Below are 57671 nucleotides of genomic sequence, written 5' to 3' on the forward strand. Positions count from 1 at the left end.
AGCACCGCCTGCACGGCGGCGTCGATCGCGCCGGTGTCGGTGACCTGCCGCAGGCCCCGGCGCTCGACCACGGCGGCCGCCGATTCGCCGCTCTCCAGCATGTCCTCGAACACCTCCTTGGCGATCTTGCCGTTGATCGTCCCGTCGGTAATCAGGTCCAGCATGCCGCCCAGCCCCTCGGCGGTGATGGGGCTGTCCTGGATGGTCCGGCCGGTGCGGTTCAGGGCGGCAAAGAAATCGCCGATCACCCAATTGGCCGCCAGGCGCGGGTCGCGGCCCCGGGCCACCGTCTCGTAGAAATCGGCCGTCGCCTGTTCGGCCACCAGCACGCCGGCGTCGTAGCGCGGAATGCCATATTCGTCCTGGAACCTCTGGCGCTTGGCGTCGGGCAGTTCCGGCAGGGCGGCATCCAGCGATTCGACCCAGGCTTCCTCGACCACCAGCGGCAACAGGTCCGGATCGGGGAAATAGCGATAGTCGTGCGCGTCTTCCTTGCTGCGTAGCGACCGCGTCTCGCCGCGCGCCGGATCGAACAGGCGGGTTTCCTGATCGACCGATCCGCCGCTCTCCCAGATCTCCACCTGGCGGGCGGCCTCGATTTCGATCGCCTGCATCACGTAGCGAATCGAGTTCACGTTCTTGATCTCGCAGCGGGTACGGAACGGCTCGCCGGCCTTGCGGACGGACACGTTCACGTCGGCGCGCATGGAGCCTTCCTCCATATTGCCGTCGCACGTGCCCAGATAACGCAGGATCATACGCAGCTTGCGTAGATAGGCCCCGGCTTCCTCGGGCATGCGGATATCGGGTTCACTGACGATTTCCATCAGCGCGACGCCCGCGCGATTCAGGTCGATGAAGGAGCGCGTGGGGTCCTGGTCATGCATCGACTTGCCGGCATCCTGCTCCAGATGCAGGCGGGTGATGCCGATGGTCCGGATCGACCCGTCGGCCAGTTCGATCTCCACCGCGCCCTCGCCGACGATCGGATGGGTGAACTGGCTGATCTGGTAGCCCGTCGGCAGATCGGCGTAGAAATAGTTCTTGCGGTCGAATCGGCTCTCGAGGTTGATGCGCGCCTTCAGCCCCAGCCCGGTGCGGACCGCCTGCGCCACGCATTCGCGGTTGATGACCGGCAGCATGCCGGGAAAACCCGCGTCCACCAGGCTGACATGCGTGTTCGGCTCGCCGCCATAGGAGGCCGAGGCACCGGAAAACAGCTTGGACTGGCTGATGACCTGGGCATGGACTTCCAGCCCGACGACCAGTTCCCAGGGGCCGGTCCGCCCTTCGATCACATAGCTCATCACACCACCTCCGCACGGACCGCCGGACGGTGCGTGAAGGACGCCGCCCGTTCGATGGCGCTGGCGGCCGCCAGGACCGATTCCTCGTCGAACGACCGGCCGATGATCTGCAGGCCCAGCGGCAGCCCGCTGGCGCTCAGCCCCGCCGGGACCGACATCGCGGGCACGCCGGCCATGCTGGCCGGGACGGTGAATACGTCGTTCAGATACATCTGCACCGGATCGTCCATCTTTTCCCCCTGCGCGAAGGCCGGGGACGGCGCCGTCGGCGTCAGCAGCACGTCGACCTGCTGGAACGCACGCTCGAAATCCCGCCGGATCAGGTTCCGCACCTTCTGCGCCCGCAGGTAATACGCATCGTAATATCCGGCCGACAGGACGTAGGTTCCCATCATGATCCGCCGGCGGACCTCCGCCCCGAATCCGGCGCGCCGGGTCGCCTCGTACTGCTCGTCCAGCGACGGGGCCGGCACCCGGCGTCCGAAGCGCACGCCGTCATAGCGCGCCAGGTTCGACGAACATTCGGCCGGCGCCACGATATAATAGGTCGCCAGGCCGTACTTGGTGTAGGGCAGCGACACCTCGACGATCTCGCATCCCGCGTCGCGCAGCCAGGCGATGCCCTTGTCCCACGCGGCCTCGATTTCCGCCGGCATGCCCGCCACGCGGTATTCGGCGGGAATGCCCACCTTCATGCCCTTCAGGTCGCGGCCGCAGGCGGCGCGGTAATCGGGCACCGGGCAATCGACGCTGGTGCTGTCGCGGGGGTCGAACCCCGCCATCGACTGCAGCAGGATGGCGCAATCCTCGACCGTGCGGGCCATCGGCCCCGCCTGGTCCAGGGAACTGGCGAAGGCGATGGTGCCCCAGCGGCTGCACCGCCCATAGGTCGGCTTGATGCCCGCGATTCCGCAATAGGACGCCGGCTGGCGGATCGAACCGCCGGTGTCGGTGCCCGTGGCCCCCATCACCAGGCTGGCCGCTACCGCCGCCGCCGACCCGCCGGACGAACCGCCGGGAACCAGGACGGTGTCCGCGTCGCCCGCGCGCTTCCACGGATTTTCCACCGCGCCGAAAGCCGAATTGATGTTGGCCGAACCCATCGCGAATTCGTCCAGGTTGGTCTTGCCCGCGAACACCGCGCCGTCGCGCAGCAGGTTCGCCGTCACCGTGCTTTCATACGGCGGCACGAAATTTTCCAGCATCCGGCTGGCGGCCGTCGTCCGCACCCCGTCGGTGCAGAACAGGTCCTTGATGCCCAGCGGAATGCCCGTCAGCGGCGCGGCCTCGCCCTTGGCCAGCACGGCGTCCGCGCGACGCGCGGCGTCCATCGCCTGGTCCGCCGTCACGGTAATGAAGGCGTTCAGCCGCCCGTTCAGCCGTTCGATGGCGGCAACATGCGCGCCGACCAGTTCGACCGCCGAGAAATCGCGCCGTTTCAACCCGGCCTGGGCCGCGGCGATCGTCAGTTCGGTCAGCATCATTCCACCACCTTCGGCACGGTATAAAACGGCCCCGCCGCATCCGGCGCGTTGGACAGGACGGCGTCGCGCGCGTCCCCGTCCGTCACCACGTCGTCGCGCATGCGTAACGCCGCATGCCCGGTGCCCACCATCGGTTCCACACCGTCGATGTCGACCTCGTTCAACTGCTCGATCCAGCCGAGAATTCCGTTGAGTTCGCCCTGAAGGGCATGCAGGTCGGATTCGTCGATTCCTATCCGTGCCAGTCTGGCGATACGACGGACGGTCGCGGGATCAAGCGACATGAAGCATAACTTTCCATCATGACTTGGGGGGAATAACCTGCCGGGCAGGACAACGCGCGGACCATAGACCCAGACATGCCCCTGTTCAACATGCACCAGATCCGCGCCCAACTGGGCCGCGACCAGCGCCTGCTGGGCCTCGACCCCGGCCAGAAGACGATCGGCCTGGCCCTGTCGGACGTCTCGCTGATACTGGCATCGCCTTATGGCACGCTGCGGCGCGGCAAGCTGTCCGCCATGGCGGTGGAAATCCGCCGCATCGCCGCGCGCGAGGATGTGGGCGCCCTGGTGTCGGGCCTGCCGCTGTCCCTGGACGGCAGCTTCGGGCCGGCGGCCCAGGCGGCGCGCGACTGGATGATATCCCTGTCCGAGCAGACCGGCCTGCCCGCCGCGATGTGGGACGAACGCCTGTCGTCCAGCGCCGTCAACCGGATGCTGGTGCAGGATGCCGACGTCAGCCGCCGGCGCCGCGCCGAACTGGTGGACAAGCTGGCGGCGTCCTACATGCTGCAGGGCGCGCTGGACGCGACCGCATCCTGACGCCGCCGCACGCGCCGGCGCGGCAGGGTGACATGGATCTGTTTTTCAGGAAGAAGGCCGAAGGATGGTGGGCGCAACAGGGATTGAACCTGTGACCCCTACCATGTCAAGGTAGTGCTCTACCGCTGAGCTATGCGCCCATCCGTTCGGTGAACAGGCTTCTAGCCGGGCTGGCGGCGTTGTGCAACCCGTCCGTGCGGAAAAAATGAAATCATCCCTCCGTTTTGACGAAGCGCCTGATAACATGGGATAACTTCCCGAAATGGTTGCCAGTTCTGCCCTGGATGACGCCCACCCCGCGCCATTTGTGGTGACGCCGCCGCGCGCGGCGGCGCTGCCCCTGGTGGTCGCCTCGCCGCATTCCGGACGCGCCTATCCGGACGCCTTCCTTGCGATGTCGCGCCTGGACCGCGCCATTCTGCGCCGCAGCGAAGATTTCCATGTCGACGAGTTGCTGGACCGGGCGCCGGACCTGGGGGCCAGCCTGATCTGCGCGATCTTTCCGCGCATCTATTGCGATCCCAACCGCGAGGCATGGGAACTGGACCCCACGATGTTCAGCGACCCCTTGCCCGACGGGTGCAACAGCACGACCCCCCGGGTCCGCGCGGGGCTGGGGACCATCCCGCGCCTGTCGGCCACCGGCGCGCCGGTCTATCGCGGGCGCCTCCCGTTCGCCGAGGCACGCGAACGGATCCGCACATGCTGGGCGCCCTACCACGCCGCCCTGTCGGCGCTGATCGACGCGGCAGTCGCCGCCCAGGGCGTCTGCCTGCTGGTCGATTGCCATTCCATGCCCGGCCCGGCGGGTCGCAACGCGCCGGATTTCATCCTGGGCGACGCCTGGGGCACGTCATGCGCGCCGGCTATCACCGCCGCCGCCGAAACCGCCCTGCGCGCACGGGGGTTTGGCGCCTGCCGCAACACCCCCTACGCCGGGGGCTACGTCACACGCCATTACGGCCGCCCCCGCGAAGGGGTACACGCCTTGCAGGTCGAGATCAGCCGCGCGCTGTACATGGACGAGGCGCGGCTGGAAAAGGGCGACGGATTCGCCGTGATCCGGGCCGTGCTGACCGGCCTGCTGCGCGACCTGGCGGCGGCAACGGAACAGCTGGTCCGCGACAGGGCCCCCACCCTGTCGTCCTGAGAAGCTCCGACGTGGCGGTCAGCCCGCCTTCGGCGGCTCGCCCGACGGGGTCTGCCGATCCACGGCGGCGGGCAGGAACTGCGCCAGCGCCGGCAGGATGGTCGATGCCGGCAACCCGGTCCGGTCCGCCAGCGCCTGCACCTGCTGGCTGGACAGGATCGAGCGCAATTCGTCGGCCGAAATCGGCAAATTCTGGCCGCTCCCGATCCACGACCTGACCTTGTCCCCCAGACCGGCCTGTTCGGCCTGGGCCATCAGGCTGGAAATCCCCTGCGCCGACGTCAGTTCGGCCAGGTGCTGATGCAGCTTGTCCGTCAGTCCGGTGCTGTCGGCCAGTTCCGTTACCTTGTTGAGCAGTCCGTCGAATATTCCGGGCATTGTTCACCTGGCCTTTCCTGGTCGCATTCCCTGTGACAGGGCCATTATGGAGCAGCCCGCCGGGAATCAGGACAAAAAAAAAGCGGTGCCGAGGCACCGCCAAGTTTAGGGAGGAAACGTCCAAGAAGCAGCTGCACATCGCAACACTGCAACTCCCCGATAGGAGCCTCAATCACATTTAAGTGTCAAGAAAATAGTACCCCGTCCCGTCATCACCGCCATAGGCGCCGACTGGCGAACGACGCGACGCGCAGGAAATTCGTAATGGTCAGTGGGGAGGATCTGAGGGGATGGGAGGCAGGAAAATCCCCCTGCTCTCAGCGGGCGGCACGATCAGCCGCCCGACGATCCGGATGGTGGGTGCGACAGGGATTGAACCTGTGACCCCCGCCGTGTGAAGGCGATGCTCTACCGCTGAGCTACGCACCCATCCGATGTCGTTGCGGCCCTCTTAATGGATCTCCCCCCCCTTCGCAAGGGGCCTCATGATCCATTCTTCGCCCTCAGAAGCCGAACATGTGATCGAGGGAAAACCCCCCGTCGTCGCGCATGACGCCATGATAGCCGAACAGGCGGCACGTCGTGTCCCGGATCATGACATAGCCCCCCACACCGGCCTGCTCGACCGCCGTCGCCCCGAACAGCAGATGCGGCCACACCATCGCGGATCCCGAACAGGCGATCTCCAGCCGCGATTCGGCAATGGCCCGGCCCGTCTGGTCGTGCAGGGTCAGGACGGTGCGCGACTGCGGCCGCCATGCGGCGGACGCCGGATAGATCAGGCAGCAGAAGGCGTGCCCCAATCCGTTCCCGCCCTTGAGGAACAGGCGCGTGGTCAGGCCCGGCGGCGGCCCGGAATAGGATTGCGGCTCGCCCCGATAGGTCATGACGGTGTTGAAGATGTGCGCGCCGAAACTGGTCTCCGCCGCATGGCCGCCGTCGCGAGCCTGGAATCGCACCAGCGCGTGCAGCCACCCGTCAGCCTCGCCGCCGTCGCGGAAATCATAGACCAGTTCGGCATGTCCCTCGGGCACGCCCAATTGCGCCAGGTCCAAGGCCAGACCGTGGTCGCGCGGCAGGCAACCCAGGAATTTCCGCCCCGTGAGGTTCCCTGCCCTGTCGAAACAATCGAGGCGCAGCGGCAGGGTCGCCTGCGATTCGGCCATCGGCACCGGCTGCACGATCGTGTGGAACCGCGCGGGGTTCAGGATCGGGAACGGCAGCAGAAAGCCGCGCCCCAGCGACTCGGGCAGGTTCGCAATTCCGGGGTCGGGGCGCAGGTCGGCGCGTTCGACATTCAAATGGGCGATACGGGTCCGGCCCGCCGACATCACTTCGTAACGGGGACGGACGACATGACGGCCGGAGCGGAGTTCGATCTGCGCCGGCCAGGCCAGGTCCGGCAGGCAGTCGGCAACCCGGATCGCCGCCGTCTGGTACGGCCCGACTTCGCGCATGATCGGGACAGGGCGATCGTCGCCCATGCGATTCAGGCTCATCGCGCCAGACGGGATGGGCACCGCGTGGCTGTTCTGCACCCACAGGACGACATCCTCCCCCGCGTCGGGGGCCGGCAGGTTGGCATAGCGGTCGGACGGCCAGGCATTGGCGTCGTGCGTGACCGACAGGCTCTGGTTGCCGTCCGTGCCGTAGGTGTCCAGCGCATATTTCACCACGTCATGCCCCGCAACGCCGATGGCGTGCACGAACAATTGCCCGGTGAAGGCCGGCAGGCCGAATCGTGCCCGCACCGCCTGGCTGTCGATGACGATGCTGCCGTCGTCGGCCACGTCCTGTTCCCACGTCGCCAGCACCTGCCCGTCCGCGTCGAACAGCCGCAGCCACAGCCGCACCGCCCGCGCGCCATAGCGCGACCAGTAATTCGCGCTGACCAGCCGGGTGGACAGCCCGTCCTGGTCGCGGAAGAACGCATGGTTGGTGGCGAAATTCAGCCGGTCCAGATACCGGCCGCCCACCGTCAGCATCCGGTCGGGCAGGCGCAGCGAGGCCAGCGACAGGAACCGCGCGCCGGGCGGCAGCAGATGGGCGATACGGTCATGAATCCGCCCGCCGTCGAAGGTGGCAGCCAGCACGACGGCGACCGGCGCGCGCGCAAGGTCGATCAGCGCCCGCGCCGCGCCGAACGGGGTCGGCTGCCCCACCAGGGCGACATCATGGACATACAGCCCCTCGACCGGGCCAAGATCGGGGCCGAGCGCCCGCACCATGGCGAACATCCCCTCCGGATCGTAGACCGCGACTGGCCCCAGAGCGCGCGCCTCCGCCGCCAGCGACGACAGGGCCTCGGCCGCCAGCGGATGCGCCAGCGCCTTGTAGAGAACATTGCCGCCCGCCTGGGCGTCGTAGGTACGGATGTCCAGCATGGGCCATTCATACCGCAGAATGCCGCAACCAGAAATCGTGCCGGTCGGGCGACGCCCGAATCAGGCCCCGGCACGCCCCGATGCCGCGCCCAGGCCCAGACGGCGGCACATTTCCTCGGCCACCCCCCCGGTATCGTCCAGCGGGTGGACCGGCCAGATGTCCATCCGCCCCGCGAACGGCCGGATGCGGCCCGCGTCGGCCAGGTCGCGCAGGAACAGGCCGATCCGCCGCGACCGTCCCGGCAGCTCCGCGATCATGACCGGGGCGTCGCTCGCCACGGCTTCCGACACCATGGAGACGGAATCCTTCGTGACCACGATGGCGTCCGCGCAGGCCAGCAGGCCCAGATAGGGGTTGTCCCCTTGCATGTCCCACACCCAGCCCCCCAGCGGCGACAGGCCCGCGCGCACGACGGCGCACACATCGCCCCCGGTCCGCCGCGACGGGGTCACCGCGACGCCGCCCCCGTCACGGCGCATCATGTCGGCCAGTTGCCCGGTCAGGGCCGCCGCCCCCGCCACATCCAGGCGGAATCGGCCATTGGAACCACCCAGCAGCACCGCGACCAGCGGACGCGGCAGATGGGCCAGGCGCGGCCGCCATTCGGCCCGCGCCGCCGCCAGCCGCGTGGGCGACACGCCATGCAGCGCGGTGCGCGACAGCAGGACGTTCGGCCCCGCGATCTCGTCATGCCGGTTGGCGATCACCAGGTCGAATCGGTCCAGGCGCATGCGGGGATTCTGGATCTGCACGACGCGCCGGTCCGCCCGGCGCAGCGCCGCCCCGACCGCCCCGCCGGTGCCCCCGACGCTGAAGACCAGCCCGGCCGTCCGGGGATCGACCGGCGGGTCGATCGCACGCAGCGGGGCCGGCCACCATGCGGCGGGCAGGCGCCCCCACAGGCCACGCGCCCGGACCGGGCAGAAAAACGGCGACAATCCGGCCCGCGCCGCCAGGCCGAACGCCTGCGAACGCATGCCCGCCAGATCTTCCGCCACGACGGCCACCGAACCGTCCCCGGGTGGGAAAAGAGGGCGGGAAAGCTGGTCCGAAGCGCGAGTCATGCCGCCATCTGCCGGCACGCAGGTCATGGCGTCAATCTGGCCGGAGCTGCGCGGGACGGGCGCCTGGACGGAATCGCTTCGTCATCGCCGCCGGGCACGGTATCTCGGGACACGATGAATGACGCCCCTTCCCTCCGCTTCGACGATCTGAACCTCGATCCCCGTATTCTCGCGGCGCTGGGACCGGCAGGCTATGTCGTGCCCTCGCCCATCCAGGCGCTCGCCATTCCCCCGATTCTCGACGGCCGGGATGTCGAGGCGCTGGCCCGGACCGGAACGGGCAAGACGGCGGCCTTCGTGCTGCCGGTCATGCACCGCCTGCTGTCCCAGGCCCCCGGCCCGGACGCGCGGCCGGGCAGGGTCCGCGCCCTGATCCTGTCGCCGACCCGCGAACTGGCCAACCAGACCGCCGGCACCGCGCGCACCTGCGTCCGCCATTGCGGCCTGACGGTCACGGTCGCCATCGGCGGCGTGCCCAAGGACCGGCAGGCCCGCGCCCTTGCGACCGGCACCGATATCCTGGTCGCGACGCCGGGACGCCTGCTGGACCATCTGACGGACGGCACGCTGAACTTGGACGAGACCACCTGCCTGGTGCTGGACGAAGCCGACCAGATGCTCGACCTGGGATTCGTCGAGGACGTGCGCGCCATCGCCGCCCGACTGCCGGTGCGCCACCAGACGCTGATGTTCTCGGCAACCATGTCGCCCGCCATTTCGGCCCTGGCCCGACAGTTGCTGCACAAGCCGGTGCGGATCGCCCCGCCCGACGCCCCCGCGACCCTGCCGCGCATCCGCCAGCAGGTGATCTTCGTGCCCACTGCGCGCAAGGCCGCCACCCTGGTCGCCCTGCTGCGCCGCGCGCCGGACGACCGGACGATCATCTTCACCCGCACCAGGCAGGGCGCGGACACGCTGGCGCGCGCGCTGGGCAAGGCGGGCGTCACCGCCACCGCGCTGCACGGCGACCATGGCCAGGCCAGGCGCGAACAGACGCTGGGCGCGTTTCGCCGGGGCACGCTGCGCGCCCTGGTCGCGACCGACGTCATGGCGCGCGGCATCGATGTCGACGACGTCGCGCTGGTCGTCAATTTCGACATCCCCGAGCAACCCGAAACCTATGTCCACCGGATCGGCCGCACCGCGCGCGCCGGGCGGCGCGGCACGGCGCTGTCGCTGTGCGACCCGTCCGAGCGGCTGCTGCTGCGCGACATCGAAAAGCAGACGCGCGCGCGCATCGCGGTGATCGAATCGCCATGACCGAACTGCGCTGACGTGCGGGCGGGCGTGCGTCCATGGCATTGCGGCATCGCCGCGACTCTATAAACTCCTGTTCATGGACTGCCCGATCCACCCCGTCGCGCACCATTGCATCGGAAAAGACGCCCGCCTGCCGGGTCGGCTTTCCGGCCGGCAGGACACGCCATGATGAGCTGCGGATCAGGCGCGCGACCCGGTCCGTCGCCGCGCATGCGGGGGCGGCCCACCTTCCAGGACGTCCTGCCCGCCCCGACCCAGCCCCTGCCCCGCTTCTCGGTCGAAATCCCGCCCCCCGACCTGTCGCGCTGGCGGGGCGGGAATTGCGGCATTCCCGGCGTCATCCATCTGGAAGCCACACGCCCCGGCCCGCATGTCGTGCTGACCGCGCTGATCCACGGCAATGAATATGCCGGCGCGACCGTGCTCGACACGCTGTTGCGCGACGATCTGCGCCCCACCCATGGGCGGCTGTCGCTGATCTTCGCCAATCTGGACGCCTTCGCGCGGTTCGACGCAGCCAATCCCGTGGCCTCGCGCTTCATCGACGAGGACATGAACCGCCTGTGGTGCCGGCGGACGCTGAACGGCCCGCGCCAGTCGGCCGAGCTGGACCGCGCCCGCGTGCTGCTGCCGGTGATCGAAAGCGCCGACATCCTGATGGACCTGCATTCGATGCTGTGGCCCGGCGCGCCGCTGATCCTGGCCGGCGGGGCGGAATCCGGGCGCAGGCTGTCGGCGATGGTCGGCGACCCACCGCTGATCGTGTCCGATCACGGTCATCGGGCCGGCCCGCGCCTGATTGATTTCGAGCGGTTTTCAGCCCCCGGCGGACAGGCGGCCGCCTGCCTGCTGGAGGCCGGGTCCCATTGGGACAGCGGCACCGTCACGGCGACCCAACAGGCCGTCCACGCCCTGCTGCGCCACAGCGGCCTGCGGCCACCGGACCGTTCGCCGCCGGCGGCGGCGCCGCGCCACATGATGGTGACCGACATTGTAACGGCGCATACGCCGCGTTTCCGTTTCGTCAAGCCGTTCCGGGGCGGTCAGGTCGTCCCACGCCGGGGCACCCTGCTGGCGCAGGACGGCCCCGACGAGATCCGCACGCCCTATGACGACTGCATGCTGGTGATGCCCAACCTGCGCCCCGGACGGGGCCAGACCGCCGTCCGGCTGGCCACCTCCGCCCCGGACCCTGCGATCCGGAACGGGGCATAGTCTACCTCAGCGGTAGATGGGGAAGCGGGCGCACAGGGCCTTGACCTTGTGGTGGACGGCCGCCTCGACTTCGGCGCAGCCGTCCTCGCCGCGTTCGGCCAGGGCGGTCAGCACCTCGTCGATCATCAGCCCGGTCTCGCGGAATTCGGCGGGGCCGAAGCCGCGCGCGGTGGCCGCCGGGCTGCCCAGGCGGATGCCCGAGGTGATCGCCGGCTTTTCCGGGTCGAAGGGCACCGCGTTCTTGTTCGCGGTGATGCCCGCACGCTCCAGGCTGCGCTCCGCCGCCCGGCCGGTCACCTTCTTGGGGCGCAGATCGACCAGCAGCAGGTGGCTGTCGGTGCCGCCGGTCACGATGTCGAAGCCCCGCGACACCAGCGTTTCCGCCAGGGTGCGGGCATTCGCCGCCACCGCTTCCTGATAGGCGCGGAATTCCGGCTGCAGGGCCTCGCCGAACGCCACCGCCTTGGCCGCAATCACATGCATCAGCGGCCCGCCCTGCAGGCCGGGGAACACCGCCGAATTGATCTTCTTCGCCAGGTCGGCGTCATTGGTCAGGATCAGCCCGCCGCGCGGCCCGCGCAGCGTCTTGTGCGTGGTGCTGGTCACGATGTCGGCGTAGGGCAGCGGCGACGGATACAGCCCCGCCGCCACCAGTCCGGCGAAATGGGCCATGTCCACCATCAGATACGCCCCGACCTCGTCGGCGATGGCGCGGAAGCGCGCGAAGTCGATGACGCGCGGATAGGCCGAGCCCCCCGCCACGATCAGCTTCGGCTTCTCGGCCCGCGCCAGGCGTTCCATTTCCTCGTAATCCAGCAGCCCGTCCTCGCGCCGCACCCCGTACTGCACCGCGCGGAACCATTTGCCCGAATAGTTCGGCGCCGCCCCGTGCGTCAGGTGCCCGCCCGCCGCCAGGCTCATGCCCAGGATGGTGTCGCCGGGGCTGACCAGCGCCATGAAGGCTTCCTGGTTGGCGTTCGCCCCCGAATGCGGCTGCACGTTCGCAAACCCCGCGCCGAACAGCGCCTTGGCCCGCTCGATCGCAAGGGTCTCCACCTTGTCCACCTCGGCGCAGCCGCCGTAATAGCGGCGCCCCGGATAGCCCTCGGCATATTTGTTGGTCAGCACGCTGCCCTGCGCCTCGAGCACCGCCTGCGACACCATGTTCTCGCTGGCGATCAGCTCGATCCCGTCGCGCTGACGTTCAAGCTCGCCGCCGATCATCGCCGCAACATCGGGGTCGCGCTCGGCAAGCGTCGATCGGAAAAAGGCGTGCAACCCGCTCTGGCTCATCTGGTCCGGCATCGTTATATTCTCCAGTTCGTCCAACGCCGCATCCAGATCACCGGAAGATTTCCAATGGCCCTTGCACATGCGTCATTGTGATTTCGCGCATTCTAGCGTCTCCGGGTCGGCGAGACCACACAGCGATGCCTGGCCCCCCGCCCGGTTCACGAAAATTGCCCTTTCAGGAGACGCTATGCATGGCGCAGCAGCCGATGACCACGCCCACCCCCTCCCTGCTTCGCCGTAAACGAATCGAAACCTCGACCGACTCGCACGGGCTGCGGCGCGTCCTCGGCCCGGGCAGCCTCATCGCCCTGGGAATCGGCGCCACGATCGGGGCCGGCCTGTTCTCGCTGACCGGCATCGCCGCGTCCGAGAACGCCGGCCCCGCCGTCGTCCTGTCCTATGTCGTGGCGGTCATCGCCTGCGGCTTCGCCGGGCTGTGCTACAGCGAACTGGCCAGCATGATCCCGGTCGCCGGCAGCGCCTATACCTACGCCTATATCGCGCTGGGCGAGATCGTGGCCTGGACCATCGGCTGGGACCTGGTCCTGGAATACGCGGTGGGCGCCGCGGCGGTATCGGTCAGTTGGTCGCGCTACGTCACCTCGCTGCTGGCCGGATGGGGCATTTCCCTGCCCCCCCGGCTTCTCGCCTCACCGTTCGAGACGGTGACGCTGCCCGACGGCAGCCACGTCGCGGGCATCATGAACCTGCCGGCGGCCTTCATCATCTGCGCGGTGTCCATCCTGCTGATCCGCGGCATTTCGGAATCGGCGAAGGTCAACAGCGTCATCGTCATGGTCAAGCTGGCGATCATCGTCACCGTGATCGCGTTCGGCATCCCCTATATCAAGACGGCGAACTACGTTCCCTTCATCCCGCCCAATACCGGTGAATTCGGCCATTTCGGCCTGTCGGGCATCATGCGGGCGGCGGGCACCATCTTCTTCGCCTATGTCGGCTTCGACGCCGTCTCGACCGCGGCGCAGGAAGCGCGCAACCCGTCCCGCGACATGCCCATCGGCATCCTGGGCAGCCTGCTGATCTGCACGCTGGCCTATGTCTCGTTCTCGTTCGTGCTGACGGGGCTGGTGAACTACAAGGACATGCTGGGCGACGCCGCCCCCGTCGCCACCGCCATCGACCAGACGCCGTTCGGCTGGCTGAAGCTGGCAGTGAAGATCGGCATCATCTGCGGCTTCACCTCGGTCCTGCTGGTGCTGCTGATGGGGCAGAGCCGCGTGTTCTACGCCATGTCGCGCGACGGGCTGCTGCCGCGTATGTTCTCGCAGGTGCACCCCACCTGGCGGACGCCGTGGTATTCCAACCTGCTGTTCATGGTCGTCACCGGGTCGCTTTCCGCCTTCCTGCCAATCGACCAGCTGGCGCACATGACCTCGATCGGAACATTGCTGGCCTTCGTCATCGTCTGCGCCGGCGTGATGTTCCTGCGCCGCAGCGCCCCGGACACGGAACGCCGCTTCCGCGTGCCCGGCGGCGCGGTGATCCCCGTGCTGGGAATCCTGTCCTGCCTGACGGTCATGGGGTCGCTGGACCGGCTGACCTGGGTGCGGCTGGTGGTCTGGCTGATCGTCGGCATGGCGATCTATTTCGGATACAGCAAGCGCAACAGCCTCCTGGCCCGGGACGCGTAGGCGCTCCCCCCTTCACGATCTGGCGGGACCGGCGAAGGGGGTCCATACTGCCGGGCGTCATTTCCGGAGTTCGCTTTCATGACGCTCGGCCGCTTTCCCGCCACCCGCCTGCGCCGCAACCGCCAGGACCATTTCACCCGCCGCCTGGTCGCGGAAACGACACTGGGCGTCGACAATCTGATCTGGCCGATCTTCGTCATGGAAGGCGCCGATGCCATGACCGAGGTCGCGTCGATGCCCGGCGTGCGCCGGGTGACGCTGGACCGCCTCGCCGCCCATGTCGAACCCGCGGCCGCGCTGGGCATCCCCGCCCTTGCGCTGTTTCCGATCACCCCGACCGAACTGCGCGACGCGGCGGGCACCGAGGCGATGAACCCCGACAACCTCATGTGCCGCGCCGCGCGCCTGCTGAAGCGCGAATTTCCCGACATGGGCCTGGTCGGGGACGTGGCGCTGGACCCCTATACCGACCATGGCCATGACGGGCTGATCCGCGACGGCTATGTGGTCAATGACGAATCGGTCGCGGTCCTGTCCCGCCAGGCGGTCAACCAGGCGGCCGCCGGCATCGACATCATCGCCCCGTCCGACATGATGGACGGCCGGATCGGCGCCATCCGCCACGACCTGGACGAACAGGGCCTGACCGGCACGCGGATCATGTCCTATGCCGCGAAATACGCCAGCGCATTCTATGGCCCCTTCCGCGACGCCCTGGGCTCCGGCGGGCTGCTGAAGGGCGACAAGAAGACCTACCAGATGGACCCGGCCAACAGCGACGAAGCCCTGCGCGAGGTCGCGCAGGATCTGGCCGAAGGGGCGGACATGGTCATGGTCAAGCCCGGCATGCCCTATCTGGACATCATCCGCCGCGTCCACGAACGCTTCGCCGTCCCCACCTTCGCGTACCAGGTCTCGGGCGAATACGCGATGCTGGCGGCGGCGATGCAGAATGGCTGGCTGGACCGCGACCGCGCGATTATGGAAAGCCTGCTGGCCTTCCGCCGCGCCGGGGCCAGCGGCGTGCTGACCTATTTCGCCGTCGAGGCCGCCCGCCTGCTGCGCGACGGCTGACGGCCTCACGCGGACGTCACAAATCCTCGCCTGGCCGGCGGATTGTAATGCAAACTTTCCGAGGTACCGTTACCATTGATGGCAGAGGGGCCGGCGCAACCGGCCCGCATCGCCATCGGCCCCAGGGGCGCTGAATCCCGTCGAGGAGGCGTATGACCTATACATCGCCGCGTCGTCCGCAGCTTTTCTACACGACTGCCCCGATGCCGTGTCCCTATGTCGTGGGCCGGATGGAGCGCAAGGTCGTCACCGACATCGGCGGGCCGGACGCCGAACGGCTGCATAACCGCCTGTCGCGGGCGGGTTTCCGCCGCAGCCACACCATCGCCTATGCCCCGGTCTGCCCGTCCTGCAGCGCCTGCGTTCCCATCCGCGTGCCGGCGACGCGCTTCGCGCCCGACCGGACGCAGCGTCGCACCCTGCGCCGCAACATGATGATCGAGGGGTTCGAGGTCCCGGCCCACGCCACGACCGAGCAATTCACCCTGTTCCAGCGCTACCAGTTCGCCCGCCACGCGGAAGGCGACATGGCGGCGATGAATTTCTACGATTATCGCGCGATGATCGAGGATACCCCCATCGACACGCTGATGATCGAATTCCGCACGCCCGAGGACCAACTGGTCTGCGTCAGCCTGATCGACCGGCTGGATGACGGGCTGTCGGCGGTCTACAGCTTCTTCGATCCGGCCCTCGACGCCCGTTCGCTGGGCTCCTACGCGATCATGTACCTGATCGAGCATACACGCCGCATGGGCCTGCCGTACCTGTATCTGGGCTACTGGATCCGGGACAGCGCCAAGATGGCCTACAAGGCGCGGTTCCGCCCGGCGGAGATCCTGTTTCGCGGCGCCTGGGTGCCGCTGGACGGACATGAGGCGCCGCAGGACGGAAGCGGGATGACCCGCTTTCCGATCTCCTTCCCCGAATAGCCGCCCCGAAGAACGGTTCGGCCTATCCTTTGGGCCGAACCTTCCGGGTCGCCCAGGCGGGCGCGGGCCGGCCGGCATCCGCGCGCTTGCCCAGATAATCCCGGAAATCGGCAAACGGCCGCACCCGCGCCGGATCGGGCCAGGCGACACCGCCTTCCGACGACAGGACACAGGCGTCCTGCAGGCTGCCTTCCTTGTATTTCTGCAGGGCCACACCCAGGCCGCGCGCCATTTCCGGCAACTGGTCGATGGGGAAGACCAGCATCCGCCGGTTCTGCCCGATGACCACGACATGGTCCCCTTCGGCCGGCAGGCACATCCGCGCGCTCTCGGCCTCCTTGAGGTTGAGGACCTGCTTGCCCGTCCGCTTTTCGGCCACCATGTCCTCATCCCGGACCAGCAGGCCGCGTCCGGCGCTGGACACCAGCAGATGGCGCGCGCCCTCCTGCACCGGAAAGACCGCCACGATGTCCTCGTCATTGGACAATTCGACCAGCAGGCGGATCGGCTGCCCATCGCCGCGCCCGCGCGGCAGGTCGGCGGCGCGCAAGGTGAACGCCCGGCCGTCGGTCGCGAAGAAGCACAGCCGGTCGGTGGACTGGCATTCCACCGCCAGGCGGAACCCGTCGCCTTCCTTGAATTTCTGCGCCGCCGGGTCGATGCCATGCCCGCGCACGGTCTTGACCCAGCCCCGCGCCGACAGGATCAGGGTCAGGGGCTCGCGGTCCACGGCTTCGACAACCGACACGTCGACCGCGCGCGGCGGTTCGGCCAGTTCGCTGCGCCGCCTGCCCAGCGGGCCGGCGCCGAACGCCTTGCGGATGGCCTTGATCTCGTCGGAAATCCGGCTCCAGCGCAACGCGTCGCTGTCCAGCAAGGCCGTCAGGTCCGCGCGCTCGGCCGTCAGTTCGGCGTGCTCCTTGCGGATCTCCAGCTCCTCCAGCCGGCGAAGGCTACGCAGGCGCATGTTCAGGATCGAATCGGCCTGCAATTCGGTCAGGGAAAACGTGGCCATCAGGCTGGCCTTCGCATCGTCCTCCTCACGGACGATGCGGATGACCTCGTCCAGATTCAGATAGACCGCCAGGAACCCGTCCAGGATCTCCAGCCGGCGATCGACCGAGTGCAGGCGATGGCGGCTGCGCCGTTGCAGGACCTCGTGCCGGTGATCCAGCCACGCCTGCAGCACCTCGCGCAGGCTCCGCACGCCGGGCACCCGGTCCGCGCCCAGCACGTTCATGTTCAGGCCGAACCGGCTTTCCAGCGCGGTGGCGCGGAACAGCGTCTCCATCAGCACTTCGGGTTCCACCCCGCGCGATTTCGGTTCCAGCACCAGGCGGATATCGATGGTGCTCTCATCGCGGATATCGCCCAGAAGCGGCAGCTTCTTCTGTTCCATCAGATCGGCGATCTGTTCGATCAGGCGCGATTTCTGGACCTGATACGGGATTTCCGTAATCACGATCTGCCAGGTGCCGAAACGCCCCGGCTCGACCGCCCACCGGGCACGGATCCGCAGGCTGCCGCGCCCGGTCTCATATGCCTGCAACAGGGTCGCGCGGTCCTCGACGATCAGCCCCCCGGTCGGAAAATCGGGGCCGGGCATCAGCTCCATCAACTCGGCCACCGACGCCTGCGGCTTGCGGATCAGCAGCATCGCGGCCGAACAGATCTCACCGACATTGTGGGGCGGGATGCTGGTCGCCATGCCGACGGCGATCCCTGCCGCCCCGTTCGCCAGCAGGTTCGGAAAGGCCGACGGCAGGACGACCGGCTCCTGCTCCTCGCCATCGTAGGTGGGGCGGAAATCGACCGAGTCGTCGTCGATTCCCTCCAGCAGGGCCTGGGCGACCGCGGTCATCCTGGCCTCGGTGTAGCGCATCGCCGCCGCGTTATCGCCGTCGATCGACCCGAAATTGCCCTGGCCCTCGACCAGCGGATAGCGAACGGCGAAATCCTGCGCCAGACGCACCAGCGCCTCGTACACCGAGGCATCGCCATGCGGATGGTACTTACCGATGACGTCGCCGACCACGCGGGCGCATTTCTTGAACCCCGCCGACGGGTCCAGCCGCAACTGCCGCATCGCGTAGATCATCCGCCGGTGCACGGGCTTCAGCCCGTCGCGCACGTCCGGCAGCGACCGCGACATGATGGTGGACATCGCATAGGCCAGATACCGTTCGCTCAAGGCGTCGGCGAGCCTGGTTTCCTCGATATGACCTCTGGTATCCACTGACATGCATGTCCTCCGTCAGGGGAACAGATAGAGAAAAGAGCAGATTTGTCCATCGGTCGGACACGGAAAGAACGCCATCGTCCAACCGGGGGGTCAGCCGCCGCCGGCCGCGTCCCCATCCGGCATGGCGTCCACCAGATCGACCAGCCGCAGCCGCGCCGCCGGCAGGCCGCGATGGTGCTGGCCGAAGGCGTCGCGCGCCAGGAAATGCCCGGTCAGGCGCAGCCCGTCCCGCCAGTCGCGCACCGTGCCGGGGTCCGACGGGTCGAGAAACAGCGGCGGCAGACGCAGAAGCCGCGCCTTCCATGCCCCCGCCCCGGCGTCGCAGACCGCCCGGCCGGTGCGCGGCGACACCCAGGCCAAGCCATCCGCCTGTCCCGTGACCGCGCAGGCCGACAGGTCCATCCCGTACCCCAGGTCGGTCAGCAGGCTGGCCTCCCACCGCAGCAACGCCGCCATGCCGCCCCATGACGCCATCTCGGGCTCGAGGCTGAGGAGGCTGAGGAATCGGGTCAGCAGATGAAAGATCCGGGGACAGGGCTCGCGTTCGGGCAGGCTGCCGTCGGCCACCGCGCAGGCCGAGGCCAGCATCGCCAGCGCCAGCGGCGCGGACAGCAGCCGCGCTGCCGATCCATGCACCAGTTCCGCCGACAGCGCGCCCAACTGGTCCGCCAGGCGGCCCCGCCAGGCGGCCTTGACCAAGTTGCCCGGCTGCCACAGCGCCCGGTTCGCCCGGGCCGTGCCGCCGCGCGCCAGCCCGTGGAACACCCCGTGTTCCTCGGTCAGCAGGTGAATGATCGCACTGCTTTCGCCGTACGGGGCGGCAGAAAGCACAAGGGCGGGTGCTTCCCATTCCATCAGGAAAGCCCCGCCCCGTTCAGACTGGCGACAGCGATCAGACGCCGGCGGCCTTGGCGACCTCGGCCGCGAAGTCGTTTTCTTCCTTCTCGATGCCTTCGCCGAGCTGGAAGCGATCGAACGCCGCCAGCTTGGCGCCGGCCTTCTCGACGACCTTGCGGACGCGGCTTTCGCCGTCATGCACCCAGACCTGCTCCAGGAGGACGACTTCCTCGTAGAACTTGCGGACGCGGCCTTCGACCATCTTCTCGATGATCGCCTCGGGCTTGCCGGAAGCGCGGGCCTGCTCGATCAGCACGGCACGCTCGCGCTCCAGCAGCGCGGGGTCGACGCTGTCGACGTCCAGCGCCGCCGGACGGGTCGCGGCGACATGCATGCCGACCTGACGGCCCAGCGTCAGCAGCGCCTCGTCCTCGGTCGGGGCCTCGATGGCGGCCAGGACGCCGATCTTGCCCAGGCCCGGACGAACCGCCGAATGGATGTAGCTGGCGACGACGCCCGACGGCACGCGCAGCACGCGGGCGCGGCGGATCGACATGTTCTCGCCGATGGTGGCGATCAGGTGCGTGATCTCGTCGGCGACCGTGCGGCCGCTGTCCAGCACCACGGTCTTGATCTGCTCGAGGTCCTCGCCGGCCACCAGGGCGGCGCGGGCCACGGCTTCGACGAAATTCTGGAAGCTTTCGTTACGGGCGACGAAGTCGGTCTCGGCGTTCACCTCGACCATGGCCGCCGCCTGCGGGCCGGAGGCCACGCCGATCAACCCCTCGGCCGTCACGCGGCCGGACTTCTTCGCCGCGGCAGCCAGGCCCTTCTTACGCAGCCAGTCGATCGCGCCTTCGATCTCGCCGGCGGCCTCGTTCAGGGCCTTCTTGCAATCCATCATGCCGGCGCCGGTCTTCTCACGAAGTTCCTTCACCAGGGCTGCGGTAATCTCCGCCATATCAGTCACTCCTCAAGGCAGGCACGCGCCCTGCCATGCCGGCAGGGCGCGTCCTTGCATCTGTCACCGTGGGGCCCCGCACGCCACCCGGACAGGCCGGGCGGCCAAGGGCCCTTGTTTTCAGACCGCGGGGGCGGGCTCGGCCGCGGCGGCCTCGGCCACCGTGTCGATCGGCAGTTCCTCGGCGCCGCCGAAATCCTGGCCCGACGCGCCCAGTTCGGCCGAAATGCCGTCCAGCACCGCACCCGACACCAGTTCGCAATACAGGGCGATGGCGCGGATCGCGTCGTCATTGCCCGGGATCGGGAAGGTCACGCCACGCGGGTCGGAGTTGCTGTCCAGGACCGCCACGACCGGAATGCCCAGCTTGTTGGCTTCCTCGACCGCCAGCTTCTCCTTGTTCGTGTCGATCACGAACAGGATGTCCGGCAGGCCGCCCATCTCCTTGATGCCGCCCAGCGAACGCTCCAGCTTCTCGCGGTTGCGGGTGATGTCCAGGACTTCCTTCTTGGTCAGCCCGTGGGTGTCGCCGCCCAGCATGTCGTCGATCTGGCGCAGACGCTTGATCGAGCCCGTGATGGTCTTCCAGTTGGTCAGCATGCCGCCCAGCCAGCGGTGGTTGACGTAATACTGGCCCGACCGCTTCGCCGCCTCGGCGATCTGGTCCGCGGCGGCGCGCTTGGTGCCGACGAACAGCACGCGCCCGCCACCGGCGACGGTGTCGCGAATCGCCTTCAGCGCGCGGTCCAGCATCGGCACCGTCTGCTGCAGGTCGATGATGTGAACCTGGTTGCGGACACCGAACAGGAACGGCGCCATGCGCGGGTTCCAGCGGCGGGTGTGGTGTCCGAAATGGACGCCGGCCTCGAGCAGCTGGCGCATCGTGAAATCGGGCATAGCCATGATCGGCCAAATCCTTGTCTTCTGGTTGGTCCTCCGTGAAGCGCCGGTCCCGTACGGAACACCAGAGGCACTGCTTCACGTGCGAATTGCCAGCCTAGTGGCTGACGGGCGTGGATATGACGATTTTTCCCGCGCAATGCAAGCGCCGGGGCGCGGGCGCTATCTCTGCTCCACCCTGCCGACGCCCTCGACGGCGCGAATCATATGGGCGATGCGCGGCGTCACCCGGTAGGCGCCGCTCAGCGTCACCTCGACATCGCGCGTCTCGGCGACCGACGGCAGCAGCACGATCCGCCCCCGCCCGCCGCGCTCCTCGGCCAGGATGGCGTGGATCGGGGCGATGGCGTCCTCGCGGTCGAACCAGACGCGCAGTTCGGCGGCGGCGTCGGCGGCCGCCTGTTCCAGCCCCACCACGTCGCTGGCGGTGATTCGCAGCGCCTCGCCATCCAGGCGCAGGTCCGCCGTCACCAGCACGGCATTGCCGGCCGTCAGCACCTCGCGCGAGCGGGACAGGACCTCGGAGAAGAACGTGACCTCGCATCCGCCGCTGGCGTCCGACAGCCGCACCCAGGCCATCTTGCTGCCGGTGCGGGTCGGGCGTTCCTTGCGGTCCACCACGCAGCCCGCGATCTTCACCCGCGTCAGCCCCGCCTGGGCCGCGGCCTCCAACCCGGTGGCGCGCACGGCGCCCAGGCGGCGCATCAGCGGGCCGTAGGAATCCAGCGGGTGGGCGGTCAGATGGAAGCCGATGGCCTCGGCCTCCATGCCCAGGCGCTCGAATTCCGGCCAGTCGGAAAGGACGGGCAAGCGCAGCGGCTCGGCCGCCGGGGTGTCGCCGCCGCCGCCGAACAGGCCGATCTGCCCGCTAGCGGCCTCCTGCGCCTGGGCGTTCGCCCGCCGCAGCACGGTCTCGGCCGCCGCCGCGACCAGCGCGCGATTGGGCACCATGGTGTCGAACGCCCCGGCCTTGGCCAGATTCTCGATCTGCATCTTGTTCAACTGGCGCGGGTCCACGCGCGCCGCCAGGTCGGCCAGGTCGGTGAAGGGCCGCGCGCCCCGCGCCGCGACCAGCGCCTCCATCGCCGAGAACCCGACCTTCTTGACCGCCGCCAGCGCGTAGCGAATGCCCAGCGTGCCGTCCGGCCGCCGTTCGACGGTGAAATCCGGCCCCGACGCATTGATGTCCGGCGGCAGGACGGAAATGCCCAGGCGCTCGGCCTCCTGCCGCAGGGCGGCCAGCTTGTCGGTCTTTTCACGCGCCAGCGACATGCAGGCCGCCAGGAAGGCCACGGGGTGGTTCGCCTTCATCCACGCCGTCTGGTACGACACCAGCGCATAGGCGGCGGCGTGCGACTTGTTGAACCCGTAGTCGGCGAACTTGGCCATCAGGTCGAACACCTCGACCGCCTTGTCGCGGTCGATGCCGCGCCCCACCGCGCCCTCGGTGAAGATCTCGCGCTGGGTGTCCATCTCCGCGCGGATCTTCTTGCCCATCGCGCGGCGCAGCAGGTCGGCCCCACCCAGGCTGTAGCCCGCCATCTTCTGGGCGATCTGCATCACCTGTTCCTGATAGACCATGATGCCGTAGGTCTCGGACAGGATGTCGCGGATTTCCTCGTGCGGGGGCTCCCAGGCCTCGCCGTGCTTGCGGCGGCAATAATCGGGAATGTTGGCCATCGGGCCGGGGCGGTAGAGCGCCACCGCCGCGATCAGGTCCTCCAGCCGCGTCGGGCGCATCTGCTTCAGGACGTCGCGCATGCCCGCGCCTTCGAACTGGAACACGCCGCCGGTGTCGCCCCGCGCCAGCATCTCGTACGTCAGGGCGTCGTCCAGCGGCAGCATCGACAGGTCGACCGTCACGTCGAGCCCTTTCAGGAACTGGACGGCGCGTTGCAGGATGGTCAGCGTCGTCAGGCCCAGGAAGTCGAACTTCACCAGCCCCGCCTGCTCGACGAACTTCATGTTGTACTGGGTGACCAGCATGTCGCTCTTGGGATCGCGATAGAGCGGGACCAGTTCCACCAGCTTCCGGTCGCCGATCACCACGCCGGCGGCGTGGGTGCTGGCGTGGCGGTACAGACCTTCCAGCTGCAGGCCGATTTCCATCAGCCGGCGCAGCGCCTCGTCGGTGTCGCGCATTTCCTGCAGGCGCGGTTCGCCGTCGATCGCCTGCTTCAGCGTCACCGGCTTGGCCGGGTTGTTCGGAATCAGTTCCGCGACCTTGTTGACCATGCCGAACGGCAGGCCCAGCACGCGGCCCACGTCGCGCACGGCGGCGCGGGCCTGCAATTTTCCGAAGGTGATGATCTGCGCCACCCGGTCCGGGCCATATTCGCCCCGGACATAGCGGATCACCTCATCCCGACGGTCCTGGCAGAAGTCGATATCGAAATCGGGCATCGACACGCGTTCGGGGTTCAGGAACCGCTCGAACAGCAGGTTGAAGGGAATCGGGTCGATATCGGTGATCGTCAGCGCCCACGCCGCCAGCGACCCTGCCCCCGACCCGCGTCCCGGCCCCACCGGGATGTCATGCGCCTTCGCCCACTGGATGAAGTCGGCAACGATCATGAAATAGCCGGGGAAACCCATCTTCGCGATGATATCCAGCTCGAACGTCAGGCGGTCCTGATAGAGCCGCCGGGTGTCGTCATCCGGGTTCAGCCGCTGCAACCGCTGGTCCAGCCCCGCGATCGCCATGGCGCGCAGGGTCTGCTCCTCGGTCGCGCCCGGCGCCACCTTGGGGCAGACCGGCAGCAGGGGCTTGCGCGTTTCCACCCGCACCGCGCACCGCCGGGCGATGGCCAGCGTATTGTCGCAGGCCTCGGGCAGGTCGGCGAACAGCGCCCGCATCGCCTCGGGCGGCTTGAACCAGTGTTCGGGCGTCACCCGCCAGCGGTCGCGCTCGGCCATCGTGCGGCCCTGCGCGATGCACAGCAGGGCGTCATGCGCCTCGTACATGTCGGGCCGGGGGAAGAAGCATTCGTTGGTGGCGACCAGCGGCAGGCCCCGCCGGTCGGCCAGCGCGATCATCCCCGGCTCCACCGCGCGCTCGACCGGCAGCCCGTGACGATGCAGTTCCACCACCAGCCGGTCGCCGAAGGATTCGTGCAGGCGGTCCAGCAGCCGGGCGGCCTCGTTCTCCTGCCCCTCGGCCAGCAGGCGGAACAGCGGGCCGCGCGTGCCGCCGGTCAGCAGGATCAGCCCTTCGGCGCGTTCGCACAGCAGGTCCAGCGGCACGGTCGGTTCCGCCGTGTCCCCTTGCAGGAAGCCCGACGAGGACAGGAATTGCAGGTTCAGCAGCCCGACGTCGTCCTGCGCCAGCAGCACCACCGGCTCGGCCGGCTGCCCCGGCTTGTCGCAGCGGGGCGGCAGGCCGACCTGGCAGCCGATGATCGGCTGCACCCCCTTGCCCGAGCAATATTGCGAAAATTCCAGCGCCCCGAACAGATTGCCGGTATCGGTGATCGCGGCCGCCGGCATCCGCATCTGCTGCGCCAGCGCCGCGATATCGGCAACCCGGATCGCCCCCTGGCTCAGGGAGTAGGCGGAATGGATGCGAAGATGGACGAAATCGGCATGGGACATGCCGTCATTGTATCACGACCCGTCCTGTCCCGCGCCGATTCTCCGCCCTGGCCGGGCAGGACAGGTCGGGCGTTGCCCGAACCCACCCATTACCCAGATCCGGGGCCTGAGGCCCTGGACCCCGATCGTCAGTCGGGCGACATCTCCACCAACCGTCCGTCGCACAGGGTCACCACCCGGTCCATGCGGGCGGCCAGCGCGGCATTGTGGGTGGCGATCAATGCCGCCACCCCCTCACCCCGCACCATCCGCAGCAGCTCATCGAACACCGCGTCGGACGTGTGGACGTCCAGGTTGCCGGTCGGTTCGTCCGCCAGCAGGATGCCGGGACGATTGGCCAGGGCGCGCGCGATGGCCACGCGCTGCTTCTCGCCGCCCGACAGGCGGCCGGGCAGATGCTCCAGCCGGTGCGCCAGCCCGAACGAACCCAGCAGCGCATCGGCACGCACCCGCGCGTCGGCACGGCGCACGCCCGCGATCATCTGCGGCAGCATCACGTTTTCCCGCGCCGTGAATTCGGGCAGCAGGTGATGGAACTGATAGACGAACCCGATCTGCCGGCGACGGATGGCCGTCCGCTCGCCATCGCCCAGGCGCCCGGCTTCCTCGCCGCCCACCACGACACGGCCGCGATCCGGCGCTTCCAGCAGGCCGGCCAGATGCAGCAGGGTGGATTTTCCGGTGCCCGACGGCGCGACCAGCGCCACGATCTCGCCCGCACGAAGCTCCAGATCCACGCCCCGCAGCACCTTCAGCGTCTCGTCCCCGCTGCGGAACGTGCGTTCCACACCGTCCAGAACCAGGGGGGCCACGTCGATTGCGGCCTTATTCATGACGCAGGGCCTCCACGGGGTCGGTCCGCGCCGCGCGCCAGGACGGGTAGAGCGTGGCCAGAAGCGACAGGACCAGCGCCATCACGATGACCTCGAACACCTGCGACCAGATCAGCTTCGCGGGCAGGTGCTCAAGGTAATAGATCTCGGGATTGAACAGGTTGGTGCCGGTCAGCGATTGCAGGACCTGGCGGATGCGCTCGATATTCAGGCTGAAGGCGATGCCCAGCGCCGTGCCCGCCGCCGTGCCCGTCACGCCCACCGAGGCCCCGCACATCAGGAAGATCCGCATGATCGCCCCCCGGCTGGCGCCGAGGGTACGCAGCACGGCGATGTCCCCGGTCTTGTCCTTCACCATCATAATCAGCGACGAGATGACGTTGAACGCCGCGACCAGGATAATCAGGGTCAGGATCAGGAACAGCACGTTCTGTTCCACCTGCACCGCGCCGAAGAAGGCGTTGTTGCTCTGTGTCCAGTCCAGCACCCGCAGGCGGGCATCCCCCAGCGCGCGCTCGATCTCCATGCGGATCGGCTGCACATTGGTCGCATCGCGGGTCGTGACCTGGATCTGCGTAACCTGGTCCGGCATCTCGAAATAGATCTGCGCGGCCGGCAGCGGCAGGAAGACGTAGCTGGCATTGTAATCGTTCATGCCGGCGTCGAAGATCCCCACCACATGATAGGCCCGCACGCGCGGCACGGTGCCGAACGCGGTCGCCGCCCCGTTCGGCGACACCAGCGTCAGCTTCGAGCCCACCGACAGGCCGGCCCGTTCGGCCAGGGTCACGCCGATGACGATCGCATCGTTGCCCTGGTAGCCGTCCAGCGACCCGGCGACCAGCGAACCGCTGATTTCATGCAGGTCGCGCAACCCCTGCTGCGTCATGCCCCGGACCAGGCCGCCGGTATTGTACGAACCGGAATTCAGCAGCACCTGACTCTCGATCAGCGGGGTCGCGGTCACCACGCCGGGGACCTGGCGCACCGTGGCCGCCAGATCGTCGTAATTCTGGATGGTCCGCGTCAGCCCGAAGACGCTCAGATCGCCGTTCAGCCCCAGGATCCGGCCCATCAGGTCGGCCTTGAAGCCGTTCATCACCGACATGACGATAATCAGCGTCGCCACCCCCAGCGCGATGCCGATCAGCGAGAAGATGGCGATCACCGAGACGAACCGTTCCCCCTTGCGCGCGCGCAGGTACCGGCCGGCCACCGCCCGTTCGAACGGACCGAACATCGTCAGGCCGCGGTCACGCGGACAATCGCCTCGTCCACCGTCAGTTCGAACCGCGCGCCGTCCTGCCGGCGCTTCAGTTCCACCTTGCCTTCCTTGGCCCCGCGCGGGCCGACGATGATCTGCCACGGATGGCCCATCAGGTCGGCGTCGGCGAATTTCACGCCCGCACGCTCGGCCCGGTCGTCGTACAGGAAGGCACCCGGCGCCGCCGCGTACAGCGTCTCGCAGATCGCATCGCAGGCGACGTCGCCGGTCTTCAGGTTCAGGATGGCCGCGCGGAACGGCGCCACGCTGTCGGGCCAGATGATCCCGTTCTCGTCATGGCTGGCCTCGATGATCGCGGCGACCAGGCGCGACACGCCGATGCCGTACGACCCCATCTCGGGATAGAGCGGCGCGCCGTCGGGGCCGCTGACGGTGATGTCCATCGATTCGGTGTATTTGCGGCCGAAATGGAAGATGTGGCCGACCTCGATGCCCCTGCCCTCGCGCCGGCGTTCGGCCGGGACGCTGGTCCAGGCGGATTCGTCATGCTTCTCGTCCGTCGCGGCATAGAACGAGGTCATGCGGGTGAAGAACGCATCCAGCGACTCGCGGTCGGCGATGTCCACCGGTTCGGACAGCCAGTCCTGATCCTCGAACGCGCCGTCGAAGAACACGCCGCTTTCGCCCGTGGGCGCCAGGATCAGGAATTCATGGCTCAGCTCACCGCCGATCGGGCCGGTATCGGCCACCATCGGGATCGCCTTGACGCCCAGACGCTGGAAGGTCCGCAGATAGGCCAGCATCATCCGCCGGTAGGTATCGACCGCCGAGGCATAATCGACGTCGAAGCTGTAGGCGTCCTTCATGTAGAATTCGCGCCCGCGCATCACCCCGAAACGGGGGCGGACCTCATCACGGAACTTCCACTGGATGTGGTACAGCACCTGCGGCAGTTCGCGGTACGATTTGACGACCTGGCCGAACAGGTCGGTAATCATCTCCTCGTTGGTCGGTCCGTACAGCAGGTCGCGCTCGTGCCGGTCCTGGATACGCAGCATCTCGGGCCCGTAGGCGTCGTAGCGGCCCGAGCGCTTCCACAATTCCGCCGGCTGGATCGTGGGCATCAGCAATTCCTGCGCCCCGATGGCGTCCTGTTCCTCGCGCACGATCCGGGCGATGTTCTGCAACACCCGCCATCCGGCCGGCAGCCAGGCATAGATCCCCGCCGACGTCTGGCGCACCAGGCCGGCCCGCAACATCAGGCGGTGGGAGATGATCTGCGCCTCGGCAGGGTTCTCCTTGAGAGTAGGCAGGAAGCCACGGGACAGACGCATGCCGTTATCAACCTCGAAAAACCGGCCAGTCGCCGGACGAATCGTAGAGCAGGAAAAGACGAATACGACAGAACCCGCAGGATCGCCACGCCGGCATCGCCATGGGGGTCCCGTTATGCACAACGAACTGTGAAGCCCAAACCCCGGCCTGGCACGTTCAACAAGTCCGTGAAGCAGGTGACAGGCCCGGTCGGGACTCCTACAGTCCCACCCGTCCAATCCGGTTGTCAGGATCTGCCGGGTTTAGGGAAAAAACGTCCGGGAACGGCAGAAAGGGCAAGCGCCTTTTCTGCCGTAATCCTGTGGGCCCGTCAGACGCGCAGCAGGTGAACGTCGACCAGCGGGCGCTTCTGCAATTTGCGCCCCAGCGCACGACGCAGGGCGGTCTTCGCGGCCTCGCGGAACGTGGTGTCGTCCCGGCGCAGTTCATCGGGGATCTCGTCCAGCGCGTCGCCGAATTCCTCGGTCATGCGGGCGGTTTCCGGGTCCTCGGGGTCCAGCAGGCCGGGCGCGCTGACCTTGGGGTCGCCGATCAGGTAGCCTTCGTCATCCACCGCGAAGCTGCCGATGACCATGCCGTTGAACAGCATGCGCCTGCGGGCGGCCAGCACGCCGCCGTTCATCGGCAGCAGGCGCCCGCCATCCAGCACCAGGCGGCCGGTCGGCGCGGTGTCCACGACCTCGACCGCGCCCGGCGACAGGTTCAGGATATCGCCGTCTTCCAGCAGGATCGGCGTCACGCCCTTTTCGCGCGCGATGGCCGCGTTGGCGGTCAGATGACGCCATTCGCCATGCACCGGCACCGCATAGCGCGGCCGCACCAGGTCGAACAGGCGGCGCACGTCGCCGCCGGTCGCATGGCCCGACACATGGACCAGATGGTCCCGGTCGGTCAGCACCCGCACGCCGCGCCGGGTCAGGTTGTCCTGCACCTGCATGACCGCCTGCTCGTTCCCCGGGATCATCCGGCTGCTGTAGATGACGGTATCGCCCTCGCCCAGCGAGATGTTGGGATGGGTATCACTGGCGATGCGCGACAGGGCGGAACGGGGTTCGCCCTGGCTGCCGGTGATAATCAGCACGATCGAATCATCCGCCACCGAATTGACCTCCTGTTCGGACAGGAAGGGCGGCACGTCGGACAGATAGCCGCATTCGCGCGCCGCCAGGTCGAGGTTACGCAGCGACCGGCCGACGATGGCGACCGACCGCCCCGCCGCCTGGGCGGCCTTGGCGATCGTCTCCACCCGCGCCACGTTGCTGGCGAAGCAGGTCACGGCGATCCGTCCCGTCAGCGACCCGATCAGGTCGGTCATGCCGCGGCGCACATCGGCCTCGGACGCCGACGGGCCTTCGGTCATCACGTTGGTGCTGTCGCACACCATGGCCAGGACGCCCTCATCCCCCAGCGCCTCGAACGCGGCGGTGTCGGTCGGCGGGCCGACCATCGGGGTGGGGTCCAGCTTCCAGTCGCCGGTGTGGACAATGACGCCGTGCGGCGTCCGCAGAACCAGCGCCTGGGCCTCGGGCACCGAATGGGTGACGGGGATGAAACCGATATCGAACGGCCCGACGTCGAAGCGCGCCCCCGGCGCGATCACATGGATCTTCACCTGCTGCTGCAGATGCGCCTCGCTCAGCTTGCGCCGCAGAACGGCGGCGGCGAAGGGCGTCGCATAGATCGGGCAGCCCAGGCGGGGCCACAGATGGGCCACCGCCCCCAGATGGTCCTCATGCGCGTGGGTGATGACCAGCCCCGCGAGGTCCTTCTTGCGCTCGACGATAAAGACCGGGTCGGGCATCAGGATCTCGGCCTCGGGCGTGTCGTTGCCGCTGAAACCGATACCGCAATCCACCGCCAGCCACGTGGACCCCAGCCTGTAGAGGTTGAGATTCATGCCGATCTCGCCCGTTCCGCCCAAAGGCAGAAAGGCCAGACCATCACTCACATCGTTCATAACCAATCCTTCTGTACCTTGAATCCTGCCAGTACCATGGCCGTTGCCGGTGTCCTGGCGTTGCCTGTCTTCACTCATCGCGGGCATGGAGTACGCCCGCCACAATCCACACCCCTTCGGGGGTCAATCACCTCGGTATCGGCCTGCATGGGCGCATTCGAAGCGCATCGGAGCCGGAGAACCATCGCCGGAACCCGGTTCGGGTTCGTCCTGGCCATCCTCTCGACGAGCACCCCGATCCACCGCCGGACCGTACCTGCCGTTATGTCGCCGCCGCGATTCCGCCGCCGGCCGGAGGCGCCGTCGCCCCCCGGTCCAGCAGCAGGATCTCGCCGGCTGAAATCCGTCTCGTCCCGTCGGCACACCGCAGCAGGAGCAGTCCCTGCGCGTCGAGACCTTCGAACGAACCTTCTACCTGCCCGCTTTCCCCGCGCACCACAAGCCTTGTCCCCAAGGGGTGGGCGCGGTCCAGCCACGCCTGCCGGATCGGGGCGAAGCCCGCGCCCGCACAGATCGCCATCCAGCGGTCCAGCCCGTCGCAGATCCCCTGCGCCACGACGTCGGGCGCGGGCGGCGGACCATGCTCCGCGACACAGGCCAGATCGCGGCCGGGAATGGGGGGAGCCACGCGCAGATTGGCGCCGAACCCGATGACCACCCACCGCCCACCGGGATCTCCCCCGGATTCGATCAGGATGCCGGCGGCCTTACGCCCGTCCAGCAGCACATCGTTCGGCCATTTCAGTCGCATGCAGTCCGGGTCGGGGATCCACGGCGCCAGTGCGTCGTAAAACGCCAGGCTGGCGATAAAGGGCCACAGACCCGCTGGCCAGGCCCCTTCCCCCTCGGGCCGCAGCAGCACGGAAAAGGCCAGGTTGCCCCCGGGGTCCTGCCAGTCCCGCCCCCGGCTGCCCCGGCCGCGAAGCTGCCGCCGGGCCAGGACGGCCAGGCCGGCGGCCTCGCCCGCCTGGGCGCGCTCCAGGCATAAGTCGGAGGTCGATCCCAGTTCGTCGTGGATGTCCAGCCGCCAGGGCGTCACCTGAACAAGGCCGCCGCCGCCGCCTGCGCCGCCGTCGAGACCGGGCCCAGCACCAGCAGGAAGCCGACTGTCGCGACCCCCATGCCCAGCGACACGAACGACAGCGACAGCGGCCGCCGGTCGAAGGCCGGCGCGGCCTCGTCGAAGAACATCACCTTCACGATACGCACGTAATAGAACGCCCCGATCACGCTGCTGACGACGCCGATCGCCGCCAGGGCATACAGATGGGCATTGACCGCCGCGTAGAACACCATCAGCTTGCCGAAAAATCCGGCCAGCGGCGGGGCGCCCGCCATGCTGAACATGAAGATCGCCATCGCCATCGCCAGCCCCGGATCGGTCCTGCCCAGGCCCGACAGGTCGGCGATGGCGGTGACGCCACGCCCCTTGCGGCGCATGGCGATAATCACCGCGAACGCCCCCACGTTCATCAGCAGGTAGGTCGTCAGATAGACCAGCGTGCCACGCATGCCCTCGGCCGTACCGGCGCTCAGCCCCATCAGCGCGTAGCCCATGTGGCCGATCGACGAATAGGCCATCAGCCGCTTGATGTCGGTCTGCGGGATCGCCGCCAGCGACCCGAACAGCATGGAGACGATGGAAATCCCCTCGACCAGGATCTGCCATTGCGGCGAGACATGCCCGAACGGCCCGGCCATCACCCGCAGCAGCAGGGCGAACGCCGCGATCTTGGGCGCGCCGGCCATGAAGGCCGTCACCGAACTCGGCGCCCCCTGGTAGACGTCGGGCGTCCACATATGGAACGGCACCGCCGACAGCTTGAAGGCCAGCCCCGCCAGCATGAAGACGATCCCGAACATCAGGCCCATCGGCACGGCCGAGGTCGTGCTCATCGCCGTCTGGATGCCACCATATTCAAGCGTCCCCGCGAAGCCGTAGACCAGCGCGATGCCGTACAGCAGCAGGCCCGACGCCAGCGACCCCAGGACGAAATACTTCAGTCCGGCCTCGGCCCCCGCCACCTCGTCCCGCGCGAAGGCGCACAGGATGTAGATGGCCAGCGAGGACAGTTCCAGGCCGATGAACAGGGTCATCAGATTCTCGGACGACGCCATCATCATGGTGCCCAGCGTCGAGAACAGCAGCAGAACGGGAAATTCGAACCGTTCGACCTTCATCTCGCGGGCATAGCCGACCGTCAGCATGGTCGCCAGCCCCCCGCCCGCCAGGCTGAGGATCTTCATGAAGCGCGAGAAATCGTCATTGACGAAGATATGGTTGTACCCGACCCCGTCCCTGGACGTCAGGACCAGGAAACCGGTCACCAGGAACGCGCCGATCGTCAGCATGGAGCAGGAGAAGAAGGATTGCTCCTTCTGCACCACGCCGTAGACCAGGATGGCAAGGCCGCAGACCGTCAGCACGATTTCCGGCAGGGCAAGTGTCCAGTTCATCGATTCACACCCGTTTCCCGGAGATCAGTGGAAGATCAGCATGGTGGTGACGAGCACCACCAGGCCGATCAGCATCGTGAAGGCATAGACCGCGATCGACCCGGTCTGGGTCCGCACCGCCTGGCCGGCGGTACCCACCGTCATGCGGGCCAGTCCCTGCGGGATGCCTTCGATCACGCCCTCGTCCGCGCCCTTCCACAACAGGCGCGCCAGCGCGCGGTAGGGACGGACGAAGATCAGGTCATAGAGTTCGTCGAAATACCATTTGTTCAGCAGGAACAGGTACAGCGGCCGCAGGCTGGCCGCCAGCGTCGCTGGAATGGCGGGGCTGGCGATGTAGCACACGTAGGCGACCAGGATGCCGGCCACCCCCGCGAACGTCGGCATCAGCGCGATCAGTTCGGGCGTCTGCTCCAGCGTCTCGACGATCGTGTTGCCCGGGGCGTTGACGATGGCGCCGTTCCAGAAGGCCGCCTGGCCGGAGCCGACATAGTACGGCGCAAGAAGGATGCCGCCCAGCACCGCGCCGATGCCCAGCAGCACCAGCGGCAGCGTCATCGAGACCGGGCTTTCATGCGCGCCTTCATACAGATGCGGGTCGCGCGGCGTGCCGTGGAAGACCAGGAACAGCAGGCGCCAGCTATACAGCGCCGTCAGGAAGGCGGTCACGCAGCCCAGCGTCCAGGCGTAGAACCCCAGGCCGCTGTGCGCCATCCAGGCCGCTTCCAGGATCGCATCCTTCGACCAGTAGCCCGCGAAGGGAAAGATGCCCGCCAGCGCCAGGCTGCCCGCCCACATCGCGCCATAGGTCAGCGGGATCTTCTTCCACAGGCCGCCCATGCGGAACATGTCCTGTTCGTCGTGGACGGCGTGGATGACCGAACCCGCGCCCAGGAACAGCAGCGCCTTGAAGAACGCATGCGTCGTCAGGTGGAACATGGAGGCCTGGTACGCCCCCACCCCGGCCGCGACGAACATGTAGCCAAGCTGCGAACAGGTGGAATAGGCGATCGTCCGCTTGATGTCCGGCTGCACCAGCCCGACCGTCGCGGCGAAGAAACAGGTCGTCGCCCCGATGAACAGGATGAAGGCCTTGGTCGCGGGCGCGAATTCGATCAGCGGCGACATGCGCGCCATCAGGAACACGCCGGCGGTCACCATGGTCGCCGCATGGATCAGGGCGGACACCGGCGTGGGCCCTTCCATCGCATCCGGCAGCCAGGTGTGCAGGAACAGCTGCGCCGACTTGCCCATCGCACCGATGAACAGCAGCATGCAGATGATCTCGTAGACCCGGTGGGTGCCGAACAGCATGTAGGTGTCGTCCCCATGCGCGGGAACCAGGGCAAAGATGTTGTCGTAGGTGACCGAGCCGAATTCGACGAACAGCAGGGCGATCCCCACCATGAAGAAAAGGTCGGCGACGCGGTTGACCACGAAGGCCTTGATCGCCGCATTGACCGCGCTGGGCCGGTCGTACCAGTAGCCGATCAGCAGGTAGCTGGCCAGGCCGACCCCTTCCCACCCGAAGAACAGCTGCACCAGGTCGTTGGACGTGACCAGCATCAGCATCGCGAAGGTAAAGAGCGAAAGGTACGAGAAGAACCGGTAGGTCGGCGTCGTCTCATGCCCCATGTAGCCGGTGCTGTAGAGATGCACGAGCGCCGACACGCCGGTCACCATCGCCACCATCGACAGCGACAGCGTGTCCAGGCGTAGCGTCCAGGCGGCATGGAAGCTGCCCGCGCGGATCCAGTCGGCCAACAGCACGACCACCGGTGTCGCCCCGGACTGCAACGCCAGCCCCAGCGCGCCGATCCCGCACAGGGCAGCCACGATCATCAGGCCCGTCGTCAGGATCTGGGCCAACCCGTCACCGATCAGCCGACCGAACAGCCCCGCCACGACCGAGGCGAACAGGGGGCCGAGAACCGCGATCTCGAAAAGGTAGGATGCCGTTTCCATGATCCGCTCAACCCTTCATCATCGTAATGTCTTCGACCTCGATCGACCCGCGATTGCGGAAATAGACGGTCACGATCGCAAGCCCGATCGCGGATTCGGCGGCCGCGATGGTCAGGACGAACAAGGTGAAGACCTGCCCCGACAGATCGCCGAGCGCCGACGAGAACGCGACGAAGTTCAGATTGGCCGACAGCAGGATCAGCTCGATCGACATCAGGATGATGATGACGTTCTTGCGGTTCAGGAAAATCCCGAAGACGCCCAGCACCAGCAGGATGGCGCTGACCGTCAGGTACGGGCCGATGCCGATGCTTCCCAGTCCGCCGGTCATTGGCCCAGCCCTCCCTTCCTGTCGTCGCCGGCCGGGGCGGCCTGGGGCACGGCCTCGGCCGTCACCCCGTACGATCCGGGGACCGAAGCGACGTAATAGGATTTGTCCGGTCGGCGGAAACCGCCGAGTTCCGCGACGCCCCGCCCCAGCGGCAGGGCCATCATCTCGACCGATTCCGCGGCCGTGCGTTCATGCTGGCGGTCGATATTCTGCCGCCGTCCCATCGGGCGCTCGCGCAGGGTCAGCACGATGGCGCCGATCATGGCCACCAGCAGCACGACGCCGCAGGCTTCGAACAGGAAGACGTAATGGGTATACAGCACGTCCCCCAGCGCCGCCGTGTTGGTCCGGCCCGGCGCCGGCACCAGATGGGGCACGTCGGCGATGTTGGCCGCGATCCGCCAGTGCCCGAACGCCAGCGCCAGTTCCGCGAACAGCACGCCGCCGACCGCCGCCCCGAAGGGGGCGTAGCGCTGCAATCCCTCGCGCATCCGGGTGAAGCGCACATCCAGCATCATCACGACGAACAGGAACAGCACCGCGACCGCGCCGACATAGACGATGACCAGGATCATCGCCAGGAACTCGGCCCCCGCGATCAGGAACAACCCTGCCGCGTTGAAGAAGGCCAGGATCAGGAACAGAACGGAATGGACCGGGTTGCGGGCGCTGACCACCATTCCGGCCGACAGGACCAGCACCGTCGCGAAGACATAGAAGACGATTTGGGTCATTGTCGCTGACCTTGCTGCCGCATGGATTTTTCCTCCTCCAGCCGGGGGCCGGATCTCTCAACGATAAGGCGCATCGAGTTCCAGCCGCCGCGCCAGGACGCTCTCCCAGCGATCGCCGTTGGCGAGCAGCTTGTCCTTGTTGTACATGAGCTCCTCCCGCGTTTCGGTCGCGAACTCGTAATTCGGCCCCTCGACGATCGCATCCACCGGGCAGGCTTCCTCGCACAGGCCGCAATAGATGCATTTCGTCATGTCGATGTCGTAGCGCGTGGTGCGCCGCGACCCGTCGTCACGGGGTTCGGATTCGATGGTGATGGCTTCCGCCGGGCACGTCGCCTCGCACAGTTTGCAGGCGATGCAGCGTTCCTCGCCATTGGGGTAGCGGCGCAGTGCGTGCTCGCCCCGGAAGCGGGGCGACAGCGGCCCCTTTTCGTAAGGATAGTTGATCGTCGCCTTGGGCTTGAAGAAGGCCCGCAGCGTCGCCCCCATCCCGGCCACCAGTTCGGCCAGAAGGAAGGAACGGACCGTCCGGTCGAGATGTCCCATCAGCTTGCTCCTCCCTGGGGCAGCAGCCCGGTGGCCAGCAGGAAGCCTGCCGTCAGCACCATCCAGACCAGCGAGAACGGAAGGAACACCTTCCATCCCAGCCGCATGAGCTGGTCGTAGCGGTAGCGCGGGAACGTCGCGCGCACCCAGATGAAGACGAACAGGCAGAACAGGATTTTCGCGATCAGCCACAGCGGCCCCGGAATCCAGGTGAATGGCGCAAGCCCCACCGGCGGCAGCCAGCCGCCCAGGAACAGGATGCTGACCATGCCCGACATCAGGAACATGTTGGCGTATTCGCCAAGGAAGAACAGGCCGAAGGCCAGCGCCGAATATTCGACGAAGAAGCCGGCCACCAGCTCGCTCTCGCCTTCGGGCAGATCAAACGGCGCGCGGTTGGTTTCCGCCAGCGCCGAAATGAAGAAGACGATGAACATCGGAAACATCGGCAGGCAGAACCAGACATGGCGCTGCGCCAGCACGATGTCGTTCAGGTTCAGGCTGCCGACCGCCAGCAGGACCGAGACGATGACCAGGCCGATCGAGACCTCGTACGACACCATCTGCGCCGCCGATCGCAGGCCGCCGAGGAAGGCGTATTTCGAATTGGACGCCCACCCCGCGATCAGGATTCCGTAGACCCCCAGCGACGAGATCGCCAACAGGTACAGGATGCCCACATTGATGTTCGCCACCGCCCAGCCGTTGTTGGTGGGAATGACCGCCCATGCGACCATCGCCAGCGAGAAGGTCAGGAACGGCGCGAACAGGAACAGAAACCGGTTCGCCCCGGACGGGATCACCGTTTCCTTGGTTATCATCTTGATCGCGTCGGCAAAGGCCTGGAGCACCCCGAACGGGCCGTTCACGTTCGGCCCCTTGCGAAGCTGCATCGCAGCCATGACCTTGCGCTCGGCCAGGGTCAGGTACGCCACCCCCAGCAGCAGGGGCACCAGGACCGCCAGGGCCTCGAGGACCGTCAGAATAACCTGGCCGATCAGGGTGTGCAGAAAGAAATGCGCCACGTCGCCTTACTCCGCCGCCACCGTCCGGGGATGGACATAGATCCGCGAACATTCGCCCATCGTCGGGCTGGCCCGGCAGATGGGGTTGGTCTGATAATAATCGTCGATCACCGGCTGGAACGGCGCCGGCGACACGGCGGCCGGGTCGCCGGCCGGCCCCGTCAGGTCGGACACGCCGGCCACGTCACGGCCGCCGATGACGCGGAAGACCGGGTTGGCCGCCGCCAGGCGGTCCCGCAGGGCCTCGAGCGTGTCGTAGGGCAGCGTCTTGCCGACGACCTCGGAAAACGCCCGCAGGATCCGCCAGTCCTCGCGCGCGTCGCCCGGCGGCATGACCGCGCGGAACGATCGCTGGACCCGCCCCTCGGTATTCACATAGGTGCCCGATTTCTCGGCGAAGCTGGCGCCGGGCAGGATCACGTCGGCCCGCGCGGCGGCGGCGTCGCCGTGATGCCCCTGGTAGACGACGAAGGTCTGCGCGCCGATCTGCGCCGTATGGAATTCATCGGCGCCCAGCAGCCACAGCACGTCCACGCCGCCGCTCATCATGCCCGCGGCGCTGCGTCCGCCCGAACCGGGCAGCAGGCCCAGGTCCAGGCCCGCCACGCGGCTGGCGGCGGTGTGCAGGACGTTGAAGCCGTTCCAGTCCGGCCCGACTGCCCCGACCTCCACCGCCAGCGCCCAGCAGGCCGCCAGGATCGCCCGCGCGTCCTCGCGTACCAGCGCACCGTGGCCGACGATCATCATCGGCCGCTTCGCCGCCTTCAGCACGTCGGCGAACGGATGGCTGCCGCTCCGCAGGTCGGCCAGGATGCCAGGCCCGTCACCCAGGATCTCGGCACGATAAGTCGGATCGGCGGTCGGCTCCCCGATCATCCCGATCGGGAAGCCGCCCCGCCCGGCGGCGACGAACCGCTTGCGGATCCGGGCATTGAGCACCGGCGCCTCCTGCCGGGGGACCGATCCCACGATCAGCAGGGCGTCCGCCTCCTCGATCCCGGCGATGCCGCTGCCGAACGTATAGAATTCCCGGCGGGACACGTCGTACTGTGCGCCGTCCTGGCGGCAGTCGACGTTGGACGACCCCAGCGCCGTCATCAGGTCCTTCAGCGCCAGCATGCTTTCGGCATCGCACAGATCACCGACGATCGCGCCGATCCGCTCGCCCGCCACGCCATCCAGCCGGCGTCCGATCGCGACGAACGCATCCTGCCACGAGACGGGTTGCAGCTTGCCGTGGACGCGCACCCACGGGCGGTCCAGCCGCCGATGCTTCAGCCCGTCCATCGCGAAGCGGCCCTTGTCGGCCAGCCACTCCTCGTTCACCTCGTCATTGACGCGGGGCACGATACGCAGCACGGCGCTGCCACGGACGTGCAGGCTGGTATTGGTGCCGACGGCGTCGAACACGTCGATCGAATCGGTCCTCTTCAGCTCCCACGGGCGGGCGGTGAAGGCATAGGGCTTGGAGGTCAGCGCGCCGACCGGGCAGATGTCGATCAAATTCCCCGACAGTTCCGAGGTCAGGGCCTTTTCGACATAGTTGGTGATTTCCATGTTTTCGCCGCGCGACACGGCGCCCAGTTCGGGCACGCCCGCGATCTCGGTCGCGAAACGGACGCAGCGCGTGCACTGGATGCAGCGCGTCATCACCGTCTTGACCAGCGGGCCGAGATATTTGTCCGTCACCGCCCGCTTGGCTTCCTGGTAGCGCGAATGGTCCGCGCCATAGCCGAACGCCTGGTCCTGCAGATCGCACTCGCCGCCCTGGTCGCAGATCGGACAATCCAGCGGATGGTTGATGAGCAGGAATTCCATCACCGCGCGCCGCGCCTTGCGGACGATTTCGGTGTCGGTCAGGATTTCCATCCCTTCCGCCACCGGAAAGCCGCAGGACGCCACGGGCTTGGGCGCACGCACCACCTGCACCAGGCACATGCGGCAATTGCCCGCGACCGACAGCCGTTCGTGGAAACAGAAACGCGGGATTTCCTTGCCCGCGGCCTCGCACGCCTGCAGCGCGCTGGACCCGTTGGGAACCTCCACCTGGATTCCGTCGACGGTAACCTTCACCATCGCCCTTACTCCGCCGCCACGGGGATGCCGAGCGGCACTTGCGTGATCTGGCCGCCACCATGGGCGGCCTTGTAGGCCCGGATCCGATCTTCCATCACCGGGCGGAAATGCCGGATCAGGCCCTGGATCGGCCATGCCGCCGCGTCGCCCAGGGCGCAGATCGTATGACCCTCGACCTGGCGCGTGACCTGTTCGAGCATGTCGATTTCCTCGAGTTCCGCGCGTCCCTCGACCATCCGCTGCATGACGCGCATCATCCAGCCCGTCCCCTCGCGGCAGGGCGTGCACTGGCCGCAGCTTTCATGCTTGAAGAATTGCGAGAAGCGGGCGATGGCGCGAATGATGTCGGTGGATTTGTCCATGACGATCATGCAGGCCGTGCCCAGGCCCGACCGTTCGGCGCGCAGGCTGTCAAAATCCATCAGCACCGTCTCGCAGACCGCTTTCGGCAGGACGGGGACCGAGCAGCCGCCGGGAATGACGGCCAGCAGATTGTCCCAGCCGCCACGCACGCCGCCGCCATGCTTTTCGATGATGTCCTTCAGCGGAACGCCCAGTTCCTCCTCGAACACGCAGGGCGTGTTGACGTGGCCCGAGATGGCCATCAGCTTGGTGCCCGCGTTGTTCGGACGGCCCAGCGAGGAAAACCACGTCGCGCCGCGCCGCAGGATGGTGGACGCGACCGAGATGCTTTCCACGTTGTTCACCGTGGTCGGGCATCCATACAGCCCCATCGCCGCCGGAAAAGGCGGCTTCATCCGGGGCTGGCCCTTCTTGCCTTCCAGGCTTTCCAGCAGCGCGGTTTCCTCGCCGCAGATATAGGCGCCGGCGCCGCGATGAATGTAGAAATCGAAATCCCAGCCCGATCCGGCTGCGTTCCTGCCGATCAGGCCGGCCGCGTAGGCCTCGTCGATCGCAATCTGCAGATGCCGGGCCTCGTTGAAGAACTCGCCACGAATATAGATATAGGCCGTATGCGCGCCCATCGCGAACGAGGCGATCAGCGCGCTTTCGATCAGCTTGTGCGGCTCGTGCCGCAGGATCTCGCGGTCCTTGCAGGTGCCCGGTTCGGATTCGTCGCCGTTAATCACCAGATAATGCGGGCGGCCGTCCGAAGCCTTGGGCATGAACGACCATTTCACACCGGTCGGAAAGCCCGCCCCGCCCCGCCCGCGCAGGCCCGACGCCTTCATTTCATTGACGATCGCATCCCGGCCACGGGCCAGGATCGCCGCCGTGTCGGCCCAGTCCCCCCGCTGGCGCGCGCCGGCAAGACGCCAGTCGTGCTGGCCGTAGAGGTTGGTGAAGATCCGGTCCTTGTCCTGAAGCATTCCCGTCTCTCCCACTCAGCCCGGCTCTGCCGGACTGTCTGTCAGCGTCTTGCGCCCACCCGCCGGGGCAGAGTCCAGGCGGTCGATCGTCGGGCCAGGCGTCGGCCGTTCGCCCCGGCGCAGCGCCTCGATCAGTTCGACCGTGCGCGGCCCGTCCAGATCTTCGTAGAAATCATCATCAACTTGCAGGACAGGCGCATTGGAACACGCGCCGAGGCATTCGACCTCGGTCAGCGTGAACAGCCCGTCCGCGCTCGATTGACCGAAGGCCGCAATGCCGGTCGCCTTCTTGCAGGCCGCGACCACATCGTCGGACCCGCGCAGCCAGCACGACGTGGTCGTGCAGACCTGCAGATGGTAGCGGCCGATCGGCCGGGTGTTGAACATCAGGTAGAAGGTCGCAACCTCGTAGACCCGGATCGGCGCGACCTCCAGCCGCCGGGCGATCTCGTCCATCGCCACGCGCGGCACCCAGGCGCTGCCGGTCAGGCGGCCCATCTGCTTCTGCGCGACATACAGCAGCGGCAGCGTGCCGCTGGCCTTCCGTTCGGCCGGGTATTTGGCCAGGATGGTCGCAATCTCCGCCTCGCTTTCCTCGTCGAAGGCGAAGGAAGCGGGCTGCTCGATCTGGTCTATGGGGGAATGAGCGGACATCTCTTTCACCTGTCTATCTCGCCGAACACCAGGTCGAGCGAGCCGATGATCGCGACGGCGTCCGCCAGCATGTGGCGACGCGACATCTCGTCGATCGCCTGCAGATGGGCAAAGCCGGTCGGCCGGATCTTGCATCGGTAGGGGCGGTTGCTGCCGTCGGCCACCAGATAGACGCCGAACTCGCCCTTCGGGCTTTCGACCGCCGTGTAGGTGGCGCCGGGCGGGACGTGATACCCCTCGGTGAACAGCTTGAAATGATGGATCAGCGCTTCCATCGAGCGCTTCATCTCGCGCCGGGGCGGCGGCGTGATCTTGTGATCCTGGATCTTGATCGGGCCGGGCCGCATCCGGGCCAGGCATTGTTCGACGATCCGCACGCTCTCGCGCATTTCGGCGACGCGGATCAGATAGCGGTCATAACAATCGCCCTGGCGCGTGACAGGGATATTGAATTCGACCTTGTCGTAATTGTCATACGGCTGGGCCCGCCGCAGGTCCCACGGCACGCCCGAGGCGCGCAGGCACGGGCCGCTGAAACCCCACGACAGCGCCTGTTCCGTCGTGAACACGCCGATGCCGACCGTCCGCTGTTTCCAGATCCGGTTATTGGTCAGCAGGCCTTCCAGATCGTCGATCCATTTCGGGAACTGCCGCGCCCATTCGCCGATCCGCTCCTCCAGCCCTGCCGGCAGGTCGCGCGCGACGCCGCCGGGGCGGAAATAATTGGCATGAAAGCGCGCGCCCGACGCCGCCTCGTAGAATTCGATCAGCTTCTCGCGTTCCTCATATCCCCACAGGGCCGGGGTCAGGGCGCCGCAATCCAGCCCGAACGAGGTCAGGTTGAGGATATGGTTCAGGATTCGCGTCAGTTCCGCGAACATCACCCGAATCCATTTCGCACGGTCCGGGATGTCGATCCCCAGCAGCTTCTCGGTCGCCAGGGCGAAAGCCTGCTCCTCGCACATGGGCGAGACGTAATCGAGACGATCGAAATAGGGCAGCGCCTTCGGGTAGGTCTTGTACTCGATCAGCTTTTCCGTGCCGCGATGCAGCAGGCCGATATGCGGAATGGCGCGGGCGACGACCTCGCCTTCCATTTCCAGCACCAGGCGCAGCACGCCGTGGGCGGACGGATGCTGCGGGCCGAAATTCAGGGCATGGGAATCGATCTCGACCGTGCGGGTCTCGGCCCCGGCGGCCGCATCGGCCGGCAGCAGGGTCTCCGGGATATCCTTGTGAAGGACAATGTCGCTCATCGTCCGGCTCCCTTCGGCTTGGGTGTCCCGATCATCGCGGCAACTTCAGTCCCTGACGGGTTTCATGCGCCTTCTCGTCGCCCGGAAGGGTCAGGATGCCTTCCCAGGGCGATTCGAAATCGAAATTGCGGAAATCCTGCGTCAGCTTGACCGGCTCGTAGACCACCTGCCGGCGGTCCTCGTCGTACCGCACCTCGACATAGCCGGTCAGCGGGAAATCCTTCCGCAGCGGATGCCCCTCGAATCCGTAGTCGGTCAGGATGCGGCGCAGGTCCGGCTGGCCCGAGAACAGGACGCCGAACATGTCGTAGCACTCGCGCTCCCACCACGTGGCCGCGGCCCACAGCAGATGGACCGACGGCACCGGCGACGTCTCGTCGGCCGTGACGATCACCCGAATCCGGTGGTTACGCGACACCGACAGCAGATTGTAGACGATGTCGAATCGCTCGGCCCGTTCGGGGAAATCCACCCCGCACAGGTCCATCATCTGCTCGCACGCATAGCGCGGATCGTCGCGCAGCAGGGTCATCAGCCCGATCAGGCGATCGCGCGTGGTGCGTACGACCAGTTCCCCCCCCTCGATCGCCGCCGACCGGATGCCCGGCACGGCGGTGGACAGGGCGAACGCCAGGGACCCCAGGGCCCCGCGTGCCCGGGTCGCCCCGGACACCAGATCGTTTCCGGTATCAGCCACGGAGAATCGTCCCTGTCCTGCGGATTTTCTTCTGCAATTGCAGGATGCCGTAGATCAGGGCCTCGGCCGTCGGCGGACAGCCTGGGACATAGACATCCACCGGAACGATCCGGTCGCATCCGCGCACCACGGAATAGGAATAATGGTAATAGCCGCCACCGTTGGCGCACGACCCCATCGAGATGACCCAGCGCGGCTCGGCCATCTGGTCGTAGACCCGGCGCAGGGCCGGCGCCATCTTGTTGGTCAGCGTGCCGGCGACGATCATGACGTCCGACTGGCGTGGCGACCCGCGCGGGATGATGCCCATCCGGTCCAGGTCGTAGCGCGGCATGTAGGCGTGGATCATCTCCACCGCGCAGCAGGCCAGGCCGAAGGACATCGGCCACAGGCTACCGGTCCGTCCCCAGTTCACCAGCTTGTCGAGATTGGCGACGACAAAGCCCTTTTCGGTGATCTCGCCGGTGATGCCCTTGATGACGGCGTCCTGTTCCTGCCCCGGCGGCAGCATTTCCCGGTTCCAGGCGATGGCGTCCTGCCCCTCGCCTGTCGCTGTGGCGGCACTCATACGCGTCTCTCCTTCCCGCACGTCCTCAATCCCAGTCCAATGCGCCCTTGCACCATTCGTAGATGAACCCGACCGTCAGAATGCCCAGGAACCCCATCATGGACAGGAAGCCGAACAGGCCGATCCGCGACAGGCTGACCGCCCAGGGAAACAGGAAGGCGACCTCGAGGTCGAAGATGATGAACAGGATCGCCACAAGGTAGAAGCGCACGTCGAAACGACGCCGCGCGTCGTCGAAGGCCTCGAATCCGCATTCATAGGCGGACACCTTCTCGGCGTAGGGCTTCTGGTGCCCGAACAACAGGGAACTGCCCAGCATCGCGCCGGCAATGACAACGGCGATCACAGCGAAGACAAGGATCGGAAAGTAATCCGCAATGACGGACTGCATGATGCTTCCCCTGACTGGTGGCACGCCATTCGGCGTCATGACGAAACAGGGCTTCGACATGCAGGAAGGTTAGACCCAACCTTCCGGTGCGACTATGTGCGATGCACCATGAAGACAGGAACATTACCGTGATGACGGGAAACACCACATGGATACGGGCGTTAACGGCGAATTACTTTCACCGGCCCAAGATTTTCATGTGATTATTGATGCGGAAACTGAATTTCCGGTATTACGGTCGTGAAGAACGACCGTGGCGCGAGTGACGGGGCTCGAACCCGCGACCTCCGGCGTGACAGGCCGGCGCTCTAACCAACTGAGCTACACCCGCGAAGGCGTGAGGCGGTCTTTAGCCATCCCCCCCGACCACGTCAACCGACGCACCGGAAGTTTTTGGCGTGGTGGGCGATGACGGGATCGAACCGCCGACCCTCTCGGTGTAAACGAGACGCTCTACCGCTGAGCTAATCGCCCGCAGACGCGGTCTGTACAACAACATCCAGAAAACAAAAAGGGGCCACGACGCGGCGCGCGGCCGGCCTGGCCCCCTGCCGAAATCAGCGCGCGATCAGCTCACGGCTTCCTTCAGGTTCTTGCCCGGCTTGAAACGGACGGAGGTGGACGCCGGAATGTCGATTTCCTCGCCCGTGCGGGGGTTGCGCCCCTTGGCAGCCTTGCGCGTCGCGGTGACGAACGTTCCGAAGCCGACCAGACGGACTTCCTGCTTCTTGGACAGGGCCTTCTCGATCGCGCTGAACACGGCATCGACCACTTCGCCCGCCTTCGCCTTCGGCAGATCGGCGTCGTCGGCCACAGCGGCGACGAGTTCCTGCTTGTTAAGTGGCTTCTCCATTTTACGCCTTTCTTTAGCTTCGCGCGCGCCAGGAACCAGATGATCGCCTGCGCCGCCTTGCGCCGCACTATGCAGTCGTTTCGGGCCGCGTCAACCGACCACCCCCCCCGATCCGGCGGCTAACTCCGACAAATCGGGCGGGTTGGTGCGTTTTTGACACATTCAATGCGGCAGGGATGAAGCAGCCATTCCCGTAGTGGATGCCGCCGCGGCAACGGGCTCGGGGGCCTCGGTCCATTCGATCGGCTCGGGGCGCGTGACCAGCGCCTGCCCGATCACCTCGTCCACATGGGCGACAGGCACGATCGTCAGGTTCTTTTTCACGGCATCGGGGATGTCCACCAGGTCCTTTTCATTGTCCTTGGGGATGAAGACCGTCTTGATGCCCGCGCGATGCGCGGCCAGCAGCTTCTCCTTCAGGCCCCCGATGGCCAGGACCCGGCCGCGCAGCGTGATCTCGCCCGTCATGGCCACGTCGCGCCGGACCGGAATCCCCGTCAGCACGCTGACCAGCGAGGTCGCCATCGCGATTCCCGCCGACGGCCCGTCCTTCGGCGTCGCGCCCTCGGGCACATGCACGTGCAGGTCGCGCTTTTCGAACAGGGTCGGCTTGATGCCGAACGTCACCGAACGGCTGCGGACATAGGACAGCGCCGCCGCCACGCTTTCCTGCATGACGTCGCCCAGCTTGCCCGTCTGCTTGATGGCGCCCTTGCCCGGCACCATCACGCTTTCGATGGTCAGGATCTCGCCGCCCACCTCGGTCCAGGCCAGGCCCGTCACGACGCCGACCATGTCCTCGGCCTCGGTCTCGCCATAGCGGAACCGCTTCACCCCGGCGTATTTCTCCAGGTTCTTGCGGGTGATCGCGACCTTCTTGGCCTTGCCGGCCACGATCTCGCGCACCGCCTTGCGGGCCAGGGTCGCGATCTCGCGCTCCAGGCTCCGCACGCCGGCCTCGCGGGTGTAGCTGCGGACCAGTTCGCGCAACGCATCGTCACTGACCGACCATTCGTCGGGGCGCAGGCTGTGCGCCTCGGTCTGCTTGCCCAGCAGGTGGCGCTTGGCGATCTCGACCTTCTCGTCCTCGGTGTAGCCCGACAGGCGGATGATCTCCATCCGGTCCAGCAAGGGCTGCGGCATGTTCAGGCTGTTGGCCGTGGTGACGAACATGACGTCGGACAGGTCGTAATCGACCTCCAGATAATGGTCGGCGAACGTCGCGTTCTGCTCGGGGTCCAGGACCTCCAGCAGCGCCGAGGACGGGTCCCCGCGCCAGTCGGCCCCCAGCTTGTCGATCTCGTCCAGCAGGAACAGCGGGTTGGACGTCTTGGCCTTCTTCATCCCCTGGATGATCTTGCCGGGCATCGACCCGATATAGGTGCGCCGATGGCCGCGGATCTCGGCCTCGTCGCGCACGCCGCCCAGGGACATCCGAACGTACTGCCGTCCGGTCGCCTTGGCGATCGAACGCGCCAGGGACGTCTTGCCCACGCCCGGCGGCCCGACGAGGCAGAGAATCGGCCCCTTGATCTTCTGCGCCCGGCTCTGGACCGCCAGATATTCCAGGATCCGCTCCTTGACCTTCTCCAGCCCGTAATGGTCGGTATCCAGCACCTTCTCGGCTTCCACCAGATCGCGCCGCACCTTCGAGCGCTTCTTCCACGGAATGCTGACGATCCAGTCCAGATAATTGCGTACCACGGTCGATTCGGCCGACATCGGGCTCATGGTCCGCAGCTTCTTCAGCTCGGCCACGGCCTTGTCGCGCGCTTCCTTGGGCAGGCGGGTCTTGGCGATCCGCTCCTCCATCTCGGCGGCTTCGTCCTTGCCTTCCTCGCCCTCGCCCAGTTCCTTCTGGATCGCCTTCAGCTGCTCGTTCAGGTAGTACTCGCGCTGCGTCTTCTCCATCTGCCGCTTGACGCGGTTGCGGATGCGCTTTTCCACCTGCAGGACGCCGATTTCGGCCTCCATATGGGCAAACACACGCTCCAGCCGCGCATTGACGCCGGGGATCTCCAGGATTTCCTGCTTCTCGGCGATCTTCAGGTTCAGATGGCTGGCGATCGTGTCGGCAAGCTTCGACAGGTCCTCGATCTGGTTCAGCGAAACCAGGACCTCGGGCGCGATCTTCTTGTTCAGCTTGATATATTGCTCGAACTGCGACACGACGGTGCGGCCCAGGGCCTCGCCCTCGCTGCCCGAGGCAGGGTCTTCCTCGACCGGTTCGATCTCGGCCTCGAAATGGCCGTCGATGTCGTGCAGCGCGGTGATGCGCGCCCGGCGTCCGCCCTCGACCAGCACCTTCACCGTGCCGTCGGGCAGCTTCAGCAATTGCAGGATCGTCGAGACGGTGCCGTAGCGATAGATGTCCTCGGCCGACGGATCGTCCTGCGAGGCGTTCTTCTGCGCGACCAGCAGGATCTGCTTGTCATGCTTGGTCACGGCTTCCAGCGCGCGGACCGATTTTTCGCGCCCCACGAACAGAGGAACGATCATGTGGGGAAAGACGACGATGTCACGCAGCGGCAGCACCGCCATCGTGTCGGTGCCGGAGAGCGACACCTCATGGGCCTCATCGACGGATTCGGGACGGGGGGCGGCGCCTTCCGCGTCCTGTGCGCCGGCAGGGCCGCGATCAAGCCGTTTGGAATCGGACATGTAGTTTGACCTCCTGTAAGGACGATCCCGGGCCGGCATCCCCAAAAGGCCTGCACCGCCCGGCGTGTCACATATGTGACCACTCAAGACACCATGTCGTCATGAGGACCCGCCATGGCAAGGCCCCGGACCGACATGGGAAGACGACAGGACGAACCGGCCCGCCCCCACGGCGGAACACCGCCACCGGATTCGGGCCGGTCAGGAAAGGCTCAGGCCGACTGTTCGGCCGGCTTTTCCTTGCCGTAGACATAGACGGGATTGGTCTTGCTTTCGGCGACGTCCTTGTTGATGACGACCTCGTCCACGTTCTCCAGACCCGGCAGGTCGAACATGGTGGACAGCAGGATGCTCTCCATGATCGCGCGCAGGCCCCGCGCGCCGGTCCGACGGCCGATCGCACGCTGCGCCACCTGCTTCAGCGCATCCTCGGTGAAGGTCAGCTTCACGCCTTCCATCTGGAACAGGCGCGCATACTGCTTCACCAGGGCGTTCTTGGGCTTGGTCAGGATCTCGATCAGCGCCGCTTCGTCCAGATCCTCCAGCGTCGCGACGACGGGCAGGCGTCCGATGAATTCGGGGATCAGCCCGAATTTCAGCAGATCCTCGGGCTCCACGTCCCGCAGGATCGCGCCGGTCCGCCGTTCGTCAGGCGACTGGACGTCGGCGCCGAACCCGATGCCCGACCCCTTGCCGCGCGCGCCGATGATCTTGTCCAGCCCGGCAAACGCGCCACCGCAGATGAACAGCATGTTGGTGGTGTCCACCTGCAGGAATTCCTGCTGCGGATGCTTGCGTCCACCCTGCGGCGGCACGGACGCCACCGTGCCTTCCATGATCTTCAGCAGCGCCTGCTGCACGCCCTCGCCACTGACGTCGCGGGTGATCGAGGGATTGTCGGACTTGCGGGAAATCTTGTCGATTTCGTCGATATAGACGATGCCGCGCTGCGCCCGCTCGACGTTATAGTCGGCCGCCTGCAACAGCTTGAGGATGATGTTTTCCACATCCTCGCCCACATAGCCGGCCTCGGTCAGCGTCGTCGCGTCGGCCATGGTGAAGGGCACGTCGAGAATCCGCGCCAGCGTCTGCGCCAGCAGCGTCTTGCCCGAACCGGTCGGCCCGACCAGCAGGATGTTCGACTTCGCGATCTCGACGTCGTTGTTCTTCTGGCTGTGGGCCAGGCGCTTGTAATGGTTGTGGACCGCAACCGACAGCACCTTCTTGGCGTAGAACTGCCCGATCACGTAATCGTCCAGAACCTTGCAGATCTCCTTGGGGGTCGGGACACCGTCGCGCGACTTCACCAGGTGGGTCTTGTGCTCCTCACGGATGATATCCATGCAGAGTTCGACGCATTCGTCACAGATGAAGACAGTCGGACCAGCGATCAGCTTCCGGACCTCATGCTGCGACTTGCCGCAGAACGAGCAATACAATGTGTTCTTGGAATCGCTGGATTTGTTATTCATAACCGCTCCTACCCCCAACGTTCCGGGAAGCATCATGCCCGGACCGGGATCGAAAATCCTGCATCAGGTCAGGGTCCGCATCAACCCTGCCCAAGCAGGCGGGCGCCGCCAAGATAAAAAGCGCGCCCGCCTTCCTTCAACTCTTTGCCGGGGCCGGGGCCGCGTGGTTGCGAACCACCTCGTCCACGATGCCGAAGGCCTGCGCCTCCTCGGCCGACATGTAGCTGTCGCGCTCCAGCCGGCGTTCGATATCCTCGAGCGACTGGCCGGTATGGGTCTCGTAGATCTCGTTCAGGCGCTGGCGGATCGTCAGGATCTCGCGCGCCTGGATCTCGATGTCGCTGGCCTGCCCCTGCGCGCCGCCCGACGGCTGGTGCACCATCACGCGCGCGTTCGGCAGGGCGAAGCGACGCCCCTTCTCGCCGCCCGCCAGCAGCAGCGACCCCATCGACGCCGCCTGCCCGATGCACACGGTGCTGACGGGGCTGCGGATGTACTGCATGGTGTCGTAGATCGCGAGCCCGGCCGACACGACACCGCCGGGGCTGTTGATGTAGAACGAGATCTCCTTGGTGGGATTCACGCTCTCGAGATACAGAAGCTGCGCCGACACCAGGGAGGCGACCTGATCGTACACCGGCCCGGTCAGGAAGATGATCCGTTCCTGCAGCAGGCGGGAATAAATATCGAAGGCCCGTTCCCCGCGGGAGGTCTGCTCGACCACCATGGGCACTAGGGCGTTGCTGAAGATCTCCACGGGATCCCGATCCCTCATAGTCTCAATTCCCGTTCCTGAAACGCGAAGACCCGACACACCGTCCCCGTAGCATCCGCGTCGTCGAGTCGACGGCGTCGGACAGGGCGCGGTGGCCGGGTCGTTCCCCGGTTACCCTGAACAAGATAGAGATAAACCGCGCGGATACCACCCCACCGCCATCATTTCACGGCGATAATTGCGGGACCGCGCGGCCCATCCCCACCCCCCGGTGCCCCGCGAATCGCGGGCCGGGGCCGGTTCGGGCCGGGTTTTTCCGGACCTGGGTTTCAGGCGATCACAGATCCGCGGGCGGAATCTCGGCCAGTTCCTCGGGCGTCACGTCCTTGTCCTGCACGGTCGCGAGTTCGATCACGTAATCGACGACCTTGTTCTCGAAGATCGGGCCGCGCAGGCTCTCGGCGGCCTGCGGGTTCTTGCGGAAGAACTCGAACACCGCCTGTTCCTGGCCGGGATAGCGCATCGCCTCGGCACGGATGGCCTGCAGCATTTCGTCCTGCGTCACGCTGACGGCGTTGACGCGGCCGATCTCGGCCAGCAGCAGACCCAGCTTCACCCGACGTTCCGCGATCTTGCGGTAGTCGGAACGCAGGGTCTCCTCGTCCTTCTCCTTGTCCTCGTCGTCCATCTGGCCGGCCTTGCGGTCGGCTTCGACCCGCTGCCAGATCTGGGCGAATTCGGCCTCGACCATGCCCTGCGGGGCTTCGAAATCGGTCTTCTCGGCCAGCGCGTCCAGCAGTTCGCGCTTGATACGCAGGCGCGACAGCTGCTCGTATTCCTGCTCGACCTGCTTGGTAATCAGCTCGCGGACCTGCTCCAGCCCCTCGAAGCCGATCTTCTTCGCCAGGTCGTCGTCGATCGCGACATCGACCGGACGCTGCAGCGCCTTCGCCGTGATGTCGAAGGTGGCCTCCTTGCCGGCCAGGTTCTCAGCCGAATAATCGGCCGGGAAGGTCACGGTGATGACCTTTTCCTCGCCCGGGGTCATGCCTTCGATCTGCTCGGCGAATCCGGGGATGAAGCCGGCGCCGCCGATCTCGACACTCACGTCCTGGGCGGTGCCCCCGTCGAAGGCCACGCCGTCGACCTTGCCGACGAAATCGACCACGACCACGTCACCCTGGGCGGCCGGGCGGACTTCCTCGATGGCCTCGAAGCTGCGCTGGCGGCTGGCGATGTCCTGCAGCGCCTTGTCGACCGTCGCGGCGTCCGGGGTCGCCTTCAGGCGGGTCAGGCTCAGGGTGGACAGGTCCGGCTGCGCGATCTCGGGCAGCAGTTCCATCTCGACCTTGAATTCCAGATCGCCGGCGACGGACTCGGCATCCGACACCAGGTCGATGCGCGGCTGGGTCGCCGGACGCAGCCCGCGCTCGTCCAGCAGGGCGCGCGTGGCGTCGCTGACCGCCTGCTCCAGCACCTCGCCCTGCACGGCGGCGCCGTAACGCTGCTTGACGATGCTCATCGGCACCTTGCCGGGACGGAAGCCCGGCAGGTTCATGGACTGGCCCAGCTCCTTCAGGCGGGCCGTCCGCTTGCCCTCCAGTTCGCCGGAGGGCACGGTGACGGTGAACCCGCGCTTCAGGCCATCGGAAAGCGTTTCAGTAACCTGCATCTGCCAGGCCATCCTCTCGGTCAGAACTCTTCTAAAAAACGCGCACGTCCCATCGGGCCGGCGACGTCGGCACGCAAAGGCGATTGCCGGGGCTGGTGCGGGCGGAGGGACTTGAACCCCCACGACTTGCGCCACCAGAACCTAAATCTGGCGTGTCTGCCAATTCCACCACGCCCGCACGATGCCCGGGCCTCAAGCGCGCGGCTTTAGCGCACACCGCCCGATCCGGCAAGCCGACAATGGCGCGATTGCTGCCCCTTACGGCCCGCCCGGCGCTGCCTGCCGTCCCAGCTGGGCCGCCCGCTCGCGCGCGGCCCCCAGATGCCGGTCGAACTGCTCGGCCACCGGCCAGGGGCCCGCGCGCATCCCGGCCTCGCCATGCAGCCAGACGCCGGCGCAGGCGGCCTGCCATGCCTCCATGCCCGCCGCCAGCATCGTGGCGATCACCCCCGTCAGCGTATCCCCCGATCCGGCAGTGGCCAGGGCGGTGGAGGCATGCCGGTTGATCGCGGCCCGCCCGTCCGGGGCGGCGATCACCGTGTCCGCCCCCTTCAGCACCACCACCCCGCCGATCCGCGCGGCGGCCGCCCGCGCGGCGGCCAGCCGGTCGGCGCCGGGCGCGCCGAAGACCCTGGCGAATTCGCCGGCATGCGGGGTGATGACCGCCGCCCCGCGCAGCAGGTCTGGCCGGCCCGCCGCCAGCAGGAACGCCCCGGCATCGGCCAGCACCGCCCGCCCCGCCCCCAGCAGCAGCGGCAGCGCATGCCCGACCTCGTCCAGGGTCAGGCCGGGGCCACAGACCCAGACCGCGCGCCGCTGGTCCGCCAGCAGATCCTCCAGCGCCTGGCCATCGACCACCAGGCCGGGGTCGCCCAGCCGGTACAGATCGGCGGCGCCCCCCGCCGCCAGGCGCACCAGCCCGGCCCCGGCCGCCCGGGCGCCGGCCGCCGCCAGCCGGGCGGCCCCCGGCATCGACGCCCCCCCGCAGATGCTGACGACACCGCGCGTATATTTGTGGCTGTCGACCCGATCCTCGGGCACCTGCCACAGGCCCGGCGCGTTCCACCAGGTCCGCACCGTCACCGCGTCCCACACCGAGTCCGGCATGCCGATATCGGCCACCACCAGGCGCCCCAGCATGTCGCGCCCCGGCAGCAGCAGATGCCCGGGCTTGGCGCGGACGAACGTCACCGTCATCTCGGCGCGGGGGGCATAGCCGCGCACCGCGCCGGTCGCGCCGTCGATGCCGCTGGGCATGTCCACCGCGACGATGCGCCGCGCCGCCGCCAGCACCCGCGCCAGGGCGTCGTCGATATCGCGGCTCAGCCCCGCGCCGAACACGGCGTCTATCACCAGATCGGCCCGCGCGGCCTCCGCCGCGACGAAGGGCACGACCGGCCCCCGCCACAGCGACGCGGCATGGGCGGCGTCCCCGCCCGGACGCGGGGACGACAGGGCGGCAACCGCGACGGGCCACCCGGCCTCGGCCAGGCGACGCGCGGTCACGTAGCCGTCCCCTCCGTTGTTGCCCGGCCCGCACAGCACCAGCACCCGGCACGGCGCGACATGCCGCCGCACGGCGCGCGCGACGGCACGGCCCGCATGCTCCATCAGGTCGCGCACCGGCACCACGCGGCTGGCGGCGGCGTCGATCAGCGCCATCTGCGCCGGATCGGGCAGAAGAAGGGACGTGCCGGCCCGGTCCATGGGTATTCAGCCTCCGCTTGCCATTCCCGCTCGTGCGAGCGTGTACTTACTACTTTGCCCGAACCCGCTATCCCTTGCGTGCCGGTCCGGAATTGGCGATCAAGCATACCATCGGCGCGCACGGCACGTCACGCGGGCCGCCTTGTCCATTCCCAGCGGAGCAGATATGTCCCACTCCATTCTCTGGAGCCTCGTGCTCGCGATTCATCTGACCGGCATGGCCGCCTGGGTCGGCGGCATGGTGTATGCGGTCTTCGTCCTGCGCCCCAGCCTGAGCCTGCTGGACGCGACGCAGCGGGCGTCGGTGCATCTGCAGACGCTGGGACGCTTCTTTCGCATCGTCTGGCACACCATGCCCATGGTGCTGGTCACCGGGTGGCTGATGATCCTGCATGAGGGCGGATTCGCCGTGGTGTCATGGCAGGTGAACGCGATGCAGCTTCTGGGCCTGGCGATGGCCGGCCTGTTCGCCCGGATCTATTTCGGCCCTTACCAGAAGGCCCGCCGCGCCATCCGCCCCCAGCCCGCGACGTTCGATTCCATCCGTTCGCTGGTGCTGGTCAATATCACCCTGGGCGTGCTGACCATCCTGGCCGCCGCGATGGCGCGCGGGCTGTAAAGTTAAAGATCGGACTTTGCCCGACCCCACCAGGGCCTGAGGCCCTGGACCCCGATCATGGATAAAACGACTGGGTTTCCAAAGGGCGAGGCCCTTTGGCGGGTTTCAGGGCAGCGCCCTGAGGCAGACTCGTTTACAGGACCGGAAGCGGTGGCGCCCCGGTCGGCGTGATCCGCCCGGCGGACAGGATCGCGGCGGTATTGACCAGCGACAGGTGCGAAAAGGCCTGCGGGAAATTACCGACCTGCCGCCCCGCCTTCGCGTCATATTCCTCGGCCAGCAGGCCCAGGTCGCTACGCAGGGCCAGCAGCCGCTTGAACAGCGCGTGCGCCTCCTCCATCCGGCCCTGTGCGACATAGGCGTTCACCAGCCAGAACGAACAGGCGATGAACGCGCCCTCGTCACCCAGCACGCCCTCGACCTCCGGATCGGGGATGTAGCGCCGGACGAAGCCGTTCTCGTCCAGCAATTCGCGCTCGATCGCGGCGATGGTGCCGATGACGCGCGGGTCCTCGGGCGGCAGGAAACCGACGATGGGGATCAGCAGCAGGCCGGCGTCCAGGCCGGTGGCGCCGAAATACTGGACGAAGCAGTTCTTGTCCCGGTTGAAGCCCTCGCGGCAGACCGTGTCGTGGATTTCGGTGCGGAGCGCCTTCCATTCCTCCAGCGGGGCCTCCAGCCCGTATTTCTCGACATCGCGGATCGCGCGATCGAACGCGACCCAGCATGAGATCTTGGAGACGGTAAACTGACGCCGGCCGCCCCGGACCTCCCACATGCCTTCGTCGGGTTCCTTCCAGATGGTCGCCAGATGCTGCAGCAGCCCGACCTCCAGCCGCCAGCCGTCGGTGATGGCGCACAACCGCGTCTGGCGCGCCAGATGCAGGGCGGCGATCGCCTCGCCATAGACGTCGAGCTGCAACTGGCCCGCCGCCGCGTTGCCGATCCGCACCGGCGTCGATCCCGCATAGCCGGGCAGCCAGCCGGCCTCCCATTCATTCAGCAGCCGCTCGCCGCCGATTCCATACATGATCTGCACCTGGTCGGGGCTGCCGGCCACCGCCGCCTGAAGCCAGTTGCGCCATTGCACGGCTTCCTCGAAATACCCGCCGGCCATGATCGCGATCAGCGTCAGCGACGCGTCGCGCAGCCAGCAATAGCGATAATCCCAGTTCCGGCTGCCCCCCAGCTCCTCGGGCAGCGAGGTCGTGGGCGCCGCGACGATGCCGCCCGTCGGCTGGTAGATCAGCGCCTTCAGCGTCAGCAGCGACCGCCGCACCGCCGGCGCATGGTCGCCATGATAGGTGCAGCGCGCGATCCAGTCCGCCCAGAACTGCTCGGTCCGGCGCAGGGCCTGCAGCGCGTCGATCGGATCGGGCACCGGATCGTGCGAATCCAGATGCATCATGACGAACGGCACCGTGTCGCCTTCCGACACGATGAAGCGCGACACGGTATGCCGGTCCTCGCCATGCAGGGCGACGGGGCAGCGCAGGATGCAGCGCGACGGGCCGGCGATGGCGTTGATGCCCATATTGTCCGGCAGGCGGGTGACCCACGGCACCGACAGGCCATAATCGAAGCGCATGACCAGCCAGTTGAGCACCGGCACCGCCCCGCGCCGCCCCTCCACGATGCGGATCAGCGTCGGGGTCTCGGTCCCCATCGCCATGAAATCCAGGATGGCGATCACCCCGCTGGCGGTCTCGAACACCGTCTCCAGCACCATCCCGTTCTGCCGGTAGGACCGCGAGACCACCAGCGGCGCGCCGCCCCGCTCCTCATCCGGGGCCAGCAGCCAGTGACCGTTTTCCCCATCGCCCAGCAGGGCGGCGAAACAGGCGGGGCTGTCGAAGCGCGGCCAGCACAGCCAGTCGATCGACCCGTTCCGCCCCACCAACGCGCAGCTTCGGCCATCGCCGATCAGCCCATAATCCTCAATCTTCAACGGATCGACAGTGACCACGATACCCCCACACGGTACGACGCCAGCGGTCCAGGCGCCCGGACATGGGACGAACACCCAAGATAAACGCTCCACGCTTGATTTTCGTTCCAATTCTCGATAGGGACGAACACGCGGAACCGGGGGATTCGCCTTCATTTTCGCAAGGCCCTGCTTCGTCGCAGGAAAACAGGCAGAAATGCCTGACGGACCGCATCGTGGCGGAACGAACGGGACCACACCACTGACACGTTCGAGAGAATTTTGAGCGCCAAGACGAATGCCGCCGCTTCGGCTGCCGAAGACGCCGAATCCCATCCTGTCGCCACCGTTCCGGTCACCCTGGACCCGGCCATCGCGGACATGACTCCGCCGGCCGAGGCCCCCTTGGACGCGGCGCCCGAGCCCCTCTTTTCCGACCTGGGCCTGGCGGAGCCGATCCAGCGCGCGATCGACGACATGGGGTACCGTCACCCCACCCCGATCCAGGCGCAGGCCATCCCCTATGTGCTGATGGGCCGCGACGTGCTGGGCGTGGCGCAGACCGGCACCGGCAAGACGGCGTCCTTCACCCTGCCGATGCTGGAAATCCTGTCGGGGTCGCGGGCGCGGGCGCGCATGCCGCGTTCGCTGATCCTGGAGCCGACGCGGGAACTGGCCCTGCAGGTGGCCGAGAATTTCGTCAATTACGGCAAGTATCTGAAGCTGAACCATGCGCTGCTGATCGGCGGCGAAAGCATGGCGGAGCAGAAAGAGGTGCTGAACCGGGGCGTGGACGTGCTGATCGCCACCCCCGGCCGCCTGATCGACCTGTTCGAACGTGGCGGCCTGCTGCTGACGCAGACCAGGCTGCTGGTGATCGACGAGGCCGACCGCATGCTCGACATGGGGTTCATCCCCGATATCGAGAAGATCGTCAGCATGCTGTCGCCCCTGCGGCAGACCCTGTTCTTCTCGGCCACCATGGCGCCGGAAATCCGCCGCCTGGCCGACATGTTCCTCCAGAACCCCAAGGAAATCACCGTCAGCCGCCCGTCCTCGGTCGCCACGACCATCGAGGCCGGCCTGGTGATCGTCGAGGAAGCCGAGAAGCGGCGCGCCCTGCGAAAGCTGCTGCGCGACGATGCGGTGCAGAACGCCATCGTCTTCTGCAACCGCAAGCGCGATGTCGACGTGCTGCACAAATCGCTGGTCAAGCACGGATTTTCGGCCGGCGCCCTGCATGGCGACCTGCCGCAATCGGTCCGGTTCTCCACGCTCGAGAAATTCAAGGCCGGCGAACTGAAGATCCTGGTCTGCTCGGACGTGGCGGCGCGCGGGATCGACATCGGCGGCCTGTCGCACGTCTTCAATTTCGACCTGCCCTTCCATGCCGAGGATTATGTCCACCGCATCGGCCGGACGGGTCGTGCCGGCCGGTCGGGCCACGCCTACAGCCTGGCCACCCCGTTCGACCGCAACCTGGCCGAAGCCATCGAAACCCTGACCGGGCACCCCATACCCCGGCTGGAGGTCGAAGGCATCACCCAGTTGCCCTGGTCCGAGGACGAACGCCCACGCGGCGGACGCGGCCGGAAAGGCAAGGGCAACGACCATCGCGGCCCCGCCCGGCCGTCGGCTCCCCGCGGCAAGGACACGCCTATCGCCGCCGCGCCGGCAGCGCCCGCCCCGCCCGCGGAACCAGCACCGATCCCCGCCGCCCAGCCGGACGCGCCCCCGGCGCCCAAGGCCGAGCATCGGCGGCGTCAGGACCACGACCGGCCCGTCCGCCATCGCGATCGCGGCCCCGAGGACAACGGCGCGCCGGTCACCGGCTTCGGCGACGACGTCCCGGCCTTCATGCTGCTGCCCCGGCGCACGTTCGCCGTGGCGCCGAGCATCGAGGACGAGCCCGGCGAATCGTCCTGATGGCCTGCGATGGGGTGACATCACCCCATCGCGGCGCAATCTGACGGGCCGGGTGTGCACGACATGAAGTTCGAATCCGATATCGGCTCCCTGGGCAGGGACGGGGATGGCATTGCCCGCACCGATGACGGCGCGCGCCTGTTCGTTCCCGGCGCCCTGCCGGGGGAACGGATCGTGGCCGAACCGCTG

47 protein-coding genes and 5 tRNA genes (2 of these 52 running past the window's edge) are annotated in these 57671 nt (G+C 67.2%); 10 read left to right on the forward strand and 42 right to left on the reverse strand.

The window, feature by feature from the left end:
* The 3 genes in view from gatB to gatC are tightly spaced (each overlapping or abutting the next) and all read right to left on the reverse strand, a layout consistent with a single transcriptional unit that may run on beyond the window.
* Positions 1–1307, reverse strand: partial view of an Asp-tRNA(Asn)/Glu-tRNA(Gln) amidotransferase subunit GatB gene (gene gatB / locus HLH21_RS08035; RefSeq protein ID WP_182943097.1) — the 5' portion only. 142 nt of this gene lie to the left of the window's left edge; only the first 1307 of its 1449 coding nucleotides appear in the window; its start codon is at positions 1305–1307; the stop codon falls past the left edge of the window.
* Entirely contained in the window at positions 1307–2791 is a 1485-nt protein-coding gene (gene gatA, locus HLH21_RS08040) for an Asp-tRNA(Asn)/Glu-tRNA(Gln) amidotransferase subunit GatA (protein WP_182943099.1), read from the reverse strand. The genes gatB and gatA overlap by 1 nt, the downstream gene beginning before the upstream one ends.
* Positions 2788–3075, reverse strand: a complete 288-nt coding sequence (gatC, locus tag HLH21_RS08045; protein ID WP_182943100.1) for an Asp-tRNA(Asn)/Glu-tRNA(Gln) amidotransferase subunit GatC — start codon at positions 3073–3075, stop codon at positions 2788–2790. Before gatC ends, gatA begins: the two co-directional genes overlap by 4 nt.
* A 75-nt stretch (positions 3076–3150) precedes the next feature.
* On the opposite strand from gatC, the gene ruvX reads away from it, so the two are divergent.
* A complete protein-coding gene (gene ruvX / locus HLH21_RS08050; RefSeq protein ID WP_182943102.1) occupies positions 3151–3615 on the forward strand; it encodes a Holliday junction resolvase RuvX in 465 nt (154 codons plus the stop codon).
* Positions 3616–3680: 65 nt separating this feature from the next.
* Here the strand turns inward: ruvX and HLH21_RS08055 are convergent.
* Positions 3681–3755, reverse strand: a tRNA-Val gene (locus tag HLH21_RS08055).
* Positions 3756–3877: 122 nt separating this feature from the next.
* On the opposite strand from HLH21_RS08055, the gene HLH21_RS08060 reads away from it, so the two are divergent.
* Complete coding sequence (locus HLH21_RS08060; RefSeq protein ID WP_182943104.1) at positions 3878–4765, forward strand: N-formylglutamate amidohydrolase; 888 nt, start codon at positions 3878–3880, stop codon at positions 4763–4765.
* 18 nt (positions 4766–4783) lie between these two features.
* On the opposite strand, the gene HLH21_RS08065 is transcribed toward HLH21_RS08060, so the two are convergent.
* From HLH21_RS08065 to HLH21_RS08080, 4 genes are all read right to left on the reverse strand, one after another.
* Entirely contained in the window at positions 4784–5143 is a 360-nt protein-coding gene (locus tag HLH21_RS08065; RefSeq protein WP_182943106.1) for a YidB family protein, read from the reverse strand.
* A gap of 354 nt (positions 5144–5497) precedes the next feature.
* Positions 5498–5572: transfer RNA gene (locus tag HLH21_RS08070), tRNA-Val, on the reverse strand.
* 74 nt (positions 5573–5646) lie between these two features.
* Positions 5647–7527 carry a hypothetical protein gene (locus HLH21_RS08075; protein WP_182943108.1) on the reverse strand — a complete coding sequence of 627 codons (1881 nt, stop codon included), beginning with the start codon at positions 7525–7527 and terminating at the stop codon, positions 5647–5649.
* 60 nt (positions 7528–7587) lie between these two features.
* Entirely contained in the window at positions 7588–8505 is a 918-nt protein-coding gene (locus HLH21_RS08080) for a mitochondrial fission ELM1 family protein (RefSeq protein WP_246379421.1), read from the reverse strand.
* 201 nt (positions 8506–8706) lie between these two features.
* Between HLH21_RS08080 and HLH21_RS08085 the strand changes: the two genes are divergently transcribed.
* Both HLH21_RS08085 and HLH21_RS08090 read left to right on the forward strand, forming a co-directional pair.
* Positions 8707–9852: a DEAD/DEAH box helicase gene (locus tag HLH21_RS08085; protein ID WP_182943112.1), complete on the forward strand. Its 1146-nt coding sequence runs from the start codon at positions 8707–8709 to the stop codon at positions 9850–9852.
* A 165-nt stretch (positions 9853–10017) separates the two neighbouring features.
* A complete protein-coding gene (locus HLH21_RS08090) occupies positions 10018–11067 on the forward strand; it encodes a M14 family metallopeptidase (RefSeq protein ID WP_182943114.1) in 1050 nt (349 codons plus the stop codon).
* A 6-nt stretch (positions 11068–11073) separates the two neighbouring features.
* On the opposite strand, the gene glyA is transcribed toward HLH21_RS08090, so the two are convergent.
* A complete protein-coding gene (gene glyA, locus HLH21_RS08095) occupies positions 11074–12372 on the reverse strand; it encodes a serine hydroxymethyltransferase (protein ID WP_373319563.1) in 1299 nt (432 codons plus the stop codon).
* A gap of 179 nt (positions 12373–12551) precedes the next feature.
* Here glyA and HLH21_RS08100 point away from each other — a divergent pair, with 179 nt between their 5' ends.
* The 3 genes from HLH21_RS08100 to HLH21_RS08110 all read left to right on the forward strand — a co-directional run bounded on the left by HLH21_RS08100 (position 12552) and on the right by HLH21_RS08110 (position 16018).
* On the forward strand, positions 12552–14012 hold the full coding sequence (locus tag HLH21_RS08100; protein ID WP_182943116.1) for an amino acid permease: 1461 nt from the start codon (positions 12552–12554) through the stop codon (positions 14010–14012).
* Between the two features lie 78 nt (positions 14013–14090).
* Complete coding sequence (gene hemB / locus HLH21_RS08105) at positions 14091–15086, forward strand: porphobilinogen synthase (RefSeq protein WP_182943118.1); 996 nt, start codon at positions 14091–14093, stop codon at positions 15084–15086.
* Positions 15087–15238: 152 nt separating this feature from the next.
* A complete protein-coding gene (locus tag HLH21_RS08110) occupies positions 15239–16018 on the forward strand; it encodes an arginyltransferase (RefSeq protein ID WP_182943120.1) in 780 nt (259 codons plus the stop codon).
* A gap of 22 nt (positions 16019–16040) precedes the next feature.
* On the opposite strand, the gene parC is transcribed toward HLH21_RS08110, so the two are convergent.
* The 32 genes from parC to HLH21_RS08270 form a co-directional block, all read right to left on the reverse strand.
* Complete coding sequence (parC, locus tag HLH21_RS08115; protein WP_182943122.1) at positions 16041–18260, reverse strand: DNA topoisomerase IV subunit A; 2220 nt, start codon at positions 18258–18260, stop codon at positions 16041–16043.
* Positions 18261–18350: 90 nt separating this feature from the next.
* On the reverse strand, positions 18351–19115 hold the full coding sequence (gene recO / locus HLH21_RS08120; protein WP_182943124.1) for a DNA repair protein RecO: 765 nt from the start codon (positions 19113–19115) through the stop codon (positions 18351–18353).
* A gap of 37 nt (positions 19116–19152) precedes the next feature.
* Complete coding sequence (tsf, locus tag HLH21_RS08125; protein WP_182943126.1) at positions 19153–20058, reverse strand: translation elongation factor Ts; 906 nt, start codon at positions 20056–20058, stop codon at positions 19153–19155.
* Between the two features lie 120 nt (positions 20059–20178).
* Positions 20179–20961 carry a 30S ribosomal protein S2 gene (rpsB, locus tag HLH21_RS08130; RefSeq protein ID WP_182943128.1) on the reverse strand — a complete coding sequence of 261 codons (783 nt, stop codon included), beginning with the start codon at positions 20959–20961 and terminating at the stop codon, positions 20179–20181.
* A gap of 159 nt (positions 20962–21120) precedes the next feature.
* Positions 21121–24549, reverse strand: coding sequence for a DNA polymerase III subunit alpha (gene dnaE / locus HLH21_RS08135; RefSeq protein ID WP_182943130.1), 3429 nt, complete (start codon positions 24547–24549; stop codon positions 21121–21123).
* Between the two features lie 128 nt (positions 24550–24677).
* Complete coding sequence (locus tag HLH21_RS08140; RefSeq protein ID WP_182943132.1) at positions 24678–25382, reverse strand: ABC transporter ATP-binding protein; 705 nt, start codon at positions 25380–25382, stop codon at positions 24678–24680.
* Entirely contained in the window at positions 25375–26622 is a 1248-nt protein-coding gene (locus HLH21_RS08145) for a lipoprotein-releasing ABC transporter permease subunit (protein ID WP_182943134.1), read from the reverse strand. Before HLH21_RS08145 ends, HLH21_RS08140 begins: the two co-directional genes overlap by 8 nt.
* A gap of 2 nt (positions 26623–26624) precedes the next feature.
* Positions 26625–27941: a proline--tRNA ligase gene (gene proS, locus HLH21_RS08150; RefSeq protein ID WP_182943136.1), complete on the reverse strand. Its 1317-nt coding sequence runs from the start codon at positions 27939–27941 to the stop codon at positions 26625–26627.
* 311 nt (positions 27942–28252) lie between these two features.
* Positions 28253–29899: a ribonuclease J gene (locus tag HLH21_RS08155; protein ID WP_182943138.1), complete on the reverse strand. Its 1647-nt coding sequence runs from the start codon at positions 29897–29899 to the stop codon at positions 28253–28255.
* Positions 29900–30161: 262 nt separating this feature from the next.
* Positions 30162–30938, reverse strand: coding sequence for a biotin--[acetyl-CoA-carboxylase] ligase (locus HLH21_RS08160; protein WP_182943140.1), 777 nt, complete (start codon positions 30936–30938; stop codon positions 30162–30164).
* Positions 30935–32356, reverse strand: a complete 1422-nt coding sequence (gene nuoN / locus HLH21_RS08165) for an NADH-quinone oxidoreductase subunit NuoN (RefSeq protein ID WP_182943142.1) — start codon at positions 32354–32356, stop codon at positions 30935–30937. Before nuoN ends, HLH21_RS08160 begins: the two co-directional genes overlap by 4 nt.
* Positions 32357–32380: 24 nt before the next feature.
* Complete coding sequence (nuoL, locus tag HLH21_RS08170) at positions 32381–34321, reverse strand: NADH-quinone oxidoreductase subunit L (protein WP_182943144.1); 1941 nt, start codon at positions 34319–34321, stop codon at positions 32381–32383.
* A 7-nt stretch (positions 34322–34328) separates the two neighbouring features.
* Complete coding sequence (nuoK, locus tag HLH21_RS08175; RefSeq protein ID WP_012227311.1) at positions 34329–34652, reverse strand: NADH-quinone oxidoreductase subunit NuoK; 324 nt, start codon at positions 34650–34652, stop codon at positions 34329–34331.
* Positions 34649–35386, reverse strand: coding sequence for an NADH-quinone oxidoreductase subunit J (locus HLH21_RS08180; protein ID WP_182943146.1), 738 nt, complete (start codon positions 35384–35386; stop codon positions 34649–34651). The genes nuoK and HLH21_RS08180 overlap by 4 nt, the downstream gene beginning before the upstream one ends.
* Before the next feature lie 57 nt (positions 35387–35443).
* Positions 35444–35932 carry an NADH-quinone oxidoreductase subunit NuoI gene (gene nuoI, locus HLH21_RS08185; RefSeq protein WP_182943148.1) on the reverse strand — a complete coding sequence of 163 codons (489 nt, stop codon included), beginning with the start codon at positions 35930–35932 and terminating at the stop codon, positions 35444–35446.
* Complete coding sequence (gene nuoH, locus HLH21_RS08190) at positions 35932–36957, reverse strand: NADH-quinone oxidoreductase subunit NuoH (RefSeq protein ID WP_182943150.1); 1026 nt, start codon at positions 36955–36957, stop codon at positions 35932–35934. The genes nuoI and nuoH overlap by 1 nt, the downstream gene beginning before the upstream one ends.
* A 6-nt stretch (positions 36958–36963) precedes the next feature.
* Positions 36964–39033, reverse strand: coding sequence for an NADH-quinone oxidoreductase subunit NuoG (nuoG, locus tag HLH21_RS08195; RefSeq protein WP_182943152.1), 2070 nt, complete (start codon positions 39031–39033; stop codon positions 36964–36966).
* A gap of 5 nt (positions 39034–39038) precedes the next feature.
* Positions 39039–40364, reverse strand: coding sequence for an NADH-quinone oxidoreductase subunit NuoF (gene nuoF, locus HLH21_RS08200; protein ID WP_182943154.1), 1326 nt, complete (start codon positions 40362–40364; stop codon positions 39039–39041).
* Positions 40365–40379: 15 nt separating this feature from the next.
* On the reverse strand, positions 40380–41018 hold the full coding sequence (locus HLH21_RS08205; protein ID WP_182943156.1) for a complex I 24 kDa subunit family protein: 639 nt from the start codon (positions 41016–41018) through the stop codon (positions 40380–40382).
* Positions 41019–41023: 5 nt separating this feature from the next.
* Complete coding sequence (locus HLH21_RS08210; protein ID WP_182943157.1) at positions 41024–42274, reverse strand: NADH-quinone oxidoreductase subunit D; 1251 nt, start codon at positions 42272–42274, stop codon at positions 41024–41026.
* Positions 42275–42305: 31 nt separating this feature from the next.
* Positions 42306–42917: an NADH-quinone oxidoreductase subunit C gene (locus tag HLH21_RS08215; protein ID WP_246379423.1), complete on the reverse strand. Its 612-nt coding sequence runs from the start codon at positions 42915–42917 to the stop codon at positions 42306–42308.
* Positions 42918–42963: 46 nt separating this feature from the next.
* Positions 42964–43539: a NuoB/complex I 20 kDa subunit family protein gene (locus HLH21_RS08220; RefSeq protein WP_182943159.1), complete on the reverse strand. Its 576-nt coding sequence runs from the start codon at positions 43537–43539 to the stop codon at positions 42964–42966.
* 25 nt (positions 43540–43564) lie between these two features.
* A complete protein-coding gene (locus tag HLH21_RS08225) occupies positions 43565–43930 on the reverse strand; it encodes an NADH-quinone oxidoreductase subunit A (RefSeq protein ID WP_182943161.1) in 366 nt (121 codons plus the stop codon).
* A 254-nt stretch (positions 43931–44184) separates the two neighbouring features.
* Positions 44185–44261 (reverse strand) — tRNA-Asp (locus HLH21_RS08230).
* A 68-nt stretch (positions 44262–44329) separates the two neighbouring features.
* Positions 44330–44404: transfer RNA gene (locus HLH21_RS08235), tRNA-Val, on the reverse strand.
* Between the two features lie 94 nt (positions 44405–44498).
* On the reverse strand, positions 44499–44783 hold the full coding sequence (locus tag HLH21_RS08240) for an HU family DNA-binding protein (RefSeq protein ID WP_012227333.1): 285 nt from the start codon (positions 44781–44783) through the stop codon (positions 44499–44501).
* A 162-nt stretch (positions 44784–44945) separates the two neighbouring features.
* Positions 44946–47324, reverse strand: a complete 2379-nt coding sequence (gene lon, locus HLH21_RS08245) for an endopeptidase La (protein ID WP_246379424.1) — start codon at positions 47322–47324, stop codon at positions 44946–44948.
* A 332-nt stretch (positions 47325–47656) separates the two neighbouring features.
* The gene (gene clpX, locus HLH21_RS08250; protein WP_182943166.1) at positions 47657–48916 is read right to left on the reverse strand and encodes an ATP-dependent Clp protease ATP-binding subunit ClpX; all 1260 of its coding nucleotides are present in this window, start codon (positions 48914–48916) and stop codon (positions 47657–47659) included.
* A gap of 136 nt (positions 48917–49052) precedes the next feature.
* Positions 49053–49691 carry an ATP-dependent Clp protease proteolytic subunit gene (locus tag HLH21_RS08255; RefSeq protein ID WP_182943168.1) on the reverse strand — a complete coding sequence of 213 codons (639 nt, stop codon included), beginning with the start codon at positions 49689–49691 and terminating at the stop codon, positions 49053–49055.
* A 277-nt stretch (positions 49692–49968) separates the two neighbouring features.
* A complete protein-coding gene (gene tig / locus HLH21_RS08260) occupies positions 49969–51303 on the reverse strand; it encodes a trigger factor (RefSeq protein ID WP_182943170.1) in 1335 nt (444 codons plus the stop codon).
* Positions 51304–51396: 93 nt separating this feature from the next.
* Positions 51397–51481: transfer RNA gene (locus HLH21_RS08265), tRNA-Leu, on the reverse strand.
* A gap of 80 nt (positions 51482–51561) precedes the next feature.
* Complete coding sequence (locus HLH21_RS08270; protein ID WP_182943172.1) at positions 51562–53010, reverse strand: NAD(P)H-hydrate dehydratase; 1449 nt, start codon at positions 53008–53010, stop codon at positions 51562–51564.
* Positions 53011–53176: 166 nt separating this feature from the next.
* Here HLH21_RS08270 and HLH21_RS08275 point away from each other — a divergent pair, with 166 nt between their 5' ends.
* Complete coding sequence (locus tag HLH21_RS08275; protein WP_182943174.1) at positions 53177–53629, forward strand: CopD family protein; 453 nt, start codon at positions 53177–53179, stop codon at positions 53627–53629.
* A gap of 133 nt (positions 53630–53762) precedes the next feature.
* On the opposite strand, the gene HLH21_RS08280 is transcribed toward HLH21_RS08275, so the two are convergent.
* On the reverse strand, positions 53763–55595 hold the full coding sequence (locus tag HLH21_RS08280) for a glycoside hydrolase family 15 protein (RefSeq protein ID WP_182943176.1): 1833 nt from the start codon (positions 55593–55595) through the stop codon (positions 53763–53765).
* A gap of 342 nt (positions 55596–55937) precedes the next feature.
* Between HLH21_RS08280 and HLH21_RS08285 the strand changes: the two genes are divergently transcribed.
* Together HLH21_RS08285 and HLH21_RS08290 are read left to right on the forward strand one after the other, a co-directional pair.
* Positions 55938–57482, forward strand: a complete 1545-nt coding sequence (locus HLH21_RS08285) for a DEAD/DEAH box helicase (RefSeq protein ID WP_182943274.1) — start codon at positions 55938–55940, stop codon at positions 57480–57482.
* A gap of 63 nt (positions 57483–57545) precedes the next feature.
* A protein-coding gene (locus HLH21_RS08290; protein ID WP_182943178.1) for a class I SAM-dependent RNA methyltransferase crosses the window boundary here: on the forward strand, positions 57546–57671 show its 5' end (the start). Its footprint extends 1155 nt past the window's final position; the window shows 126 of its 1281 coding nt (coding positions 1–126); the start codon lies at positions 57546–57548; its stop codon lies beyond the right edge, outside the window.

The organism is Gluconacetobacter johannae (assembly GCF_014174305.1).
GTDB classification, from domain to species: Bacteria; Pseudomonadota; Alphaproteobacteria; order Acetobacterales; family Acetobacteraceae; genus Gluconacetobacter; species Gluconacetobacter johannae.

What these genes read in the sequence shown, in the direction of transcription:
- gatA (WP_182943099.1), bottom strand. Translation starts at nt 2,791, where the DNA reads ATGATGCTGACCGAACTGACGATCGCCGCGGCCCAGGCCGGGTTGAAA.
- gatC (WP_182943100.1), bottom strand. Translation starts at nt 3,075, where the DNA reads ATGTCGCTTGATCCCGCGACCGTCCGTCGTATCGCCAGACTGGCACGG.
- ruvX (WP_182943102.1), top strand. Translation starts at nt 3,151, where the DNA reads ATGCCCCTGTTCAACATGCACCAGATCCGCGCCCAACTGGGCCGCGAC.
- HLH21_RS08060 (WP_182943104.1), top strand. Translation starts at nt 3,878, where the DNA reads ATGGTTGCCAGTTCTGCCCTGGATGACGCCCACCCCGCGCCATTTGTG.
- HLH21_RS08065 (WP_182943106.1), bottom strand. Translation starts at nt 5,143, where the DNA reads ATGCCCGGAATATTCGACGGACTGCTCAACAAGGTAACGGAACTGGCC.
- HLH21_RS08075 (WP_182943108.1), bottom strand. Translation starts at nt 7,527, where the DNA reads ATGCTGGACATCCGTACCTACGACGCCCAGGCGGGCGGCAATGTTCTC.
- HLH21_RS08080 (WP_246379421.1), bottom strand. Translation starts at nt 8,505, where the DNA reads ATGCGTTCGCAGGCGTTCGGCCTGGCGGCGCGGGCCGGATTGTCGCCG.
- HLH21_RS08085 (WP_182943112.1), top strand. Translation starts at nt 8,707, where the DNA reads ATGAATGACGCCCCTTCCCTCCGCTTCGACGATCTGAACCTCGATCCC.
- HLH21_RS08090 (WP_182943114.1), top strand. Translation starts at nt 10,018, where the DNA reads ATGATGAGCTGCGGATCAGGCGCGCGACCCGGTCCGTCGCCGCGCATG.
- glyA (WP_373319563.1), bottom strand. Translation starts at nt 12,372, where the DNA reads ATGCCGGACCAGATGAGCCAGAGCGGGTTGCACGCCTTTTTCCGATCG.
- HLH21_RS08100 (WP_182943116.1), top strand. Translation starts at nt 12,552, where the DNA reads ATGGCGCAGCAGCCGATGACCACGCCCACCCCCTCCCTGCTTCGCCGT.
- hemB (WP_182943118.1), top strand. Translation starts at nt 14,091, where the DNA reads ATGACGCTCGGCCGCTTTCCCGCCACCCGCCTGCGCCGCAACCGCCAG.
- HLH21_RS08110 (WP_182943120.1), top strand. Translation starts at nt 15,239, where the DNA reads ATGACCTATACATCGCCGCGTCGTCCGCAGCTTTTCTACACGACTGCC.
- parC (WP_182943122.1), bottom strand. Translation starts at nt 18,260, where the DNA reads ATGTCAGTGGATACCAGAGGTCATATCGAGGAAACCAGGCTCGCCGAC.
- recO (WP_182943124.1), bottom strand. Translation starts at nt 19,115, where the DNA reads ATGGAATGGGAAGCACCCGCCCTTGTGCTTTCTGCCGCCCCGTACGGC.
- tsf (WP_182943126.1), bottom strand. Translation starts at nt 20,058, where the DNA reads ATGGCGGAGATTACCGCAGCCCTGGTGAAGGAACTTCGTGAGAAGACC.
- rpsB (WP_182943128.1), bottom strand. Translation starts at nt 20,961, where the DNA reads ATGGCTATGCCCGATTTCACGATGCGCCAGCTGCTCGAGGCCGGCGTC.
- dnaE (WP_182943130.1), bottom strand. Translation starts at nt 24,549, where the DNA reads ATGTCCCATGCCGATTTCGTCCATCTTCGCATCCATTCCGCCTACTCC.
- HLH21_RS08140 (WP_182943132.1), bottom strand. Translation starts at nt 25,382, where the DNA reads ATGAATAAGGCCGCAATCGACGTGGCCCCCCTGGTTCTGGACGGTGTG.
- HLH21_RS08145 (WP_182943134.1), bottom strand. Translation starts at nt 26,622, where the DNA reads ATGTTCGGTCCGTTCGAACGGGCGGTGGCCGGCCGGTACCTGCGCGCG.
- proS (WP_182943136.1), bottom strand. Translation starts at nt 27,941, where the DNA reads ATGCGTCTGTCCCGTGGCTTCCTGCCTACTCTCAAGGAGAACCCTGCC.
- HLH21_RS08155 (WP_182943138.1), bottom strand. Translation starts at nt 29,899, where the DNA reads ATGAACGATGTGAGTGATGGTCTGGCCTTTCTGCCTTTGGGCGGAACG.
- nuoN (WP_182943142.1), bottom strand. Translation starts at nt 32,356, where the DNA reads ATGAACTGGACACTTGCCCTGCCGGAAATCGTGCTGACGGTCTGCGGC.
- nuoL (WP_182943144.1), bottom strand. Translation starts at nt 34,321, where the DNA reads ATGGAAACGGCATCCTACCTTTTCGAGATCGCGGTTCTCGGCCCCCTG.
- nuoK (WP_012227311.1), bottom strand. Translation starts at nt 34,652, where the DNA reads ATGACCGGCGGACTGGGAAGCATCGGCATCGGCCCGTACCTGACGGTC.
- HLH21_RS08180 (WP_182943146.1), bottom strand. Translation starts at nt 35,386, where the DNA reads ATGACCCAAATCGTCTTCTATGTCTTCGCGACGGTGCTGGTCCTGTCG.
- nuoI (WP_182943148.1), bottom strand. Translation starts at nt 35,932, where the DNA reads ATGGGACATCTCGACCGGACGGTCCGTTCCTTCCTTCTGGCCGAACTG.
- nuoG (WP_182943152.1), bottom strand. Translation starts at nt 39,033, where the DNA reads ATGGTGAAGGTTACCGTCGACGGAATCCAGGTGGAGGTTCCCAACGGG.
- nuoF (WP_182943154.1), bottom strand. Translation starts at nt 40,364, where the DNA reads ATGCTTCAGGACAAGGACCGGATCTTCACCAACCTCTACGGCCAGCAC.
- HLH21_RS08205 (WP_182943156.1), bottom strand. Translation starts at nt 41,018, where the DNA reads ATGTCCGCTCATTCCCCCATAGACCAGATCGAGCAGCCCGCTTCCTTC.
- HLH21_RS08210 (WP_182943157.1), bottom strand. Translation starts at nt 42,274, where the DNA reads ATGAGCGACATTGTCCTTCACAAGGATATCCCGGAGACCCTGCTGCCG.
- HLH21_RS08220 (WP_182943159.1), bottom strand. Translation starts at nt 43,539, where the DNA reads ATGAGTGCCGCCACAGCGACAGGCGAGGGGCAGGACGCCATCGCCTGG.
- HLH21_RS08225 (WP_182943161.1), bottom strand. Translation starts at nt 43,930, where the DNA reads ATGCAGTCCGTCATTGCGGATTACTTTCCGATCCTTGTCTTCGCTGTG.
- HLH21_RS08240 (WP_012227333.1), bottom strand. Translation starts at nt 44,783, where the DNA reads ATGGAGAAGCCACTTAACAAGCAGGAACTCGTCGCCGCTGTGGCCGAC.
- lon (WP_246379424.1), bottom strand. Translation starts at nt 47,324, where the DNA reads ATGGCGGTGCTGCCGCTGCGTGACATCGTCGTCTTTCCCCACATGATC.
- clpX (WP_182943166.1), bottom strand. Translation starts at nt 48,916, where the DNA reads ATGAATAACAAATCCAGCGATTCCAAGAACACATTGTATTGCTCGTTC.
- HLH21_RS08255 (WP_182943168.1), bottom strand. Translation starts at nt 49,691, where the DNA reads ATGAGGGATCGGGATCCCGTGGAGATCTTCAGCAACGCCCTAGTGCCC.
- tig (WP_182943170.1), bottom strand. Translation starts at nt 51,303, where the DNA reads ATGCAGGTTACTGAAACGCTTTCCGATGGCCTGAAGCGCGGGTTCACC.
- HLH21_RS08270 (WP_182943172.1), bottom strand. Translation starts at nt 53,010, where the DNA reads ATGGACCGGGCCGGCACGTCCCTTCTTCTGCCCGATCCGGCGCAGATG.
- HLH21_RS08275 (WP_182943174.1), top strand. Translation starts at nt 53,177, where the DNA reads ATGTCCCACTCCATTCTCTGGAGCCTCGTGCTCGCGATTCATCTGACC.
- HLH21_RS08285 (WP_182943274.1), top strand. Translation starts at nt 55,938, where the DNA reads ATGACTCCGCCGGCCGAGGCCCCCTTGGACGCGGCGCCCGAGCCCCTC.